We start from the raw sequence: 53,531 nt of genomic DNA, 5'->3' as shown, positions 1-53,531 counted from the left end.
ATAGATTCCCCCGGGCATGCCCGGGGTTCTTTCTGTTACAGCTCCATTCGGAGCTGATCTGAATCCTTCCGACCTTGATGCTCAACGTAGTTCCGTATTGTGTGCTCGTCTAAGCCTACGCTGCTTACAAAGTAACCCGGCGACCAAACAATATTTTCATTCCAATAGACCTTTCCTAGCCATTTGAATGTCTTTCTCATGTTTGACGCTGACTGGGCTTTGAGTTTACCCATCACTTCTGCTATCGAGTATTTCGGTGGAATGACCATCAACATGTGCATATGGTCATTATCAAAGCCCATTCGCTCTATCGTTACGCCGGGCATACTTCGAAGCAGCTTCGGCAACACTTTGCGCAAATACTCCACGACGAAAGGCTTCAGTATCCGACGCCTGTATTTGGTTACCCAGACGACGTGATATTGAAGTCTATATAGACCATGTGATGAGACTCGAACTTCCATCTTCGTAGCATACAGGCCTCGGACTCATTCATCCACGGGTAAACCCGTGGTGTTCTGTCGCTTCGCGACCGGTCACATAAAAAAGGGCCTGTAAGGCCCTTTAATAAAGTAATCGATTTGCTAACGCCTAGCAATATCCAAATGACATCAGACGGTCGTAACGCTCGTCCATTAATTTGTCTACCGGCAGCGATTGTAACTGGCTCAGCTGCTGTTTTAGCGTAGCTTTGAGGTTAGCCGCCATGCTGGCGTGGTCACGGTGTGCACCACCTAATGGCTCATCAACAATCGCGTTGATCAGGCCCAGTTCTTTAATTTGTTGTGCGCTTACACCCATGGCTTCAGCTGCCAGTGGCGCTTTATCGGCACTCTTCCAAAGAATTGACGCACAGCCTTCCGGCGAAATTACCGAGTAAGTGCTGTATTGCAACATGTTAACTCGGTCACCTACACCTATGGCCAGTGCACCACCTGAACCGCCCTCACCAATTACCGTACAGATAATTGGCACTTTCAGTTCGGCCATTTCTTTCAGGTTACGGGCAATGGCCTCGCTCTGACCGCGCTCTTCAGCACCCACGCCAGGATAGGCTCCGGGAGTGTCGATAAGCGTGATGATAGGCATATTAAAGCGTTCGGCCATTTTCATCAGGCGCAGCGCTTTGCGGTAACCTTCGGGTTTAGGCATACCGAAGTTACGTTTAATTTTTTCCGGTACATCCCGGCCTTTCTGATGACCAATAATCATCACTGGCTGGTCATCCAGCTTAGCCAGACCACCAACAATCGCCTTGTCGTCAGCAAATGCGCGATCACCGGCTAACTCATCAAATTCTTCAAACGCCAGGCGGATATAATCCTGCGTGTAAGGACGCATCGGATGACGTGCCAGTTGCGAAATCTGCCATGCCCCAAGATTTGAGAAGATTTTACCGGTTAACTCGGCACTTTTGGTGCGCAGACGGGTGATCTCTTCTTCGATCCCCACATCAAACTCACCGCCCTGATTTACCAACCGCAGCTCTTCTATTTTTGCTTCTAGTTCGGCTATTGGTTGTTCAAAATCCAAAAACTGTATACTCATTACGTGTCCTACTTTTACTCTCCGGTTGCTGACCCGTGATAACTAATGAAAGGTCAACCTAACCGACTGCTCACCCAGGCACTGCTTTAACTCGTGCAATAACTGATCTTCGGGTGTAATAAACCAATGTGCGTCGCATTTTAATGAAACTGCCACATCCGGATGTAAAATATCTAACTGAACCGGGCAACTACCGCCCGCATAATTGCGCAAAATCGACTGCAACGATGATAACTTGTCTGGTTTACACCATTGCGTGTCGACTTGCAACGCCAGAGATCGCGCATTTTTCTCGCGCGCCTGGACTATATCCATAGCATCACGGGCGGTGATTGTATTGCCACCCGAGAAATCATCAAAGCTGACCTGTCCTTTGATGACCAAAATACGATCAGGTTCCAGCACTGACTCAAAAGTTTCGTACATTTCAGGGAAAAACCTGACGTCCATTCTAGCACTTTTATCGTCAAGTGTAACAATTGCCCAACGACGTCCCTTTTTATTGGTCATTACCCGTACACCAAGAACCAGTCCTACTGCCGTCGCCATCTGATCCTTGCCGGTCGGGCGTAAATCAACCAGCCGCCCATCCACATAATGACGAACCTCATCAATATACTGATTAATCGGATGCCCGGTTAAATACAGGCCAAGGGTTTCTTTTTCACCGTCGAGCCACACCTTCTCCGGCCATTGCGGTACTTCGGCAAACGCCTGACGAACCTGCTCTGGCTCGGTGGTTAGCAGCCCAAACATATCCGACTGACCGAACGACTCGGCTTTAGCGTGTTGATCGGCTGCGGCGATAGCTTCCGGCAGAGTCGCCATTAGCGCAGCACGGTGCGGCCCAAGGTTATCCATCGCGCCGGAGAGTACCAGTTTTTCCAGTACCCGTTTGTTTACACGCTTAAGATCAACCTTGGCACAAAAATCAAATAAATCTGAAAACTGCCCTTGAGTTTCCCGCGCTTCAATAATGGCTTCGATTGGGCCTTCACCAACACCTTTAATAGCACCGATACCGTAAACAATGCGGCCTTCGGTATCTACGGTAAACTTGTAGCGGCCTTTATTCAGATCCGGCGGCAGGATTTCCAGCCCCATACGGCCTACTTCATCTACCAGCGTCACAATCTTATCGGTGTTATCCATGTCCGCCGACATTACCGCCGCCATAAATTCGGCAGGATAATGCACTTTCAGCCATAGCGTTTGATACGACACCAGCGCGTAAGCCGCGGAGTGTGATTTGTTAAAACCATAGCCGGCGAATTTTTCCACCAGGTCGAAGATCTTCATCGCCAGGTTCGGGTCGATATTATTGTTCTTCGCGCCGTCTTCAAAGGTTGACCGCTGTTTGGCCATTTCTTCGGGCTTTTTCTTACCCATTGCCCGGCGTAATAAGTCAGCGCCACCCAGCGAGTAGCCCGACATTTCCTGGGCTATCTGCATGACCTGTTCCTGATACAGGATAATTCCGTAGGTGGGTTCCAATATTTCTTTTAAACACTCGTGCTGGTATTCAGCATCCGGGTAGGAGATTTCCTCGCGACCATGCTTACGGTCGATAAAGTTATCTACCATGCCTGATTGCAGCGGCCCCGGACGGAACAGGGCAACCAGTGCGATAATATCTTCAAAGCAGTCCGGTTTCAGACGCTTGATCAGTTCTTTCATCCCGCGGGATTCCAGCTGGAATACCGCCGTTGTTTCTGCTGCCTGTAACGAACGGAAGCTTTTCTTGTCTTCCAGCGGAATGGCGGCAATATCAACCTCTTTGCCCTGCCCTTCCTTAATCATATCCAGCGCCCACTGAATGATGGTGAGCGTTCTTAGTCCCAGGAAGTCAAATTTAACCAGACCGGCGGTTTCCACGTCGTTTTTATCAAACTGGGTAACCGGGTTTTTACCTTCGTCATCGCAATACAGAGGCGCAAAGTCGGTAATTTTAGTGGGCGCGATAACCACGCCCCCGGCGTGCTTACCGGCATTTCGGGTAACCCCTTCCAGAATTCGCGCCATATCAATCAGGTCGCGGACTTCTTCATCCTGATGGTAAAGCTCTGGCAAGCGCGGTTCGGCTTCGAAGGCTTTACTCAGTGTCATGCCCGGATCAGGCGGGATAAGCTTGGATATGCGATCAACAAAACCATAAGGGTGACCGAGAACCCGGCCTACATCGCGCACTACCGCTTTAGCTGCCATGGTACCAAAGGTGATAATCTGGGATACCGCGTCACGGCCATACAGCTCAGCGACGTGGTCGATTACCTCGTCACGGCGGTCCATACAAAAGTCGACGTCAAAGTCGGGCATCGAAACCCGTTCCGGGTTAAGGAAACGTTCGAAAAGCAGGTCAAATTCCAGCGGATCCAGGTCGGTAATTTTAAGCGCATAAGCCACCAGTGAGCCTGCACCGGAACCACGCCCGGGGCCTACCGGAATGTTGTTGTCCTTACTCCACTGAATAAATTCCATTACGATGAGGAAGTAACCGGGGAATCCCATCTGGTTAATAACATCGAGTTCGATTTTTAAACGTTCATCGTATTCCGGGCGTTTTTCCTTTCGGACATTTTCATCCGGAAACAAAAACTCCAGGCGCTCTTCCAGACCTTCTTCCGAGACTTTGACCAGAAAGTCTTCGGTAGTCATGCCACCCGTGGGAAACTGCGGCAGGAAGTACTCACCTAAGCGAACAGTAACGTTACAACGCTTGGCGATTTCTACCGTGTTCTCAATGGCTTCTGGGATATCCTCAAACAATTCCACCATTTCTTCGGCGGTGCGCAGGTACTGCTGGTCGCTATAATGTTTAGGGCGGCGCTTATCATCCAGCGTATAACCATCATGGATACATACACGAATTTCATGGGCATCAAATTTATCCTGGTCGATAAAGCACACTTCGTTAGTGGCTACTACCGGCAGGTCGTGCTGTTCGGCCAGGGCAAAAGCAGCGTGGTTATAATCTTCTTCGCCACGACGACCCGTGCGCACTAATTCCAGATAAAACCGATCGGCAAAATGCGTAGTGTAAAAGGCTAGATTATCTTCCAGCATTTTAGGATTATTCTTCAGCAATAACTGGCCAACATCACCTTTCATACCACCCGACAGGATAATGACGCCTGCGGCATGCTCTACCAGCCATTGTTTATCGATAACGACACGATGATTAACATGACCACGCAAATAGGCTTTGGAAATCAGCAAGGTTATATTTTTATAACCTTCGTTATTCATGGCCAGTAAAGTGAGACGGAATGGCTCATCAACGAAATCTTCGCTCTGAACCCAAAAATCGGCACCAATAATCGGTTTAATGCCGCGGGAGTGCGCGTCTGAATAGTACTTTACCAGACCACACATATTCATCTGGTCGGTAATGGCCACAGCAGGCATGCCAAGTTCTTCTACCTTAGCGAGGATCGGTTTGACCTTGTTAAGGCCATCCATCATGGAAAAGTCGCTGTGTACCCGTAAATGAACAAAGTTCGCTGACATTTTATTATTAACCTTTGGTTGTCACCGACGATTCTGCAGCAGCAAGAAGTGCCTGAACCGGCTTAAAACTTTTTCGATAACAGAATAATACACCGTTGTCGGCCAGGGCTGCAAAGTGCGCTTTAGTTGGATAGCCTTTGTGCGCAGCAAAGCCGTATGCCGGGTACTGTTTATCCAGTTCAATCATATCGTTATCGCGTTCTACCTTGGCCAGAATAGAGGCAGCGGATATCTCCGGATGCAGGCTATCGCCCTTAACCACGGCTTCGGCCTGATATGACCACTCAGGTAAACGATTACCGTCGACCCGGACAAAATCCGGCGTTAATAATAAGCTATCCACTGCCCGGGTCATTGCCAGCATGGTGGCATGCAGAATGTTTAACTTATCAATTTCTTCCGGCGTGGCCCGGCCAATGGCCCAGGCTAAAGCTTTCTGTTTAATTTCGCCCGACAGCGCATTACGCTTTTTTTCGCTTAACTTTTTTGAATCAGTCAGGCCTTCGATAGGATTATTCGGATCGAGGATCACCGCCGCAGTGACCACATCACCCACTAAGGGGCCACGACCCACTTCATCAACACCGGCAATAAACTTACTCATTAATCACTTCCATTACAGCGTCTGCCGCCCGCTCATCGGCATTTTGTTTTAAGCTTTGATGCAGTTCGACAAATCTTGCAGTTAACGCCGTAGTATCGGACTCAAACAGCTTCATTAGTTCAGCACACAGCCGATCCGGGTTCACCTCTTCCTGTAATAACTCCGGGATCAACGCTTCATTGGCCAGAATATTCGGTAACGAGAAATAATCCGGTTTATACATCCGCATCATCATCTTGTGGGTCAGCCAGGATAACAGATAAGCAGACACCATCGGGCGCTTACATAACATGGCCTCGAGAGTTGCAGTGCCCGACGCCAGCAGAATGACATCGCTGGCAATCATGGACTCCCGGGACTGGCCATTAAGCAAAAACACTCTTGAGTCGTCGAGCCACTCAACGCGGTGTTCTTTAAGATAGGCAGTAATCTGGCTCAGTCGGCGTTCATTTGCGGCGGGGATCACTACCTGGCACTGCGGCTTGTGCTGCCAGAGTTGTTCTACCGTGGCCGTGAATACCGGCAGTAGTTTTGCTACTTCCCCGCCCCGGCTGCCAGGCAATACCGCCAGACAGGGCAATTCAGTACTTAGCCCAAGTGTGTTTCTGGCTTGGTTCTGATCCGGCACAATTGGGATAATATCGGCCATGGTGTGGCCTACAAAGCTATAAGGAACCTGATACTTGTCGTAAACATCCTGCTCAAACGGAAATATCCCCAACACTCGGTTAGTGGCTTTGGCAATTTTGAAAATACGCTTTTCACGCCAGGCCCAAACCGTTGGACTGACGTAGTGGACAGTTTTAATACCTTTGGCTTTAAGTGCTGTTTCAACCCGTAGGTTAAAATCCGGCGCATCGACGCCAACATAAACATCTGGCGGATTATCAGTGAAATATTCTATCAGTTGGTTTTTAACTTTAAGAATGGGGCGAATACTGGACAATACTTCTACCAGCCCCATTACCGATAGAATTTCAATATCAAACAGGGTCTTACAGCCTGCAGCCTGCATATGCGTGCCGGCAATGCCTTCGAAAATGGCGTCCGGGTAACGTTTTTTAAGGGATTTAATAACGCCCGCCGCCAGTACATCTCCTGATGCTTCACCGGCGACGATAGCGATGCGCAATGGGGAATTGCGCATAATTTAGCGAACGATACCGCGTTCAGAGCCTGCCAGGAAGGTAATCAACATACCTATTTCAGGATGCTCGTCTGCCATGACGGTAAGCTTTTTAATCGCTTCTTCTACCGTGTTGTTATCGCGGTAGATCACTTTGTAAGCTCGCCTTATGGCCATAATGGTTTCTTTGCCATAGCCTCTGCGTCGTAGCCCTTCAGAATTAATCCCCTGAGGAATATGCTTGGTACCACTGATCATCACATAAGGCGGAATATCGCGTAACACGATAGCACCACCACCGGTAAAGGAATGCGGGCCAATCTTGCAAAACTGATGAACCGCTGTAGCGCCACCTAAAATAGCGTAATCACCAATTTCGACATGGCCAGCTACAGCAACATTGTTTGCCAGAATAATATCATTGCCAATTTTGCAATCATGGGCAATGTGAGCATTAACCATAATCAGGTTTCCAGAACCGATACGAGTAACGCCTTCGTCCTGTATGGTTCCGCGATGCACGGTCGCGCCCTCACGGAACACATTATTATCACCGATGATAAGCTCCGTGCGCTCGCCGGCGTATTTCTTGTCCTGACAATCTTCACCAATTGATGTGAACTGGTAAAAGTGATTGCCTCGACCGATGCGGGTTGGGCCTTTAATGACAACATGTGACTCAATGCGGCAATCGTCACCGATCACCACTTCGTCACCAATCACTGAAAACGGGCCAACTGTGACATTGTTACCAAGTTTAGCTTTGGGGGATATCACAGCAGTTTCATGAATCACGTTAATCTTTCTCTCTCATTGCACACATAAATTCTGCGCTGCAGGCTTCTTCGCCGTCGACGCTTGCTACGCCTTTAAATTTCCAGATCCCGCGGCGTTCTTTAACAATACAGACATCAAAGTCGAGTCTGTCGCCTGGGGTTACCGGGCGCTTAAAACGCGCATTGTCGATACCGGCATATAAGTATAGCTTATCGTTTTTGCCAATGGTCTTAAATCCTAAAATACCCGCGGCCTGTGCCATGGCTTCTAAAATCAGTACACCAGGAAAAATCGGATAATCAGGAAAATGTCCGGTAAAGCACGGTTCGTTAAGCGTTATATTCTTATACGCTTTAATGCTTACACCCAGTTCGAAATCTGTCACTCTGTCTATTAACAGGAACGGATACCGATGAGGCAGCAAATCCATAATTTCGCGGATTTCTATAGTGTTAAGTGGGTTGGCCAAAAAATATCTCCTTCGACACGATACAAGCAGACAACTCCCTTAATGGTGATTTTGCCGCTATAACTTCATATGGGCCGCAACCTTACGCGTTAATCACTAAAAAACAAATCAGACCAACACACTGCGCTGGTCTGATTGATTACGATTAGATACTAGTTGTTGCTGTAAGTACCTGCTGACTTTGGGGTCAGAATTATCACCTGCTCCCGGTCGGCATAAGTAAACCGTTAATTAATTTAATTTGCTTAACTGGTCGACTACTTTTTGTGACAGGTCGTCTTTCGTATCAGCATAAACTACCGCTGGCGCGTCTAACACCAGGTCATATTTATTCGCTGCCGCTACGGTATCGATAGCTTGCTTGATCAGACCCAGAATTTTGTTGCGCTCTTCGTTGGTACGACGCTGAATGTTTTGTTGCAGCGGCTGCACTTTCTGAGAAAGCTGTTCACGAACCGCAAGAATTTTATCTTCCAGTTCTTTCTTTTCAGCAGCGCTCATGGTTGCTGCGTCACGCTGTAATTTCTCAGCATACAGCTGACCGTCACGCTGTAACAGATTTACTTCGTCGACCTGGTCTTTGAATTCCATTGAGATGGCATTCTGGATTTCAGCAGCCTGAGGCAACGCCTGAAAAATTTGCTGTACGTTTACCACGCCGATTTTTTGCTCTGCCATTGCTGCAGAACTAAACATCGCACTACCTAACATTGCCGATGCAATTGCGTATTTTGCCAACTGTTTCAAAAGGTGCTCCTTTTATTTGCCGGTCTTTGCCAGCTAATTTTAAAATGTTTGACCAATATTAAATGTAAAGAATTTCGCATCATCGCCCTCACGCTCTTTCAATGCGCGCGAGAAGCTAAAGACCATTGGGCCCATAGGTGATACCCATTGTACAGAAATACCGGCAGAACTGCGAAATAAAGTCCAGTCAGAATAATCCAGCAGTTCATCACCACCACTTCTGTCTAATTGCAGGTATTCATCATAATCAAATTCAGTATCCCACACGTTACCCACGTCAACAAATAAACTGGTTCTTACCGAGTTTGACGAGTCTTCTTCTATAAATGGGGTCGGCGTGATTAATTCCAAGCTTCCCAAAGCCATGGCATTACCACCCAGGCTGCGACGCGACAATTGATAAGAGTCGCCTGACGGGTCACCAGGAATTACAGTGCCATCCGGCAAGGTCACTGAATTACCACCACTCTGGCGGATAATCCCTCTGGGACCCACGGTGTTGTTTTCGAAACCACGCAGGGTATCTGCACCACCGGCGGTAAAGTTTTCGGTAAATGGCAGGATTTGGTCATTGCCATTAACATCACCATAGCCGTTACCGTAACCCAGTCTGACCTTGGTTAGCACTGACCAGCGTGTATCTCTGGTTAATGGGAAGTAGAAACGACCGTCATAAATTGTTTTAAAGTAATTTACATCAGAATTTGGCGTAGTAATAGTAAACGACGCCCGCTGCGAAGACCCCGCCGTTGGGAATAAACCACGGTTAAGGGTGCTGCGACTCCAGGATACCGAGCTCTGTAAGCTGGTGTATGAAATCGGCGCATCCGGGTTTTGTTCATCGGTAAACTGACGGTAGAACAGGTTAGTTTGCTCGTAGTAACCACGGTTAGATAACTCTACATCTGAGTAGGTTAAACCAAAGTTAATCCGGTTAAACTCATCGATCGGATAACCAATGTTCGCCCCGACAGACCAGCGCTTGGAGTTATACTGAATAACGTTAAAGCTCGAACCATCAAACTCACTGAAAGACACCGTCCCACCCAGTGAAATACCATCGATGGTAAAGAACGGATCGGTATAAGAAAGCTGTGCTGAGCGCTGATAGGATACGGTACTGACATTAATACCAATGCGCTTACCGGTGCCCAGGAAGTTATCCTGCTGAATACCGGCTTGCAGACCCAGTTTGGTTTGGTCGCCATAACTGATCCCTGCATTGAACGAGCCCGAGGGTTGTTCTTTTACCTTAAACTGCACGTCTACCTGATCGTCTTTCCCCGGAATACGGACCGTCTCAAACTCGACATCTTCCATATAGGTTAAGCGCGACATGCTGTTTTTGGAGGTTTCCAGCAGGTCATTTGATAGCCAGGTACCTTCCATCTGTACTACGTTCTGACGCAGTACTTCGTCGGCAGTGATGGTGTTACCGTTAAAGTTGATACGACGCACATAAATACGCTTACCCGGATCAACCCGCAGCGTCAGCTTAACGGTTTTATCTTCGTCGTTAATTTCCGGTACGGTGGTCACCGTTGGATAGGCATAACCAAAACGGCCCAGATACTTACTGATAAATTCTTCGGTGTACGTCACCGTGGCCTGGTTGTATAACTCACCAGGCGTCAGAGGCAAAACCCGCTCAATGTATTTTTCGTGACCCAGCATTTCACCCACTAATTCCACATCAGAAATCGTGTATTGCTCGCCCTCGCTCACGTTTAGTGAAATGTAGATACCGTCTTTTTCCGGCGTCATGGCAACCTGAGTTGAATCTACATTAAAGCGCAGATAACCGCGATCCATATAAAAGTTAGTCAGGGTTTCCATGTCCCCTTGCAGGGTTTGCTGCTGATAGCGGGTTTCTGATAAAAAATCGTACCAGGCAGTATTAAACTGTAATTCAAAGTCTTCAAGCAGTTCCTGATCGCTGAACAGTTCGTTACCCACGATGTTAATTTGCTTGATACTGGCGGCGTCGCCTTCTTCGAACAGTAATTTCAGGTCAACCCGATTACGCGGCAGAGGCGTAATAATAGCGGTTACATCAGCGTTATATTTACCAATGCTGTAAAAGAAATCCTTCAAGCCGTTTTCAATAGATGTCAGTACGGTTTTATCCAGTGGCTCGCCAACCCGAATGTTACTGCCGTCAAGGCTTTCCTGCAGCTGCTCATCTTTGATGTCGTCGTTACCTTCAAAGATAATGTTACTGATGGTTGGGCGCTCAGCCACTTTGATCACCAGCACATTGCCATCACGCATTACCTGAATATTTTCAAAGTGCGTGGAAGAGTATAAGGAGCGAATTAACTGAGTAATACGAAACGCATTAACTTCGTCCCCTTTTTGCACCGGAATATAGGTTAGTGCGGCCCCCAGGGCCACCCGCTGCAAACCTTCTACCCGAATATCTTCAACAACAAACTCACTATTGCTTGAAGCAGCGTTGGCTAAGCTAGCACTGGAGCATAACATTCCGGCTACTACTAACTGTTTTAACTTCATCTATTCTTTTTCTTCCTGCTGCGTTCGCTTATTCTTGCTTGCGCCTGTCTACTTAGGACAAACGCGTAATATCATTAAATATGGCGATGCTCATTATGGTAAATAACAGCATGGCGCCTATTCTGAACCCCCACTCCTGAACTTCTTCAGGCACCGGGCGGCCGGTAATCCATTCGATGGTAAAGTACATCAGGTGTCCGCCATCCAACATTGGCAGGGGCAATAAATTTACTATGCCCAGATTCACACTGATTAGCGCCAGAAAACTTAAAAAGTAAACCAGCCCGTAGCCTGCACTGTTACCTGCGCCTTGCGCAATGGCGATAGGCCCGCTTAAGTTCTTAACGGAAACGTCGCCGCCAATCAGCTTACCTATCATTTCAACGCTTATCGTCATCAAGCGCCAGGTTTTATCCACCGCTTTGCCCATCGCATCAAACAAACCATACTGATGGGTGAAGACATAACCTTGTGGCCAGGCTTCGGCAAATGGACTAACGCCGAGGTAACCATCCTGGCCTTCCGGGGTATCGCGGCGGCCAATTGTGGCAGAAAGGTCATAGGTTTGACCAGCCCTGTTTACCTTAATCACCACCTCGTCGCCCGGACGATTTTTAATTTCAGCTACCAAATCTTCCCACGCACTGACCGTTTGACCGTCCAGTGCCAGGATTTTATCGTCTTGCTGCAGTCCAGCCTGACTGGCCGCAGAGTTTTCAGCCACATAAGCCACCGTTAACGTTGCCTTGGGTCTGAACGGGGTAATCCCCAAACTCTGTAAAGGAGACTCTGAATCAGGATCAAAGTTCCATTGCGAAATATCTAAAATCCGTTGTTGAGGGCTATCCTCGGCAGAAGCCACCGTGACAGGCATCGCTTCCTGCCCGATATAAGACATTAATTCCAGGTTAACCGCTTCCCAGTCTTCGGTCTGGCGTGAACCTACCGCAACGATTTCCATATTGGCACTCAGACCCGACTGCGCGGCAATACTATCAGCACTCACCTCGCCTATCACGGGCTTTATGGTAGTAATCCCAATCAGGAACATGGCATAGAGCGCAATGGCGGCAAACACAAAATTAACCCCAGGACCCGCTGCAATAATTGCCATACGCTTGCCAACTGACTGGGTGTTAAACGCCTGCGAGGCCATCTCCGGCGGGACTTCATCGATACGCTCATCGAGCATACGGACATAACCACCGAGCGGTATTGCCGCCAGGGCAAATTCGGTACCGTGCTTGTCGACCTTACTCCAGATTGGTTTACCAAAACCAATGGAGAAACGTCTGACATGGACGCCACAAAGTCTGGCCACGTAATAGTGTCCCCACTCATGTACGGCGACTAAAATACCCAGGGCAATAATAAATGCACCGGCATTCCGCAAAAACTCAAACACGCGCTACCCTTCCTCAACCAAAGCCAGTGCGACCATTCTGGCTTGCTTATCTAATTCAAGAACTTGTTGGATAGATGAAACCGCCGTTGGTTCAAAACGATTTAACACTTCTTCATTTATTTGTGCGATACGGGTAAAACCAATGCGGTTGTTTAAAAACGCATCCACGGCAATTTCGTTGGCGGCATTTAACCGCGTGGTGGCAGACTGCCCCGAACGGCACGCGTCGATAGCAAGATATAAATTAGGAAAGCGGTTTTGATCCGGTGTGGAAAAACTTAAATCCTTCAGCGTGGCAAAATCCAGCGGAGCCACACCAGCATTGATGCGCCGTGGATAACCCAGACCATAGGCAATAGGTGTACGCATATCCGGATTACCCAGCTGGGCAATCACTGAGCCATCGATATACTGAACCATTGAGTGAATGGTACTTTGTGGATGCAGCACAACCTGAATATCATCAGGTGCCAGACCAAACAGCCAGCACGCTTCAATAAACTCCAGGCCCTTATTCATCATGGTGGCAGAATCCACCGATATTTTGCGCCCCATATCCCAGTTTGGATGAGCGCAGGCTTGTTCTGGCGTTATTTCGGCAAAGGTGGCCAGTTCGCGTTCACGAAACGGACCGCCAGACCCGGTAAGCAGTATCTTGCTAATGCCACTGGCAGCCAGATTGCCGTACTCAAAATCTGCCGGCAAGCACTGGAAAATGGCATTGTGTTCGCTATCGATAGGCAGAATTTCTGCGCCGGACTGTTTAGCTGCATCAATAAACAAAGCACCAGACATCACCAGCGATTCTTTATTGGCCAGCAATACCCGCTTACCGGCTTTTACCGCTGCGAGAGTGGGCTCAAGCCCGGCCGCCCCAACAATAGAAGCCATTACAGCATCGACTTCTGGTGCAGAAGCCACTTCTTCCAGTGCCCGTTTACCACTAAGCACTTCAGACGAAAGCTCGTACTGACGGGCTAAAGTAAGCGCCTGTTCATAATCGTCATCGCTGGCTACCACCAGATAACGGGCATGGCAGGCTTTCGCCTGTTTTACCAGTAATTCCACCTGGCGGTGGCCGGTAATGGCAAAAACGCGAAAATCATCCGGGTGGCGGGCAACAACATCAAGCGTACTTTGGCCGATGGAGCCTGTAGCCCCAAGGATCGTAATGGTTTGCATTATGCCATCCAGGTTACATAGCAGTAGGCAAATACCGGAAACGCGGCGGTTAAACTGTCGATGCGATCCATCAGACCACCATGGCCGGGTAAAATACGGCCGCTGTCTTTAATGCCCGCACAACGTTTAAACATACTTTCGTTCAGGTCACCCAGGGCAGATACCGCAACAGTCAGGCCGCCAATGAGGAGATGCAACCAGATACGCGACGGTTCAACCTGATAATGTAAGGCGGCAAAGGCGATGATGGCAAACGACGCCATAACCCCGCCGAACAGGCCTTCAAAGGTTTTACCCGGCGACACATTAGGGCGCAGTTTATGGCGGCCAAATTTGACCCCGACAAAAAATGCACCGATATCTGCTGCCCACACTATACCCAGCACATAAAAAATGAGCGAGGCACCGTAAAAGGTATCAACATCGTAAAGACTCGAACGCAGCGCCACCACAGCGACCCAGGTTGGTATTAAAGTTAACACCCCAAACAAACAGCGAATTAGCCAGCTTTGTCGCCAGAACGCTGAATACTTTGGATACGCCAGGATCATAAAGAATGATGCGAGCCACCAGATGGCAGCTACCGACAAAATCCAGTGATAAAAGCTGTTAAGTGCGCCCTGGAACCAGATTTGTTCAACATCAACAAAGCTAATCAGGCTCAGGCAACAGGCCAGTAACACCAGGCCAAAGGCGACTTTGTAAGGTCGGGCTGATAAGCCGGACATGTTAGCCCACTCATAGCCACCCAATGCAATTACCCCGGCAATCACATACTGAAAAATATCAATAGGTAAAAACAGAATGGCCATAATGGCCAGTGGCGCAAGTATCAGCGCCGTGATGATTCGTTGCTTCAACATGCGAAGGGTCTTTTTTGGGCAATATGGAGGCAGCAAGCTAACATGGTTATTTTCCTGCCTCAGCGTTTTCTACCTGCTCGCCAATCAAACCAAAGCGGCGCTGTCGCTCACTAAAGTCCTTAACCGCGAGGTAAAAAGCGTCTTCGTTAAAATCGGGCCATAAAACGTCAGTAAAATACAGTTCGGCATAAGCGCATTGCCACAACAGGAAGTTGCTGATGCGATGCTCACCGCCAGTGCGGATTAGCAAATCCAGCTCAGGTAACCCCTGCGTAGACATATGGCTGTCAAACATGGCTTCGTCAATTTGCGCCGCCTCAAGCTTGCCCTGACTAACCTGCTCAGCCAGTTGCTTTGCCGCGTTAACGATATCCCAACGACCACCATAGTTAGCCGCGATGTTTAACACCAAATCCTGGTTATTTGCTGTCAGCGCCTCGGCTTTGTGAATTTTTTCCACCAACTTCCGATCGAACCTTGACGTATCACCTAATACTTTCAGGCGTACGCCATTTTTGTTCATCCGTTTGGCTTCGCTGTTTAATACCAGATTAAACAGGTCCATCAAAACACTGACTTCTTCTTCAGGTCGCTTCCAGTTTTCGCTGCTAAACGCAAACAACGTTAACGATTGAATGGCATTTTTACGAGCAAATCGCACTGCAGCCCGCACTGACTCGACGCCAGCACGGTGCCCGAAAGTACGAATTTTCCCTTTCTTTTTTGCCCAGCGACCGTTGCCGTCCATAATGATGGCAACGTGCTTAGGCATATTCAGCAACGCCAGTTTTTCATCCAGCGTTGCATCACTGTCAGTCTGCGATGGCGACATGAGTTATTTATACTTCCATTAACTCGGTTTCTTTATCAGACAGCATCTTATCAACTTTCTTGATAAATTCATTGGTCAGTGTCTGAATATTTTCTTCACCTGCGCGACTTTCGTCTTCGCTGATTTCCTTTTCTTTTAGCAGTTCTTTGATATCGCTGTTGGCGTCGCGACGAATGTTACGAATAGCAACACGGCCCTGCTCGGCTTCGTTACGTACAACACGAATGAGGTCTTTACGACGCTCTTCTGTCAGCGGTGGTAATGGAATACGAATAGTAGTGCCCGCGCTCATTGGGTTTAATCCCAGGTCGGCTTGCATAATGGCTTTTTCAACGGCCTGAATAGAGCTTTTATCAAACACGGTCAGCGCTAATGTACGGCTGTCTTCGGTGATAATGTTAGCTAACTGACGCAGCGGTGTATCAGCTCCGTAATAAGAGACCTGGATGCCGTCGAGTAAGCTTGGGTGCGCACGGCCGGTGCGAATTTTGCTCAACTGACCTTTTAGCGCAGTAATACTTTTTTCCATGCGCTCTTGCGCATCTAATTCGATTTCATCAATCACGGTATTATTCCTGTATTATTATTCGGTCACACTTTCGACATGGTCGATTAAAGTGCCTTCAGGTTCGCCCATTACTACGCGTTTCAGACAACCTGGTTTATTCATGTTGTAAACACGGATGGGTAAGCTATGGTCGCGCGCCAGCGTAAACGCTGACAGGTCCATAACTTTTAATTCTTTTTCTAACACGTCCTGATAAGACAGTTGTGAGTACAGTTTCGCGTCGGGGTTCTTAACCGGATCGTCGCTGTAAACACCATCTACCTTGGTGCCTTTTAATACCGCATCGGCTTCGATTTCGATACCACGTAAGCAGGCAGCTGAGTCAGTGGTAAAGAATGGATTGCCGGTACCGGCTGAGAAAATAACCACACGACCTGACTTTAACAGGCTGATGGCTTCTGCCCAGTTGTAGGCATCACAAACGCCATTAAGAGGGATGGCAGACATCAGACGGGCATTAACAAAAGCGCGGTGCAGGGCGTCACGCATGGCAAGACCGTTCATTACCGTAGCCAGCATACCCATGTGGTCACCAACAACGCGGTTCATCCCCGCTTTTGCCAGGCCTTCACCACGGAACAAGTTACCACCACCGATAACCAGACCCACCTGCACCCCTAATTCTACCAGTTCTTTGATTTCCTGGGCCATGCGGTCCAGTACTTTAGGATCGATTCCAAAGCCTTCATTCCCCATGAGCGCTTCACCACTCAGTTTAAGCAGGATGCGTCGGTAGGCGGATTTTGGTGCGATGCTCATTGTTATTGTTTCCTCTTGATTCGGCTTGGGTCATATTTTGTACACAAATTATGAGCCAAACCGACTTAATCGGTCGTCATCTTAGGAACAGCTGAGGTTATGCTTTCAGCTATAAAAAAGCACCTCCGAAGAGGTGCTCGTAGTGTATCCGACATTCGCCGAATGCAAAAGTCAAACCGCTAATTATTTCTTAGCAGCAGCCATTTGCGCAGCTACTTCAGCAGCGAAGTCTTCAGATTTCTTCTCGATACCTTCACCTACTTCAAAACGCACGAAGTTAACAACGTCAGCGTCTTTAGATTTCAGTAAGTCTGCAACCAGAATAGAAGGATCTTTAACGAAAGGCTGACCAGTCAGACTGATTTCGCCGGTGAATTTCTTCATACGGCCGACAACCATTTTCTCAGCGATTTCAGCTGGTTTGCCAGACTGCATGGCGATTTCGATTTGGATCGCTTTTTCTTTCTCAACTACTTCAGCTGGTACTTGCTCAGGCTTAACGAACTGCGGGCTTGAAGCCGCAACGTGCATAGCAACGTCTTTCGCCAGCTCTTCTTCGCCACCAGTTAAGATAGCAACTACGCCGATACGGCCACCGTGCACGTATGCACCTAAGTTGTCACCTTCAACAGTCAGAACACGACGTGGAGAGATATTTTCACCGATTTTAGCAACCAGTGCATCACGTACTTCGCTAACTACGCCGCCTTCAACTTCAGAAGCATTCAGTTCTTCGATGTCGCTCAGACCTTTTTCGAAAGCAGCGTCCAGCAGTTTGTTACCAAACGCCAGGAAGCCTTCGTCACGCGCTACGAAGTCAGTTTCGCAGTTCAGTTCAAGCATGGTCGCTTTGCCACCTTCAACTTTAGTCAGGATTACACCTTCAGCGGCGATACGACCAGCTTTCTTAGCCGCTTTCGCCTGACCTGACTTACGCATGTTTTCGATGGCCAGTTCGATGTCACCATCAGTTTCAACTAACGCTTTTTTGCAATCCAGCATGCCGGCGCCAGTACGCTCACGCAATTCTTTTACGAGTGCTGCAGTCACTGCCATTTTCAATTCCTCAGCAATATTTAAATTCAGAGTAAAAGGGGCAAAAGCCCCTTCTAATTAATTCTTAATCATCGGTCCGAATGGACCGGTACAACTAATATGAGGCTCCAAAGAGCCTCATATTAAGCAAGCGGATTACTCAGCTGCTTCTACAAACTCGTCTTCAGCTTGTACTTCCAGGTTGCTAGAGCGACCTGCGATAACTGCATCAGCAGCTGCGTTTAAGTACAGTTGAACGGCACGAATTGCATCGTCGTTACCTGGAATGATGTAATCAACACCATCAGGGTTTGAGTTAGTATCAACAACAGAAACAACCGGAATACCCAGGTTACGGGCTTCAGTTACTGCGATGTGCTCGTGATCGGCATCGATTACGAACAGAACGTCAGGCAGACCGCCCATGTCTTTGATACCACCCAGGCTGCTTTCCAGCTTGTCCATTTCACGCTGAAGCATCAGCGCTTCTTTTTTGGTCAGCTTTTCGAAAGTACCGTCTTGGCTTTGTTGCTCAAGGTCTTTAAGACGCTTGATTGACTGACGAACAGTTTTCCAGTTAGTCAGCATACCGCCCAACCAACGCTTGTTCACGTAGAATTGGTCACATTTTTGTGCCGCTTCTTTAACTGCATCGCCTGCTGCACGCTTAGTACCAACGAACAGAACCTTACCTTTCTTAGCAGAAACGCCAGACAGGAAGCTCAGTGCTTCGTTGAATAAAGGAACAGTTTTTTCCAGGTTGATGATATGAACTTTGTTACGAGCACCAAAGATGTAAGGTTTCATCTTAGGGTTCCAGTAACGGGTTTGGTGACCGAAATGCACGCCGGCTTTCAGCATGTCACGCATAGAAACGTTTGCCATGTTTAATTCCTCAATTGGGGTTAGGCCTCCATACACCCTTTGTATCGATCCACTGTTGTTAAGTTAACAACGCAGACACCCCGATACGCAGTCACAGTGTATGTGTGTTTTAATTTAAGTAATGTACTTATATGAAGTAACTAAAGCAGTTCTGAGAAGTAAAACTCCCAGAAATTTTACGGTTATTTCAAAAAGCGCGCGCTTTATACCATGTAGCGCACGCTTTCTCAAGTTAAAGTTGGGTTTCAACACTAAGCGAATCATCTGTTGATATCCCCGTTTCCGCGACTACTGCTATACAGATGCCCCTGTATTCGCTACCATACAGCCTCAAAATAATGGCTTGCTTTGCATACAAAGCACCGGGCATTGATTTAACAACCCAATAGAAGAGGATTCTGGTGGCTGCAATAATAAAAACCGCTGAAGAAATCGAAAAAATGCGCGTGGCTGGCAAACTCGCCGCCGACGTATTAATGATGTTAGGTGAACACGTTAAAAAAGGCGTGACGACCGATGAACTGAACACAATTTGTCATGACTACATTGTCAACGTACAAAACGCGATTCCAGCGCCGCTTAATTATGGCCACCCTCCGTTTCCAAAATCGATCTGCACGTCGGTTAACCATGTTATCTGCCACGGCATTCCAGCCGATAAAAAGCTGAAAGACGGTGACATTGTTAATATCGACATTACCGTGATTAAAGATGGCTATCACGGCGATACATCTAAAATGTTCATGGTTGGTAAGCCCAGCATTCTGGCGGAACGGCTGGTTCGTGTGACCCAGGAATGTTTGTATAAAGCTATTAAAGAAGTTAAGCCGGGTATGCGACTTGGTGATATTGGCCATATTTGCCAAACTCATGCTGAAGCGCATAATTACTCAATTGTACGCGAATACTGCGGTCATGGAATTGGCGCAGGTTTTCATGAAGAGCCACAGATTGTCCATTACGGACGCCCCGGCACCGGTGATGAGCTGCTTCCTGGGATGTGCTTTACCATTGAACCTATGGTAAATGCCGGCAAACGTTATTCTAAAATTTTACCTGACCAATGGACGGTGGTAACCAAAGATCGCAGCCTTAGCGCTCAATGGGAGCATACGCTGCTGGTTACCGATGACGGTGTTGAAGTGCTGACACTGCGTGACGATGAAGACCTCGAAAGGGTTTATCATCACAGCTAAACATTAACTTGTGTTGTCACCATTGGGTGAACCATCACAACTAAAAATGCCGCTTAGTTAGCGGCATTCACATGTTTAACGCAGGGTAAGTTCAAGCAGGCCGCAAAGTAAGGCCTTTGTTAACCAGATTATTCATTGGGTGAAATGTGAAGTTAAAATCGTTATGTGAAGAAGTCGCCAATATAACGGCTGTAGATGACATCAAGTCGATTAAAGCACTGGTGGCCCGCAGTTATGAATGGTTAGAAACGAGTTTTACGCTGCAACCCATCGACGAACTGGTCACCGGCCGCGCGGTTTTTATTGATACTCTGTTACAACGGTTGTGGTCGTTATACGACCTGGCCAACATTAAAGGACTCGCACTTTGTGCAGTAGGTGGCTATGGCCGTGGGCACCTGCAACCCTACTCTGATATTGACCTGCTGATTGTTAGCAAAAAAGCCCTGAAACGTGATGTTCAGGAAAAGGTCGGCCAGTTTATTACCCTGCTGTGGGATATCAAGCTGGACGTTGGTCAGTCGGTACGTACTATTAAAGAAACCGTAAAACTGGCCAAAGACGATATTTCCATCGCCACCAATCTTGTTGAAAGCCGCATGCTGAGTGGCTGCGACCAAACGTTTGTGGAAATGTGGCACGCCGTAAATGGTAAAGACACCTGCTGGACAAGCAAAGCGTTCTTTACCGCCAAGTACGAAGAACAAAAAGCCCGGCACGCCAAATTTAATGGCACGTCTTACAATCTCGAACCCAATATCAAGGAAAACCCCGGCTGTCTGCGGGATATTCAATCTATTGGCTGGGTGGCTAAGAAGCATTTTAAAGAGTACGACGGCAAGGGCCTGGTGGGTCATGGTTACTTCACCAAAGACGAACTCGATGAACTGGTAGAATGTCGTATGGCCTTGTGGCGCATCCGCTTTGCCTTGCATCTGGTTGCCGGCCGCAGTGAAAACCGCTTACTCTTTGACTACCAGCCTGAAGTGGCTGCCATGCTGGGTTACGGTGAAGACAGTAAAACCGCGGTTGAAAAAATGATGCGGGCGTTTTTCCGCACCGTACGCCGCATAAGCGAACTGAACCAAATGCTGCTTCAGCGCTTTCGTTACGACATGCTTAACCAAACCATACAAAGCCGCAGAGCAATCAACGATAGCTTTTGTTTACTGGATGGCAATATCTCGCCCACTCACAATAATGTGTTTGAATCGCCGGAAGATATTTTATCGTTCTTAAAGCTCATAGCTGACACCCGGGATGTACAGGGACTGGATACAAACTGTATTCGCCAGTTACGCAATGCTCGCCGCCGTTTTCAGGCCGCTTATTATGTCGAGCGGGCGGAATGTCGCCGCTTGATCATGGAGCTGTTTAAGCATCCCCACTTCTTTGATTTTGCATGGAATATCATGCATCAGTACGGCATTTTGCAATCCTATTTGCCAGAGTGGGATCATATTGTGGGTATGATGCAGTTTGATTTGTTCCATGCCTACACGGTTGATGAGCATACCCATCGACTGGTTAAACACGTAAATCACTATTTTCAGCCAGACAACACCGATTTTCCTCGTTGTGGTCGTATTGTCAGAAATTTTGACAAACCCGAGCTTATCTATATTGCGGCGATTTTCCACGATATTGCTAAAGGGCGTAACGGCGATCACTCAACCCTGGGTGCCAAGGATGTTGCGATATTTTGTGAAGCTCACGATATTCACAAGTCTGACGCGGAACTCATCGCCTGGCTGGTTGAAAATCATCTGCTGATGTCAGTCGTTGCCCAGCGCCGGGATATTTACGATCCTGATGTGGTGAACGATTTTGCCACTGCGGTACGCAGTCACACCCACCTGAATTTGCTGTACATTCTTACGCTGGCAGATATTCGTGCCACTAATGATAACTTATGGAATGACTGGAAAGCCTCGTTACTTAAAGAGCTTTACAGCATGACCCAAAAGGCCCTGGATAATGGCCTGCAGTGTGGCGTAACCATGCGTGACAGGGTGGATTCGCACAAGTCTAAGGCCTTGGAATTACTGGCTACCACCGCGCTGGATGCAGAGCGTATCGAAACGCTGTGGTCGCGTTTTGAAGACGATTATTTTGCCCGTTTTAAACCCGAGCAAATTAGCTGGCACACCCAGGAAATCCTGGCGTTTGAAAATCAGCACGAACCGGGTGAAATGCTGATTAAAACCAATAACGATCTGGCTAAAGGTGGTACAGAATTATTGTTATACGGCGATGACCGCCCCGCCCTGTTTGCCCAGATCGCATCGGTACTCGATAGTCGCAATTGTTCTATTCATGATGCGCATATCGCCGTAACCCGTGACGACCACGTATTTGACAGCATTTTGATTCTGGAAAACGATGGCTCTCGAATAGAAGGCGAATCACGATTACGCTCTATCGAAAAAGCCATTGCCGAACAACTGCTTAAACCCGGTCGTCAGCATAATAATACCCGTAAGCTTTCTCGCCAGCACAAGCATCTGGATGTGCCGGTTAAAGTGCGCTTTTATTCATCGCAGGATGATGCCACATTAATTGAACTGGAAGCATTGGACGCGCCGGGAATTCTTGCTAAAGTCGGTCACGCTTTCGTTGACTGCAATCTCACATTAAAATTAGCCAAAATAGCCACCATCGGTGAACGCGCGGAAGACGTGTTTATCGTGTCGAATGAGCATGGCAAAGCCTTAACGCAGGAAGAACAGACGACGCTGAAAAAGCGGATATTGTTTAAACTCGATCAACTTGAAGATATCAACATACCATGACTGAATTAAAAGCCATTATTGAAGCGGCCTTTGAAGACCGCGCAGACATCACACCTTCTGCAGCTCCGGCAGAAGTAAAGCAAGCCGTTAGCGATGCCATTGCATTACTTAACAGCGGTAAAGCCCGTGTAGCAGAAAAAATCGCCGGTGAGTGGGTTGTTCATCAGTGGCTGAAAAAAGCAGTTCTGCTGTATTTCCGTCTGCATAACAACGACGTAATGGAAGGGGCTGAAAGCCGCTTCTACGACAAGGTTCCATTAAAGTATGCCGATTACACCGCCGAGCAGTTTGCTGCTGATGGTGTCCGTATTGTGCCGCCTGCCGCGGTTCGTACCGGTTCTTTCGTGGGTAAGAACGTAGTTGTAATGCCTTCATACGTTAACATTGGTGCATTTGTTGACGAAGGTGCCATGGTTGATACCTGGGCTACCGTTGGCTCATGCGCACAAATTGGTAAAAATGTTCACCTGTCTGGTGGCGTCGGCATCGGTGGGGTTCTGGAACCACTGCAAGCTAACCCAACCATTATCGAAGATAACTGCTTTATCGGCGCTCGCTCAGAAATCGTTGAGGGGGTTATCGTAGAAGAAGGCGCTGTTATCTCTATGGGTGTTTACATTGGTCAGTCTACCCGTATTTACGACCGTGAAACCGGCGAAGTACATTATGGCCGCGTACCAGCAGGTGCGGTAGTTGTACCAGGCAACCTGCCGAGCAAAGATGGCAAATACAGCCTGTACGCTGCCATTATCGTTAAAAAGGTAGATGCAAAAACCCGCGCTAAAGTAGGTATTAATGCCCTGCTGCGTGGTGCTGAATAAGCACAGTTAATCTCGCATACGACAAAGGCGCCAAATGGCGCCTTTGTTATTTCTGAATTATCTGTTCATGAAGCCCCAATTCTAATGCATTTACGGATTTCGCTCCACATCGATTTGATCAACAGCATTTTCCCCCGGTTGGGTCGCTAGATTTTTATCGGTTGATTTACCAATGCTCTGCCAGTGTTGTTTGGGGTTAATAATGACAGGTCTGGTTAGTACCAGATTGTTGGGATAGGCAATTTCTTCGCCGTCTTTGGTCATTAACCGCGTGGTAAACAGGTTAATTTCTGCTATATAACCTTCCATGTAATTATCGCCATCGATAATGCGGATAAAGTTACCCTTGCTGTAGGAATTCTGAAACAGCAAAACAAAGTACGACGTTATATTACTCAGCAATGACCAGCTCGCAAATAAGGCCACACCGGTCAGAGCAATAATAGATGTTGAGAGTACTATAAGTCCGCTGAAATCCACGCCCCACACCAACAGCAGCAGAGCAATGGTGATCACCCCGGTAATCAGTCTGGCAGTATGGTAAGTTTTCTTGCGGGCTTCCTCGGTTAATTTGCTGTTGGAAACCAGCTTTGCAATTTTCGGCAATAATAACCGATTAATTACCATAAAAATGATAAGCACCAATGCTGTCACAATCAGGTTAGACATGTAGTAAGTTGCCCAACCGGTAAAACGGGTTAACACATCATTCATAGCCAAACTTATCCTATGGCACGTGGTCATTTCTAGCGAATATCATACATAAACAAAAGGCGCCGGGTGGCGCCTTTTGTAAAAAACAGTTGTTCAGGCTATCAGCTTGTCCTGAATAGTTTTAACCCATTCCAGCACATCTTTTTCTGGTTCAAGGGTTTCCATCGCATCCACTTCCAGCATATCTGCCACTGGGAAGCCTTGTAGTTCGGTTAATAATTCCTGACAAATCTTACCGCCCCCACAGTAAGAATCACCATAACTGCTGTCGCCTAAAGCGGCTACCGCAAAAGGTTTTTGCTCTAGTAGCGGAAACTGCGTTCGCAATTCATCAATAGGAAATTCCAGATTGGGCGGTAAATCGCCGGCTCCGGTGGTAGAGGTTATGATCAGCAGCGCCTTAGGCTCGGTAAAATCACTCACGTCCGGATCTTTAAAGACTTCTGCATCGATGCCCTGGTCCTCAAAATACGCTTGAACTTCCTCTGCGACATTTTCTGCATTTCCGTAAACCGAACCAACAATAATATTCAGCGTTGCCATTAATCTACCTTTATCTACTCCAGGTTAAAAACGGTTGCCAGCTTACCAATAACTGCTCAATTTCGCTATCCACCTGGGTGCTAATTGTCAGCCATTTACCGCTAATAGGGTGATAAAACCCCATCGACACACACACTAACATTAACCGGTGGGTATTAAACTGATCCCGCACAAAAGCGTTATGCTTGCCATCGCCGTGGGTCGTATCGCCCACCATGGGATGCCGTAAATGCAGCATATGCCGGCGCAGTTGATGTTTACGCCCGGTATGGGGCGTAAGTCCAAGCCAGGAATAGCGAGCAGAGGCGTAGCGCCCAACCGCAAAGGGTAACTCGTAGTGCGCCAGTGGCCAGTAATCAGAATGAGCTGTTTGTGGCGCTACTTCCTGGGTGCGTTTTGCATCAGCGTATTTATCCCAGCGATATTTTAATTCGTAATCCACCATCCCCGGGTGTTTAACATAACCGCGAACCAGTGCCCGATAAGACTTTTGCATGCGGTTTGCCATCATCTGCGCATTCATGGCAGAGGCCGTTTCGCTGTTAAGCGCAAATAACAACAAGCCTGCCGTTGGTCTGTCCAGGCGATGCAACGGATACACATGCTGGCCCAGCTGGTCGCGTAATATCTGCACCGCAAAGCGGGTTTCATGCTTATCAATGGGGCTGCGATGCACTAATAATCCGGCCGGTTTATAAATGGCGACAATATCTTCATCCTGATATACCACCGGCAATAGCTCGTTAGTCATGTAGTTGCTTACTCCAGCGATCAAATCGAGCCAACACCTGCTGAACCGGCTGATGGGAGCTCTGCCAGGTTACTTCAGCCATGGGCAAAATATGCATGGGTGGTACTAGTGCTCCGGCGTCAGATAATGCCCTGATCCGGGGAATAAAAATAAATTGCAGCCATTGCTCAAAAGCCAGCGTATCGCAGGCAAAAGGCTGTTCGCTGGCCAGCGCTGCCGGTGAAAGATGTATGTCTGACCACAAGTTTGCCGCTTTGAGGACGGCTTCAAGTTCCTCCAGCAACCTTGGGCCATGGCTTACCAATTTGGCGTCACGAATCATTACGCGCTTACTCCAATGCCTGTTACACTATGCGCAAATTTTTGTCTTACTTTAAAAATCAGCATGAATTCAAAAAGTATTCACTCGCTGAGCGAGTTTCTGTTACACGCGGGTACCGATTATCGCATCTTTGACCTTGGACGTGGAGTGTATCCTGTTTCATCGCAAACCTTTTTAGATATCGAAAACGGTCAGCTATGCCCGCCCCGCCCCCGCCAACAGCATGCATGGTATGCAGTTGTGTTCTGGCAGAGCAATCCACAGGCGCAACGATATATCTGGTTTGTGAAGTTTCCGCTGGACGAACAGGGCTTATTAATTCAGGCCTCGCGCAATCATTTTTTGCAGATCATTGTGGATGCGCTGGGTAACCAGATTGCCGGCGAACAAGGCAGCGATGAGCTACCGGATAATCCCTACACGTTTGTACCAAGCCAACAGTTAATGGCGCAGTTTTCGGCGATTGCCCGTCACACTCTGAACGATCCTAAAAGTGAGGGTTTAGAGCAGGCCGGACAATATCTGCAAACGCCGGCCATTATCGACTGGCAACAATTGCCGGTACAAGCCATCGCGGATCTGGCCGTGGGAATTAACGAGCAGCAGGCAAAACACATCATTAACCACTTCGACCAGTTTAGCGCCCCTTTTCTGGAAACCTTATTCAGCAGCCTTGAGAGTGTGTCACTGCCAGATAGCTTAAACTCATTTTTTATCAAAAAGTTGCAAGCATTAGCGGCTGACGATGCACAAAAAAATACCATGCTGGGAATACTTCGAGCACTCAGTACGCCCGAGTTTAATGCTGAGCTTAGCCAGGCCATCAACCACCTGTTGAATAACGTTACTCAGCCTGACATGCATTTACTAAGCGTTATTGCCGGTCGTCATGATGCACAGCTTGATACCCTGACTGCACAACGCTTTTTGGAAGCGGCCGCCAAAGCAGATGCCGACGGCGCTTACAAACACGAACTGTTTATTGGTTTGTTTACCGATCTGGTACAAATTCCAGCCTTGCGCCGGACCATGCTGACCCTGGCCCGTGCTCACCAACACAACCCGGTGATGCAGGCTCCACTGGCCGCCTTATTTAAGCAAGCAGGATAACTGCCCGTGAATTTATTTGATGTGCTGTTACTGGTGATTCTGTGTGCCGGCGCCGCTTTTTTCTGGCGGATCCGGATTATCTCGGAATGCGCCAATCAATATCTGCAACGCTATTGTGAGCAACAACGACTGCAACTGGTGAGCGTTGCGCGTAAAAGTACCCGGCCAATGCTGTATCGCGGTAAGCTGGACTGGCGCAGTGAATTCTTATTCGAATTCTCTTCTACCGGTGATGATTGCTATCAGGGCACATTGGAGCTTAATGGCCTTACGATAGTAAAAACTTATACACCACCGCACCGAATAGTTACACATTAATTTACCGACATAAAAAAACGGTGGCAAAAGCCACCGTTTTTCTGGAATTTTGAGACTCCCTCTCAGCGTAAGTGCAATACCAGGTAAACCTGATATTCCGCACGCAATTCCCTCTTTCTCTGCTTCACAGCAGGCCACCTGTCCTTAGGCGTTTCCCTTTCCTTTGTTCCCTGTAACCTTTACGTCCTGTAAGGTAGTCTCCATTCCCGGAGTTGTCCTTCGCCATCCTGGCGATTTCCTTTTCCCTGTTATGGCTTCTTGCCAGCTGTGCTTCATGCACAGTCCTGATTCCACTTGGCTCAATCCGTAAAGCCGCTCCTTCGTTGTCTCCCTGACAATGCGCATTTCCTTGCGACAGGTTTAGAATACGCGATTGAAAAAAGCCCGCCACTACCGAATTACACCCAATGTCGCATATTTCGTCATTCTTCTTGATGACAGAAATAATACACCAGTCTTTTCATTAACTTAGACAAAAGTGTAAGGCTAGAGATAAGAAAACAAACTGTGTTTTCGTACATGCGTGTAAGAAATATCTTACAAACGTTGTCGACAAGGCGCCATTCTCTCACTTATTGGAGGTTTTAACTCGATGCCGTATTTTCAAAAGAAGGTGTGTTAGACAGACACAAAACAAACGTGGTATTAGTCGAATTATCCGGGGCGAAAAAAAACGGTGGCACAAGCCACCGTTTTCTCTGGAATTTTGAGACTCCCTCTCAGCGCAGGTGCAATACCAAGCCGCAACTTGTTATTCCGCACGCGATTCCATTTTACTCTGCTTCACAGCAGACCACCTGTCCTTAGGCGTTTCCCTTTCCTTTGTTCCCTGTAACCTTTACATCCTGTAAGGTAATCTCCATTCCCGGAGTTGTCCTTCGCCATCCTGGCGATTTCCTTTTCCCTGTTCTGGCTTCTTGCCAGTTGTGCTTCATGCACAGTCCTAATTCCACTTGGCTCAATCCGTAGAGCCGCTCCCTCGTTGTCTTCCTGACAATGCGCATTTCCTTGCGACAGGTTTAGAATACGCGATTGAAAAAAGCCCGCCACTACCGAATTACGCCCAATGTCGTATATTTCGTCATTCTTTTTGATGACAGAAATAATACACTAGCCTTTTCATTGACTTAGACAAAAGTGTAAGGCTAGGGATAAGAAAACAAACCGTATTTTCGTACATCCTTGTAAGAAATATCTTACATCGCCATGAGTCAATGTGAAGCTGACTTCTGATTCTTATGGGAATTTTGCTTCGAGATGAGATTCTCAGTAAATAATGCCTATTTAAGCATGCTGTACACTGACTGCAATAATGAAGAATCCTTAACACACAACTTTAAACAGTATGTTTTTCCATTCAGCAGCGTTTAATCTGTGGTTGTATACGACGAGTTAAACTCATTTGTGGGTTCCAGTTTAGTTTGAAATAATTCCAGGGCAATTAAATTCTTAGTGCCACCATAGTCACCTGAATGTAAACCACTTGCATTTCAAAGGTATGGTAATAGGCCAGTTTATCCTTGCACTAGATAGTACCGAAGAATAGTGAATTTACCGATTTACAATGTATGGAGAATGCTGAAAAAGGGACTTTACGTGGCGATTAGTTAGAGACTATCCGTCCTGACTTCTCAAATTGGTCAAAAGCGGTCTTTACCATAAAAACCACCAAACTCACTCTGGGAGTAATAATTTTGCTAAAGCGGACATCAACGCTTTGCCAAGCGGCAATAAAATAGCTGGCTAAAATTAGCGAGGAACGAGCAAAAGCCAGCTGTTTATTGTCCGTTTTAGCAACTTGTTAAATTTCAAACACACTACACTAAAAGTATTTAACTTTTTCATCATCTAAGTGAGTATTTAGCTCAACACTTTTTGCTTTAGGATGAGTTTGAAGATTTCTTCTCAAACTTCCTATTGATATATAACACGCTTCCATTATTTTCTTTTGCTTATCAATAAACTTAGGATCATAATCATTTTCAATTACTTTATGAGCTGGTTTTTGCCGTTCTCTTCTTACATCCTTTAAAGGTTTCAACATTTTTTTTGGGAAAGAGTCATCAGGAAACCTAAAAGACTGGCTCACCCATTCCTCTAGAAGCCTGAGAGTTCCTTTTTGGACTCGTTCCACCATGTTATCTCTAATAGGTATCAACTCTTCTAGCTCTAGTGAACCTTCAAAAAATGACTTGTTAATATTCTCTGATAGATATTTATCAAGAAGGTTAATAAAATCGTAGTAATTTTTGGATGTAGGCGAAAAGAAAAAAGTGAAGTTCTTAGGTCGATGTTCACCATCTAGTTCTTTATGAAAGAGCGGTACACCGAAAATTGATTCAGTAAGTTTGTAGATAGCATTTATTTCATCAATCAATGCAGTGAACACAGATTTTGATGTTATCCACTGCCCTAAAATTAAGTTATTATAATAATCATCAAGTACCTTACATTCGGTACTGGGTATTTCTTTAGCTCCCCATGCAACTTGATGTTCAGAAGACAGTTTGCCCAAATCACAAAGCAAAGCAGCGACAACCCTAGCGCCTGATGAGTCAAAACCCAGACCAAATGATTTTAAAAATATTTGATCTTCCTCTCTAAGTATTGGATTACCTTCTTCATCATATTTACATGATATTTGACCACTAAAATCTTGAAACTCGAAATCAAATCGAGGTTCATTCGAGTAACGCTCTAGAATATCTGTTTCGAAAAACCTAAAACTCAATTGAGGTTCAGACTGAGCTAATTCAACGCTATATTTCGCATAACCATATTTATCAACATCTCGATTTTCTTTTGTATATTCCGGAGTTGGATATAAGCAAATAGGGTATTCGGTTTGCTCCATTTCTATTTCTAACTTACCAAATGATTGTTTTACCACTTTGATTGATTTTGCGTCTTCTAGTATCTCTAATTGAGATTGAACTGGGTGGTGCTTAAAACCAATAATATGTGGATTTGTGCTGGATTGAATAGAAACAATCCCCGATTTAACAAGCTCTTTTATGAGATCTATTGACTCTTCATAATCTAAATTTAAGTCTTGTGAGACCTGACGCAAAGGAATTCCATTAAAATCTGAAGAGTCACAGAAAAAATAAAAGACCAGTTTTTCAATGTTTTTTAAGTCACTCACACTTGAATCCATCCCGATAACCTTGAGAAATTTAACGCCTCAAACACCGGCATGGTGAAATTGGCGACTTTTTTTGGAACAAAAAAGGTGACAGCATTACCATGTCCGAGTGATTTGATTTGTTAAAAATTTTTCTTTTTTATATTGAACAACATTCCTACAGGTGATTTCTTGATTTTTTGATTTTCGTTAGATAAATCACGAATGGACTGCGGTATGTCTTTAAGTTTAGGTACATCTAGAACTTGGTCTGCCGCAATAGTCGCCATCCCCCAAACAGGCAAACCAGTGATTGCCGCTGTAACTTCAAGTGAGCCAACAACCAACCAAGAACCAATATCTTTACCTGCAAACTTCCACTTTTTGGCTGTTAATTCATCAATATTTTTCTGATGTTGGTTAAAAGCATTATTTATATTGTCAAATATTTGATCACGACTACGATGAAAGTTAGATGGATTTGCTTCAATAAGCTCATTAACTCCTTGTCCAAGGATATTACGAATCTCATCCATAGCGCCTTCTTTTCGAATTTCAATTAGAGATTCTGGAGGGATGTTTCCTAACCACCGCATTTCACCATTAGCGAGATCGCTTAACCCTTTGACAACATGAAGATTCTCAGACTGCAACTCATTTTCAGCTTGTTCGGCGTCATATTCCATTTTCCAAACTAGGTACTGCCAAGAGGTTGGAGCATCAATGATAGGGGAGCCATTTAATCGTCGGGATTTAATAAGTAACTCATTACTGACACTCATACGACCGAGAGACTGAGAGGCTAAAAGCATACCTGGTGAATCCACAAATAGCTTGTAGTGTTCGCTTTCCAGAGCTTGAGCTAATTGGGAAGCTATATCACCAGTCCACTCAGTATCAAATAAAACCCTGCCTTTATCGCCAATTTCAGCGACAGCTCGTTCTATAGTATCAAGATCTTGTGCAAACCCTATAAGCTCTTCAAAGGAGTCGAATTTTCGATTAAACAACTTTCCAGCATGAATTATCGAGTCTTGCTTACCTAAGGAGTGGAAAAAGTCTCTCTCATCTTCTTGAAGTGCTGCTTGATCTGGAAGAATTGCAATGATCGGAACTTCTACATCAGCACAAGCCAAATCCTTATATTGAAGAATATTCATTGCATGCTTGATGAAATAATATGCCTTATCCTTTTTAGGGTAATTTGCGAATATGTGTTTGGAACGCAAAAATGGATCAGGTAACACAATTGTGTCTGCATATATTCCGCATTTAGATGCAATGTTTTCATCATGTGACGGAAAAAGGTCGCCGCCAAATATGCCCTTGATATTTCCATGCATATCTTCAACATGTATATGAGCAATTTCACCAACACCCTCCCAAAATTGATCTATCACATTCAGGAATTCGTCTAGGTTTTCCGTAAATGCTTCGACAGATTTTTCATTTTGAGTTAACGCTCGACCAGCATCATGCGGCGTGAGATTTTGCTTTAGCATCATGTCATAGAATTGACCAAAATTGTCCTCAATAAACTTGAAGTACATATTTTGTATTTCACTTAGTGAAGCTTCTTTCTTTAACTCTTCTCTATCATGCATTGCGGTAACAGCTAATGCCATAGACCGAACCAAGCCATCAACGGTGCTTAAATCAACCTCCCCATCGGGGCCTACGCGAACAGCAAGAAGACTCTTTTCAACTTCGAGACCCTCGGCAATTTTTACTTTCCCTGCTTTGAATTGCTCTTGCAGAATCTTCAATCGACGACGAAGCCTTGCCTCATATTCAACGTCTTCAATTATTTGCTCTTCGCTCATTTACAACTCCAATTTTAATGGGATGCTTAACAACTTATTATAGAGAATTCATAGTAACACTCAGTCTTATCCACTCCTGAACTCCCTAGATAATTTATTGATAACAATACCTTACACTTGATTATAAGCCGGTTTCCAATGATTTATTTGAGTATTTCTATGAATTCTCAGCAATAACGGTACTCTTTTTAAATAAAACATCATATAAACAATGGAATAGCTAATATTTACCCATGATTACATGTAGTTACTGAGAATTCTCAGTAATTCCATGAGAATCGAATTACGAGTTTCAACTAATGTGATGGGATTTGAGTGCGAATTAGGAAGGTCGGCTATGAGTAATTAGAACACAGCAGGTTCGTCATCGCTTATGTCTGCTATTCGCTCATTTCAGCATTATTGCTGCCATACTTAAATTTCCTCAAACGCGGGAGATTTAACTATGTCAGTTCAAAACTTTAGTCCTTGGAACAAAGGTCACATTATTGGTCAAAAAAAGCCACTTCAGATACCTCATATATGGGGCATTAGGATCAGGCTTGAGTTGGAGTGTAAAACGAGGGACTTGTCGTTGTTCAACCTTGGTTTAGACAGCAAGCTAAGAGGTTGTGATCTTGTTAAGCTAAAAGTATCCGATGTTACTTGCGGACGAAATATACTCGGACGGGTACACATAGTACAGCAGAAAACAGGTAGCCCAGTTCAATTTGAAACAACACCAAATACTCGTAACTCGCTTATGTCGTGGATAGAGAAAGCTAAACTTAGAGAGTCAGATTATCTTTTTTGGTCACAAAAAGACCATTCCAAGCATCTCTCTACAAGGCAATACAACCGCATTTTTCATGGTTGGATTGAGAAGTTAAACATAGACCTCTCTATATGGCACTCACTCAATGAGACGAACAAAGCCATATTTAATTTATAAAAAAACCAAAAACCTAAGGGTTGTTCAACTTTTACTCAGACACAAAAAGCTTGAGAGCACAGTCCGTTACTTGGGCATTGAAGTGATGATGCTTTGGAAATATCTGAATCTATCGAAGTCTAGACAATTGAGGGCTGTGAAATCGGCCCTTTCCTCAAATGGTCAAAAGCCTTCGTTCTGCTGATTGTTTCTGGACGACTTGTTTGTCCGTGAAGCTAAAATTCATCGGAGCGCAATGCGAAGCATACTTTTATTGAATTTAGGCTGTTTTATATACAGCTTTTTTGGTGTATGTTTTTTTAATTAGTTAAGTTGTGCAGAATACGGATTAGATTAAATCTATGTAGAACTAAGGGTATCACATCATGCGAATTACACTTTCTCTATTTATCTTCACCTGTCTACTACTAACGTCTTTCGCTTATGGTTGTGAACACTTGCCTTACGGGAAGCCTAAAGACAGCGATTTTGTAAAATGTCGCGACGGGTATGCCATTGGATACAGTTACGACCTAAAAGCTGCTGAGTGGGTTGCGTACACACTGAACAAACAAACGTGGGTTCCTGTTGAAAGACAAGATGACTTTCGAGAGGACACCGATATTCCGGTGCAGTTCAGAACGTATGAGTCTGATTATCAGGAACCTGTATTTCACATGGGGCACCTAGCCAATAGTGAGAGCTTGGATAAATCAATCAAGCAGAATTCTGAAACCTTTCTAATGTCCAACATGACTCCGCAGTTACCAGGGCATAATACAGCGGTTTGGAAAGGTTTAGAGAATAGAGAGCGGAAGTGGGCTGAAAGTCGTGGGTCTGTATATATCATTACAGGCGGCGTATACCGCGCGCCTGTTACGTATATTGGTAATCGAGTGCCGGTACCGGCAATGTACTATAAGATTATTTACGATAAAGCGAATAACGAATCCCTTGCGTATTTGTTCCCGCACGACAATATAAAAACAGCGAATTTGGACGATTATCTTACGAGTATCGATGTCATTGAAACCGTATCTGGCCTTAACTTTCTGAGCGGGATTGAAGATGAGGATGAGGCGTTAATTGAAAAAGTAACTGCGCCATCTCAGTGGCCTTAGGTTTACATTAGGTAGCTTATCATTATGCTGGATATGGGAGAGGCCTTTAAGGCGACAGAGGAATGTGTCATTGCCTTGGAGGCAATGAAAGATATCAAGGCCGAATACATGAATACGGTCTACACAACCCTTGGCTCGATAGTAATTGCTATTGGATGGATACTGACATCACTAGAATCGAGAAACTTTATAGCCAAACACGAGCGTATTCGTAGTATTATGCTCGCAGCTATTTTATTTTTCTGTATTTTTCATTTTAAGAATCTATTACAAATTGCAGAAAGGGCTCGCAATCTCAATCTGGCGTTAGATAAACTATGCCACAATATACCTTTCGTATTATCCGATATATACGTAATCAAGGACTGGTGGCCTTGGGCCAGCATTACTTTTAATGGGGTGATGTTTTTGGGGTTATTAAGTATGATTCTTACAATAAAAAAAGAGAAAGAGTAATCAATTTACCTGTCTTATGACCTCCATGCGTTGTCCTAATGAGCGAATTGTGGACATAAGCTGGATAAGTTTTAACTTAATCTGACAGAGTACAAATAAAGAACTCTATAAATTCTGACATTTCAGCTATTGGTCAAAAGCGGTCGTTTCGCAAAATCCACCAAACTCACTATAGAGCTAGTAATTTTTCTAAAGCGGACATCAACACCCCGCTTAGGGGCAATAACACGTGGGCTCAGTCGCTTCGCTCCAAATTTTAGCCCACGTGTTATTGTCCCAGGGAGCCTGCGACCACCTACAGCGGTTTGTTATATTTTTTATACTTGTTCCACAATTCCTTACGGATGCCTGTTTTCATTGTTACTTTAATTTTCTTACCTACAGAGGTACAGAGGTAGATATTCGAAGAAAATATCTGAATGAAAGCCTCAACTGAGTTTTGAGAAAAGATAAATAACTCTGGTTGCTCCAACACCTCGATAAAGTCATTCGCGAAAACTATTTGGCCAGACTCTCCGTCTTTGAGCCTTACTGGAAATTTTGAGCTAAACCTAGCTACTCTTTCATCTTGATATGGATGAATGACACTGCGTATTTTTTTAAAAACAGGAAGTTTTCTGCTATGCCACTCAAAGTTAACAATTTGGACTTCTCTTGCACCTATATTCACAAAATCCAAAATATAAACATAGGTATCTAGTTTTTGAGGATCATAACTAGGGATTAATCCACCACTGAAATTACTTCGGACTCGAATAAATTTATCCCTTAGTGACAGCCACAGTGCAATACCCGAAATAGTTATCGTGCCCACAGCAGAAAGCCAGGGCGCGAAGCTATTAATACACTGCCATGTGTTACAGGTTTCCACCGATGTCTCCTAAAAAATATAACGCCAAGCTCAGCCGCGCGTTTTTTGCGACGGTTGAAGCGTATTGTTAGATGTATCTATGACTCCCTTGATACTTAAAGGAGAAGTTGGTAAATCAAATTCCCTGAGCCTAAGCAACAATTCTTTAGGTTTCGTAAGAATCTTTGGATGTTCTTTGAGGTAGCTTTGTTGTTCATTCGTTAACGACATAGCGACAACTTTCTCACCATTATTATCTTTATGCTTAATCAATACTAAGCTGCCAACTTGCACAACAGCATTTTCTGTATCTTTAATTACATTCAGAAGGGATTCTGTAGCGATCCTAAGATCTTCTTCAGACCGATTAAATTCGAGAAACTTTTGAGTTGATGTGACAGTTTTTAACTCTGCTTCCACTTTCTTTTTGGAACGATAAGCTGAAATAAGGCCAATAATAGTCGAAGCTCCTGCCGTAATTGCTCCCAGCAAAGGTATTATATCTTCCATGACGGAGTCTCCGATTGAATAAAGCAAACGACAGTGGTAAATACCGAGATTATGAAGACCCAAATTGAACCAGAAGTAATATTGCTTATATCAGGGTTCTGACTACTCACTACTGAGGAAAATGAATAGGAGCATACACCGATTAAAATAAGTGACGAAGCCCCAGTGAACATAACGCCAATTGATTTTTTAGGCGACTCTGAGATTAATTCACCTAATCCAGCAGCAGCGATTCCACTGGTAACTAATAACAATTCACCATTTCCAATTAGATTGGCTAGGTTGAAGCTCTTTCCATTTGTAAAAAAATCTATCGCCACAAAACCAATAGGCAACAAGCTACACAGCACTCCAAACAATAACCATTTTAATATTCTTGCCATCTCTGAAGTTCCTTCAACTTCGATTAACACTGAAATTACATCTAACACCCCAAGAAGGGGCAATTACTTGTGGGCTAAAATACGGAGCGAAGCGACGGGAGCCCACATGTAACTGTCCCTCTTGCTTGGCTTGTTATGTTTCTAATACTCCTCACCCTCATCCCCTACAAGTCTGGCCCCAAGTAATTTAGCTAACTTTTTGGCTTTCCCTATTTGGGCCTTGTCGCTACCTAAAGTAATGCGGCCATTTGAGAATGTGAAATAATATTTTTTGCGTAAAATTGGACTAGTCCAAACGCAACCATTTGGAGTTTGGATTTCAATGGTTTCACCAGTTTCCGGATTCATTGCTTTAGCAACGTGCTGCACAGTTAATGACGAATCGCTTTCGCAAATCGCCAACCATTCACTTACAGAAATCTGGTTATCACGCTCAATATGTAAACTATAAGAAGCCATAATATTCCAGCTTATTAATAATAAAATCCCAACTAAAATTTTACGCATACTTTTCGAGAAACATAACGACCAGCATAAGGGGCGACGCGGTAGCGGTGTCCCAGCGAACGAAAATGAGCGATCTTGATGCGATTGTTAGCTGATTTATCGCTTACCACTGATTTGGCCTCGCATTTCTTCGAGCATGTGCTCTACAAATGCGTTTATTCTTTCTCTATTATGTCTGTTCTGTTCAATTATTTCCTGAACATCGAACTGGGATATATTTTCAACATTTCTTCGCATGTTTATAAGATGCTCTTTTCCGATCTGGTAGTTTTCAAGGTTGTAAATAACTTCCATGATTTCCTTGTAGTGGTTTTGATCGATAAGAAGAGCGCTACCTCTTATTTGTTTCTTAGCTGTGCTTAGTGCTAATACAAATGTTCTTAAATTTTTTATGCTGGCCTCAGACCAAAGCTTTTCAACTTCATCTTGAAGGTGAGAAAGAGATACCCATAAATCGTTGTACAGTTTGAATTGACCTTCAAAGTACAGCGAAAATATGTATTGTTGCTTTTCTGCATTTGTATTTAACTGTGACTTGAGACGTTCTAATTCAGTCGAATATGCTAGCTTGTCTTTTTCAAGGATTCTGTTCGCCCATACCTTTCCAAGCCATGAGCTCAGAGCAATAATTATTGTGGCCGCTCCGCCAACAGAACCCAGTATGGCGCCTGACACCTTGAATATTTCATCCATGCTCATTTCTTTTCTCAGCTAACATCTTATTATAGAGAATTCACAGTAACACGCAGTCTTACCCATCCCAGAACTCCCAACATAATTTATTGATAACAATACCTTACACCTGATTATTAGCCAGTTTCCAATGATTTGTTTGAGTGTTACTAAGAATTCTCAGTAAGTCCGGAAAAAATACATCAATTTAGTTTCAGTCAACTTGATGGGGTTCAAGTATGAGTTTAGAAGGTCCGCTATTGGCAATTAACCTTTATTTAAACCGCTAGCTGTTTTCTTCCGCAATTCGCTCTTTTCGGACATTAGCTTGTTGCGGACTGTCTGATTTGGTTGAACTCAAAATCCTAAACTGTCAGATGGTGTATGAGTCAGTACAGTTGAAAAAGTCACTGATTTTGAATCATCAACGGGGTTCTTAGTAATAGATACTTGCCACTTTCCTTTGGATTTCATATTTAAAGGTTGCTGCTGATTACCTTTTAAATTATCTTTATCCGCGAGATTATCGTAGCACTCTAAACGGCTTAAATCGCCAGTTTTTTTTGCGCATATGGCAAACTCTTTATTATCAACAGCATTAACGCTCCCAGTAAATAGAAACGCTAATGCCATTAGGACAGCAAATTTAAGCATTTATTCTGTTTTATTTTCTAAAGCTTCGCTTTGAATGTGTTCTTTAATTTTGCTACAGCAACATCTACAGTTTTTTTGTCAATTAGCGTTACGCTAAAGAATCTACTCTCACTGTTGTTTATAAACTTTACATTATCATGACCGTAAGTTTCTTCTAAAAGAGACTGTAGAGCAATTAAGCCAAGTTCACTACCCGACGAGTATTGTATTTCCATTTTATAAAGCAATCCATCTTCGGTAAAATCTAGAGATAAAGATGAAAAAGGATTGCCTTTATCTTCTTGTTTAAAGAAATGAAGTAAATCTTCTTCCAAAAATGCTTCACCTGAAATTTCTTGTTTTATCTGTTCATCGTTATAAATGTCAACGAGGTATTGATTTTCTACTTTCCAGTTAGCCACCGCTTTTTCCGAGACATCCCTCTTTAGTATATTCATCACCTGAGATTTCTCCATCCCTAACTTTACTCCGTGAAATTCAGTGGAACTTACACCATTGGCATTTACAAAAAACGTAAATAAGCTGAAAGTGATGAATGCAATTAATTTTATTTTTAACATAATTTATTCCTTTGCTATTATTGTCTGTTTATCGCTCTTTTCGGACATTAACTTGTTGCGGACTGTCTAGTTTGGTTGAACTAAAAATCTTAAACTGTCAGATTGTGTATGAGTCAGTACACTTTAGTTTGTTAATACTTTAGTTGCCCCAGACATAAATTGTGACTGCAAGATTTAGTCTGAGCAGGGACAATTTAAGGCTTATTCATTTGAACTTTTCTATGAAATTCACGCAGGAACGACCAAGCTCTGGGAATAATCTTTTCTTCATGAAAAAAGTCACCAAGGCATGGTAGCTCGTCATCCAATTTAAAAGTTCTGTGAATTTGGGCAATATTGTCATCAACAGTTAGAGCATGTTTTGCTGAGTTAGCAACCTGTCGAAGCTTATCTATATATCTAAAATCTTCAAAGTGTCGAATATCAAACCCTTGCTCAAACTTCGTTAATTTTTTCGCACAATCTTTAAGTGAACTTGGTAGATTGCTTCCACTATTATCGAGCCTAACAATCTCATTCTTTATAGTTTTTTCGATAATATGAAACAGTGACACAGCAAAAAAATGACTAGTCATTTTCTGCTTCAACTTCAGCTTGTATAGTTCTCTATATTCATCATATCCGCTTCCTTGCACATTGCTCTCATATGCATCGAGTTCATCTTCAGCACTAATGAACAGCTCAAAAGCGACATCAACTTTAAGCAAATCATCTTCTGCATTTACTTCGCTTTGAAATCCGTCCATCGTAAATTCAATAGTTCTTGGGATAAAACGCTCTTCATAATAATTCCATGTATACCGACGGCCAATTTTCAACTCTACTTCCTTAATATCTTTGATTTAGAATATTTACTAAATATAACCATTCATTCTTAACGAAATTACAAGAAACCTTTTCAACTTTGATGAAGTTCTACAGGTTCTTTATTTGTTATAGTTTGGCTGCTCAATTTCAAGGACTGATAATACTCATCAGCACTAGGAACTTTGTTCAATAGAGCGTTTATTTCGAGCTGTTCCAACTCCCTTTCTATATCTTCCATAGAGACTCGAAAATATTCCTTACGTCGATTTACCATATTCACTCGCTTGCTATCAAAGGCGCGATGCAACGTAGCCTCTAAATCTGGCGCATCATCAGATTCAATTAGGGCATGAACATCAAATGTGAATGGGACTGACGCATCACCAAGCTCACGTACTCTATCCATTGGCTCTAAGCGCCTGGTCATTCCTATTTTCAGCACATCCTTACCAAAGCTACCGATATTGGAAATGACATATACATGTCCTTGTTTTGTCTCTTGAGCGCGACTTTTAGCTCGCTCCATCTTCTCGTGCGCAAGAGCCAACTCGGCTTGAAGGGCATCTAATTGCAACTGATATATTTCTCGCTCAGCTTCCGTCTTATTTAACATCTGCTGCTCTAGCTCTGCGATTGCTTCAGCTTTTATCTTTTCTTCTTTTTCAGCTTCTTTTTGCGCCTTTAGTGCTTCATCTCGTGCTTTCTTTTCTTCTCGTTGTTGCTCTCTTAGCTCTCTTTGTTCTTCTTTTGCAATTTGCTTAGCTTTTTTATAGTTCGCCTCGATTTCTAATCTTTTCATAAGCAGTGCTTTAAGATCACTGTTTATTTCAGCTCTACTATCAATACTCTTTACAAGCGCTTCGGTGGCAATAATAGTCTCAGCTAATTTTTCGGCCGCAAGATGGCCATTATTTGCGTTCATTTTAGAGCAGAGCATTTCAACAACGCTAAGTAAAAGTGCCCCTGCCATATCGGCTTTGGCAGAAATAGCTACGAACTTTCCAATATTAACATCGGAGTTGTACCCCCTAACATTCGTAATAGCATCTGTAGCCAACGACTTCAGTTTAGCTTTAACATCTTTGCGGTCATTTTGATACGAAGTGCTGGATAGTAGGTCATCTTCTGTCAGCAGCTCTATGTCTGCCGCATACTGACAACTCTTGTCAGTAATATCTTCAATTAGTTCTCGCGCTTGTTTTAAACGAGCTTGAATCTCTTTATCGGCGCTATTTAAGCGTTCGATTCTCGCCTCCGCGGCGTGCTGTTTATATTCAGCATCTGCAATAATGCGTTCAGCATTAGAACGCGCCTCCTCTACCAATGATTCAGACTCAGACGTTGCCTCTTTTTTCAATTTGTTGGCAAACCGCGTCGCATCATCAATTATCTTTGCTCGTTTCTTTAAAATGATGACAGTCAGAATGACAGGAACTAGCACTGCAATCGTTATAATTAATAAGGTATTAAGATCCATCGAACTCATTTATTACTCCTTTTCAATTTATCACATACCAGTTTGTGAGCTTTCAACAGTTAGCATTGTCTAGCCTATTCAAGTGCACTTAATATTGAGTTTGCTAAAGAAACGGCCGAGTCTCCCGCCATATATTGCTCCCAAAGATTACTGCCGCCACCATTCAAAAGCCGCCCATCTCCAGACAACCAGCAACTTTTTCCATCCTTAAAAAACTGGAAGGCACCTGGATGCTCTTTCATCGCATATTTTGGGTCAACTTCTGGTAAGTGGCGTCTGATATGCTCCATTCCATTGATTATCATTAAATCATCAAAGTTATATTGAAGAGCTAATATCGTTGCTATCTCAAAACACAAAATGTACGAGTCTTGCCATCTCTTGTGCCGACAGTTTAAATGCGTCTGCTGAGGATAAGAGGATAAGCCTAAGCACCTAATTGCAACTTTGATCAACTCATCGGTCGAAGCTCCGTCAGCACAAAGATCGTCAAGCTTATAATTCGTGCTTCCAAGCTCACTTTGCAACCAATTTTCAACTCTACCAGTCATAGAGAAGCGACCAATGGGTTTCCCCGACAATCCTTTATTTGAAGAGCATGGGAGGTAATTTAAGGAAATCCCATAGTAGCCCAAGCCCTCATGCAAAATAACCCAAGGAACAAGCCCATGTGAACCATAATATCGTTTACAAATTTGCAGTGAGAGATACCAAGTAAGACCCCAAGAGTCCTTGTGCCCTCTCACACTTCGCCATTGCTCAAACAACGAGTCCGTATTCAAATTGCTAACTCCACACTGAAAATGCTGTTTGTATTCTCAGCATTTGTGAAATGATTCGACAACCTAACAAGGTAGGAATTAACTATCAAGCAGTTACGCTATTCATGTAAAGATAGGTTGATACCGTTTTTGCTTTTAATCTCCATCTTTGTTTATCCAGAAAAGTGCGACTGACTCGTTACCGGTTTACTTTTTCACTCTTTAGTTATAAATGTAAACTCTTTACTTCAGCCTATATCATTGTCATATCTCTTATATTTACTTATGAAAGCAAAATCCCAACACGCATTGGTCTGAAATAATGAAAAGAAACTAATCGGGAAGAGGTTTTAGATATGGATGAGTTATTAGAGAATTCGAGAAGACTTTTATCGGAATTAAATCCAATTATTACGCATGGCCCTAGTCTGAATAATAAACGATACGCTGGAAGCTGGGTTATGTGTGATGTCGCTATCGAACATGCGCATTCCCTACAAAATCTGATAAAAACTGGCAACTATACATCTGCGGTATCTATGCTGAGACTACAGTTTGATGCTTTAACTAGGTCGGTTTGGCTACTCTGGGGAGCGACTGAAAGTAAAGTCGACAGAATCATGCAGGATTTGTCTGTTGAGACAGCGAATGCAGATAATGGCTTGCCTTCACATGCTGAAATGATAAAGCAAATTGATGGTAAAGCACCTGCGGAAGCAACTCGAATGCTGAAGGAGTTCAGGGATGTGACCTGGAAAGCATCAAGCTCATATGTGCATGGCGGTATCCACGCTATGAAACGTCACAGCGAAGGCTACCCTATCACATTATTAAACCAGATTATCGTAAACTCAAATGGATTACTTATGTTATCTGCAGTCCATATGGCTACAATGACTGGCAATGCACATGTAGTCACGGATATTGTACGACTTAGAGACTCATACAGAGATATCTTACCCAAACTGAATTTATAAAATTGGAAGGGCTGAGCTACTTTTTTGACAATTTAAGAGACATAAGAGCAACAAGGAAATATTAACGGACAACGAAGTCACTCCCAAAGAGGCTCGATTCAAAAGTTTGAAAATGATTTGATCACAAGTGTGGGTTCCGGTTTAGTTTCAAGTAATTCCAGAGCAATTAAATTCTTAGTGGGATCATAGTTACTTTAATGTTAACCACTTACATTCCAAATGCACGTAACAGACTTACAATAAGCTGAAAATGTAGAAAAAGGGACTCTCCGTGGCGATTAGCTAGAAACAATCCATCCTGACTTCTCAAATTGATCAATGACAGAATTCCAGTGTCATAAGCCCAAACGTCCGCTCATTGTCTTCCGAGGACATTTTTCAAGTAGTTTTGCAGTGGAAACGGGTGTTACTACGACACTCAGTTAGAAGCTGTAGGTTTACAGGTTCAGAATTAAACTTTGATAAACGAAACTATTATTGGATTGCATCGATGCGCAGAGAATGGCTCCTCTGTTGTGGCTTTTCCCTTGAAAAGTCTAGGATTGACGAGAATCACTTGGTGGAGGCGAGTGCATGAAGCAGTTTGCAGTGTATGGATAAATCGTTAGAAAACTGTTCTTCACCTTGCCGTGTTAATAATTAAACACACCACGTTCTTAACAAATATTGTTTGTCATATAAGTCCATTAGTTATATCTTGCACATCTTTTAATAACCAAATAAAACAGGGACATATGGTGAGAACAATATTGTTGTTGGTGATGACCATGTCGTTTAGCGCAAACGCGGTAAATAGACTGGATTATAAGGGGACGTGGTACGCCAGTGAGGAAGCCAAAAAATCAAATAAACCGGTAACTATTAATATTGGTTTCATGGATGCTACTGTAAATGGTATGGCCTGTGAAACAAAAATGGGAACGGAGCGTTTGACCATAGAGTGCGGTAATTATGCACCGGTGAAGGCAACAGTTACTGCGAGCAGTAATATCATGTATGTGGATTTTGGCGAAACAACAACGGTAGGATGCAGTGTAAGTACGATTGCTGCGAGAATGAGTATCCTGAAACAAAAACGTGAAGATATTAAATGCACTGGCCCTTTACGCTATCAGTATTGGCCCGATCCGGATGGTGAACAAAGAACCAAACAGGAGCTCGACGAGCTACTTAATCCAAACAAAGGCAAAAAGGCGTGGTAACAGAATACTTATAAGCAAAAAAAGCCCTCGAAAAGCACAGGCTGCTTCATAAACAACGTGGAGCGTTGCTACAAGTTATTCTCTCAATTGTACTGACTCGTACACGCTTAGAAAGAAAGTCAGATGCATTTAGTCGAACTGTCTTTATCTATTGCATTGAGGCTTCGCCTCCCTTCCGTAGTCTGGCGTGATATTGCATTGAATGTCAGCGCCTTATTTTTTTTCGGACAAAGATCGTATATCCTCTAATGTCCGCAATTCGCTCGTTTCGGTCAATAATCTGTGAAGTACATTGAAATAGTGTACTTTGAGTACACTATTCTGATAAAACTTTTTGATGTACTTAAAGTACACCTTTTGTGTGTATTTTTAGCAGTTACTTAACCAAGGTTTAGAAAACGTCCGAAATTCGCTCATTCTAGCCATAATTCAGTTGCTAACCGTAGGTCGGTTTATCTAAAAACCCGAAACTTACAGATCACATATTGGTCTTTACATTTGAGATGGTACATATTATTTGAGGAATACTAGCTCTTTATCTAAATCACTCATTCCGCCGCGCTCAATAATTTCTAACACACAGCGTGAGAGTATTTGTGAAGTCTCATTTAGAATTATTTTTGCATCAACTTTACCAACATACTTAACTTGGTACTTCTCTTTAATTTTGGCATTATGAACCGCTTCAGAACGGATGCAATAAAATGCTTTGAGGTAATTATAGTGCGATACTCTTTCCTCATAATTATCTGAAGATAATCTTGCGCCCAATAGCCGCACCTGGAGAGAAAGCTGTTCTGAACGTTCACTTTTAGTCAAGATTGACTCTGCGCACATTCCTAAATCTATCGCCGCATCTACCTTATCATGGGCATTCATCGCCGACGTTTTTCGTTTAAGGGCAAGCACGATTGAGTCCTGATACGCTACATTCAATAGCCTGAATTTCTTAACCAAAGTCTGCATACAGTGCTTATCAGAAAATTGGAGAGTCTCTGAGTAAAATGGTCTCACAACCTGCAAAAATGATGTTTCATTACTATCAATGAAACCAGAGCAAGGGGTCGACTCTTCAAAAAAGCACCACTCCTTTATTATACAAGCCGCAAATTTTTCTGTATAAAGCGACAAAAAATAAGACAGTAAAAAATGATTTTGCCTTATGCAAAAAAGCTGGTTCTCTTCACCACGACTAATCCCTTTATCATCATCACAGTTAAAAACATTACACTCAATTTTAGTCACTATGAACGCTGGTTTCTCTCCATTAAAATCCCTATATTCACGTTGCCAGCAAATATTTATCCTTTCTTTAACGCCTTCTGGTAGCCCATCAAAACTACACAAATACGTCTTTTCATCAAAATAATAAGTTTGAGCAGGTATCACCCCCTCTAACAGCGATATAACATACAAAGGGACTGTAGTTTTTTTTATAAAATTCAAGAATAACTGAAGCGCTTTCTCTGCTCCAACTTCTCTTGCTTTGCCACAAAGCCACCGTGCAAGATCAAAAGGCGTGACTAATGAAAAGCTATTAGGAGTCCCCCAATGTCTTTCTAACACTTCAGGATAGTCATCTAGAAGAGTATCCATCAGTTTAATAGTTTGTTCTGGCACGCCTTGTTCTACAACCCAGTCCCGCCAAGAAAACATTGGCCTTGCCAAAGAATTAAACCGCTCGTCAAAACGGCACAAATCGATGAGTTTTAATAAATCCTTCTGAGAAGTTTCCATTCTGAATCCATAAAAATTAAGTTTTCTATACTAACCAATATCTCGGCGGCGCAAGCAAAGTCGAGTACAAAACCTTCACGCCCCCCTTATCGCTCATTACAGTATTATTGCTGCCACAATTAAATTTCCTCAAACGCGGGAGATTTAATTATGTCAGTTCAAAAATTTAGTCCTTGAAACAAAGGTCGCATTATTGGTCTAAAAATGCCACTTCAGGCATTAGGATCAGGCTTGAGTTGGAGAGTAAATCGAGGGTCTTGGCGTTGTTCAACTTTGTTTTAGACAGCAAGCTTCGGGGCTGTGATCTTGCTATAAGCGAAGTCATTTAAGGAGTTGCTCTACAATACAAATAAGTAGGTAAAGTTACCTGAAGAGCTCTAGTCTTAAGAGTCAACGGTAACTATATGGAAAAGCGATCGAATTTCTTACCGGATATTCAGGACTAAGACTAATTTCGTAATGGCTAAATGCCCTAAATTTGTTGAATTCGTGGGGCGATAAAACTTTTTTTATATCAAAGTAATGTGTCGCGTCCTCACAAAATAAAAATGTATTATCTATAGCTAACACCGGTATCTCTTCTGTGTTAGGTAATACAATCGAATGTAGATAAAGTAGTGATTGATTAAACCCGTCAACATATCGATTTTGAAACTTAAAGTTTCCTAAAAGGTATTTGGGCCAGGGAAATGTTTTTCCATTTACTATTATGTAAGATTTTACACCCTTCAGCTTTTTCCCATAGATTATGGTATTTCGACTTATACGCTCTAAGATTGAGAGAGCCTGTGTGAGTTTCCTTATCTTATATGATGCCTTCTTCTCACGCTGTTTTTGACTATTTTCTTGCGCATTTCTCACCGCACTTTCGGCTTTTACAATTGAACGCTTTACCTGAAGTTTTATTTCATCAACAGTGAATGACTGTGAACCAAAGTAAGGCTTAAGCCTGGTTTGAAGCTCAGATTGACCTTGAGGAGCAGCCTCTGGTGAATAGTCGATGAGTTCGTTATTACAGATAACTTTGAACTGCACTTGTTCAGAATGTGGCAACTGATTAAAAAATGCAGGAATTATCGGTGCCTTTTCCTTTATATATTGAAGTATGACTTTGGGAGAACGGGGATAGACATGTGCATAGATACTCTTCACTTCTCCTAACTTCTTGTCTTCCTCATCAAGAAGTCGTTGCAGATTTCGATAATCAGGAGACATGATTGCTTTGCCTCTAAGACTGGGCAAATACGTCCTCACTATCGCTCTCATTTTATCTTTGATCTTTTGTCGCTCTACTTTAGGGAAAACCATATTTTCGAGAATATCCAGGTTTTCAAACTCGGCCCATGTGCGAACTGCACTTGCTATAACAAACGTCTCATCTAGGAACGGCATGTCCCGCTTCAAGTCACTCACGCTTATTTTTGTGGATTTTTTGTAGGAAGACATCGCTGCTTGAACTGTTTTATATGGAATGGAAGGAAATTCATCTTTTTTAGATTCCCCATTTTTAGAATTGAACAATATAAATAGAAATTCAACGAAGTTACAGAGGGCAAGGCAATGAAAATTCAAATCGTACTAACAGATGGTGCAATTAGAAATAGTTACATAAACCTACGAGGGCATCTTGATAAGTTTGCAGATCGCTTTATTGGAGCAGCTGATATGACACGGAAAGGTCAATATCTGAAACTTGATGTTGGTTCTGGCGTATCGTTCGAAACGGATGTTTGCGGCAAACATCAGCGATTTCGCAATCGTTCTGTACTTAAAGTGCTCAATGACAGATTTAACTTTGTAGCTGGTGATGTACTAGTGATCGAGCAGCTTACAGAAGGCAACTGGAAAGTTTCCATCGCATAATTTCAAAACCCCAGCGGGCGGTGGGGCATATAACACCCGCAACCAGGCTTTGACCATCTCCTACTGCCACAGAGCAGTGAAAAAGTGTTAAGGGTGAACACCGATGCGTTGTATGTGAATTGGGGCTGCAACGCTACGGTTTTGCCCGAAAGTGACTGGCTGACAGCAGGAAAGACTGCCCGTATGAATGCAACTTCAGGAGGCCAGCTCTCCTTAAGCAACTTAATAAGTTGAGTCTGTTATTAGAGAGAGGGCCTAAATATGAATGCAAACGCTGAGAGAGCCAATTTAATCAACAAAGTACACATGGCAGTAACACCATATCATGGTGCAAATAGTGACCACGATACTGAGCAAAAATTCTGGATGCTATTTGGCCTGCAACACAGCGTGGAAGATGATGTGATTTTCAAGCGAGCGTTTACATTTTCATTATTTGATGTCGAAAAGGTTGATTTCAGAGGGAGTGAGTTTCTAGTAAAGGGAGGCTCAGGCACTATTTTTGATGAACTCGATCTTCCCAAAAGTTCTATCTACATTTCATCACTAGCCCTGACAAATATCGTTACAGGAGATGAAGGAGCCAAGATTTGGCAAGAAGCTATTCCAACGCCGACAGAAGCAGTAGAGATTTATTTTCATGATAAGATGTTCGTATTTTGCTCATTAGAGCTTTGCTCAGGTGCATCTTACTTTCAGGAGGTTGTAGACTGGACATTACAGCTAAAGGCCCCCTTCAAAGTATGCCTTGTAGACAAGTATCAGCGTTACTTTTAAATTGGCCAGATAAGGAAGCACTAAATTAATCATTTAACCTCGTTTAAAGTAGCTAAAGAAACTACCATCAAGGAAATATGAATGGACAACGATGTCACCCCCAAAGAGGCTGCGATTCAAAAATTTGAAAGTGATTTAATTACAAGTGCAGATGAAAACAACAAGATCCGATTACTTGCTCTAAACTCCACGTCTTTTTTTCTACCTCACATATCTAATTTCTATGAAGCGGTTGGCTTACCTTCGAGTCCCAAGGCTTGGATAGACTATGCAGAAAAGCTTTACGACATTAAAAACCCTGTTTCAAAACAAAGCCTCTATGCGTTGTATCGAGGGGGAGTTGGAAAATTTGTAGTCAATAAGCTGGCGAGTTGGATGCGATTACTTCCAATACCTTTTGAGTTGTTTTCAAATAAAAAACTATTTGTAAAAACGCTCCGCAGCGCACAAGCAAAATCAAACGCGGCAGATTGGTTATACGCAGTGCATGGCTATAAGCTTTCGTTATCACATCATGGTTGCTTGGAAAGCAACGAATGCCTCTCAGTTTTTGAACTCCTGGAAAGCCGATGTAAAGCTGAAGTCGAATTTAATCAGCTAGTCCTTAAAAAGCTGGGCGATGGTAACCTTCAGCGAGAAAACAAAAAGGAAATGTGGAAGTTAGTGAAGGAGTTTTGGGATAAAAATTCAGAAATCCCTACTGATGTCGTCCAATACTTAGAAGACTTCGACGGTCGGCAAGAAGAAAATGTGACATTACTTTCTGAGCCGGAACGACAATCTTTCCTTACCGTTTACGCCAGATTAATTTTGGACTTCTATTTAGAGCTAATCACTCGCTATGAGATCGGTTGCAGATTTTATTTTGGGATTCCAATTAGCAGTCGTGAAGACATTGAAAAGAATAACCGGTTAGGAATTGTCACTAGAGCAGTACAAGCATTTGTAAATGATGAAGATGCGAAAACGTGCTTTGGTGGCATGCTGAACGAACTCAGATTGGTAATTTCTGAGCCAGATACCCCCTTAAGTAAAAGAGAACTAGCAGCTTATATCGATATCGAAGATAAATCTGAGGGCTTTTCAGGAGAAGCACTTAACGATAAGCAATACCATGAATTCAGGGCTTGGCGAAACGGAAAGTATTTTCCAAGTATGAAGAAATTGGAAAGTTTCTTGTTGAACATAGATGAAGGTACTGGAGAAAACCGTATCCCGATTACATTACCTCTTTGCTGCCTTACTATGGGTTTGGATAGGTTGGCTACAGGGATAAAAGAACATGCGGCAAAGGAAGGCTTCAGTGAGCATGAAATTGTCACTGCCATTAAAGAGGTATTATCAACAATGCCGGACTACTACAGACGAAATACAGCTAGTTATATTGCGACTTATTGATTCCATGTTCAGTAGTTCCACATAAACATCCAACCGAGCCTAGTCAAATGCTATACTGCACAATACTGTAATTACTTACCACTTATTACCATGAAGCTTCAAGTAGCTATCAGCAGACTCAATAGCTTTGATGAAGCAGGTCGATATGTATTTCTGCATAGAGATTTGGCAAAAATCTTTCACGAAGACTCAGAAAGAACATTGAATGACAGTCTTGCCCGTTTTGTACGGGCAGGGCTACTTGAACGCGTGGCAAGAGGGGTTTATTTATACGGATTCTCAAGATACAAAAAATCCTCAAGTACAATCGAGCATATCGCGATTGCGCTTCGTCGAGGTCACTACAATTACATCAGCAATGAGTCAGCTTTATCCGCATATGGAATCATCTCCCAGATTCCAAATCGACTTACCATCATGACTACAGGTTCAAAAGGCACATACAAAACCAACTATGGAATAATCGAGTTTACGCACACCAAGCGAAGTGTCATTGATATCCTGGCGCACACCATTCAGCCAGAACGCCCACTTAGATTAGCGACTAAAACAGCGGCGGTTCGAGACTTGAAACGAATTGGTCGAAACACTCACATGATAGAAATGACGACATTTTCAGAAGAAGAGTGACAGGTAATAATAAGCTGTACTTCTTTGCAAATCGGTTGATTGCGCGTTTGCGTCAATAATATTTGCAGAGATAGTCCTATCTCTGCAATGTCTGGAATCTAAAGAAGTCCAAATTTAAGTTAAGCTAACGCTCATTAGGCTAACGGCTGTTAGCTTAACTTGTGTTGGCTTATTAGTTGCTAGTACATCTAATGATTCACGAATAGTCGTTAATCATCTTCATATAGCCTCTCTTCCCAATCATCAGGTCTTTCATCCTCTCCTCGACTTTGCCAGTAGGCATCATGTTCAGGGTTGAGTTGATTTGCATGATTGTCATTGTCTGGATTAGCCATTATTTCTTTCCTCCTGATTGGGCATTCTTAGCTGCAATACTCATTGCTTTTGCAGCAAAGCTGTTCTTCGGTACTTTGCCATCATTCGCTAAAGCTGTACTTTTCTGAATACGACGGGCCGCATCTACGGTCATAGTTGCTTTTCTATTGCTCATACATTTCTCCATCATTAATGAACATTAAATGTTGATAAAGAAGCTTCCTTACCAACGAGGCTTAGTTTGACCTAAATGTTTCAGTAATTGGTGGGGGGGCAGGCGTCTAAAAAACATGTAAATCGCCACAAGTGAATGAGAAAAAACATTAGGTAATACCTTGAATGTTTTCGACTTTTGATGACATTTTCTCTGAAGATTTTGAGGTGGAGTTTCATATTGCGTTACGACTTTTCGGCAACGCTGCAAATAATCCATTAATGAAGATCTAACTCAGTTTATTGATGATTTATCAATCCTGTGTTTCACTCCAGCAGAACAATGAAGTATTCTCATCTATAGTTTTCGTACAAACGATTGTTAGCAAAGCTGAGCCATACTTAGCTGCTACATTAATGTTTTTTTACAAATGGATGTTTCATGAAATTCGGAAAAATTTTTATTAGTTTACTGTTTGTATTTTTAATATCTGCTTGTGTGAGCACACGGGAAGAGTTCGTCAAAAGCAATAATGACGAAAATGTCACTAAAGCGACTGAATATGTTGATGTCCGAGATGAGCCACTTTTGGTATATACATCTCATTCAAGAGACAGCGAGCTAGTATCTTCCTTGTATAAAGGAGAAAAATTCAAACTTACAGGGAGCAAAGCAGGAAAATACTATGAGGTACTTTTTTATGATGATGGCATCCAGAAGTCTGGATGGGTAGCTGACTTCGCTGTTGTTAGAGAGTTGATAAACAGCCAAAGACTAGAACTTCTCCCTGAATCTACTAAATAAAAGCAACATTACTACTTTAAATAGAGTTCGGGTTTAGTTTATTACTATTGAATATCCAATTAGTATTTTTGCTAAACCCATATTTTACTGCTCGACATCACCTTCAATTCTCAACGAGAAGGCATTGTAAAGGTGAATCTGGCTTCGCCCTTTGTATTCTTTAACGACACCAGAGCCGCAGATATTCTCCTCTACCAGCTCATTCAGGTTACCAAATTTTTTATTGAACTCGGCCAAATCTCCTTCCCACACAACAAACGTCATTGATTGGTTCGGATAAGCAGCGTCCATATTTAGGTAAACACCTTTATTGAAGCGCGAGGCTTCCTTAAGAACTCCACATGCAACGATATTTTCGCCATGATGAAAAGGAACCTCTTTCGAAGAGATTGTGTTTGCCGCCTGAGATACGCTCGCTATGAAAATGATAAAGAGAATATTTAAGTGCTTTTTCAAAATGATTCCTTTTTAGGCAAAAATTTCATTCTTAATCAACAGCACATCATGGATAATAACTAATTGATCATACTCAGGATGTAAGATAGAGTTTTGTTGCCTGCGGACACTACTACTTAGCTTGGCTAGCTTATTGGCGTGATGTTTCGTCCGCTTTCGATGGCTACCACAGTTTGACCAGCGTGCTCTGCAGAGCAGATAAACGCACGCTCTGGAAAAACACAAGAGCAACACAAAGAGCGTGAGAGAGTTCCGCAGGCATTCTAAGGATTGAGATGCAGACTGAATTTACCATTAAGAAGATTCCAAAAGGTAAGTCTTTTAGGACACTCTATATTCCTAGTTCAGCATATAAAAAGCACCTAAAAAGTAAACTCCCACTATTGTTGGAAAGGTACATTTTGTTTGAAGGTGATAATGGATTTTGCCATTCCTTTTTACCTGGTCGGAATTGTGTTACAAACGCCATTCCTCACATCGGGTTTGCATATAATATTTCACTCGATATCCAGGATTTTTTCGATGCAATTACCCCAGATCATGTGACGAGTAAAATAAGCCGAGAGTTGATTCAAGACTGCTTTATTGACGGGGCACCACGCCAGGGGCTTCCCACAAGCCCTCTCATTGCGAATATTGCGATGATAGATATTGATAATGAAATCGTCGCATCAATATCCAAGCTTACAAGTGAATTTGTCTATACAAGATATGCTGATGATATCTGCGTTAGCTTTAACCAAAAGCAATATTTATATCAAGCCAAATACCTCATCACAAACCTATTAAACAGGCATGGTTTCAGGGTTAATAATAAAAAAACTACGTTTCAGAGCCTTAAGAACGGAAGGTTAATCATTACCGGTATTGCTGTAGATAAGGCAGGCGTACACCCTACCCGTAAAACTCGCAGAAAAATGCGGGCTGCTGAGCATCAAGGCAGTGAATCTAGTTATCGAGGACTTCACGAGTGGGCACTATGTAAACTTCCAGGCCAGGGCATTTCACACTCACAAGAACTACATCAAATATCCCCGAAATCGATTAGTTGCCAATTTTGTGGAGAGCAAGACCTGGTGTGGCTACGGATTGGAAAAAGTAAGCTTAGACTTTACTCCAAAACAACAAAAATGATTCACGACTGTGGTCAACACAAGAGACTGGATGTCTTTGAACACCTCACAGCACTTGGATTTACAAAGTTTGAGACGTCCC

At 43.6% G+C, this 53,531-nt stretch carries 53 protein-coding genes and 1 pseudogene (1 of these 54 only partly in view); 16 read left to right on the top strand and 38 right to left on the bottom strand.

Annotated features, from left to right (window positions below; translation table 11 throughout):
• Window positions 1-35: 35 nt before the first annotated feature.
• The 17 genes from tnpA to rpsB form a co-directional block, all read right to left on the bottom strand.
• On the bottom strand, window positions 36-464 hold the full coding sequence (gene tnpA / locus BFC17_RS14495; RefSeq protein WP_070174559.1) for an IS200/IS605 family transposase: 429 nt from the start codon (window positions 462-464) through the stop codon (window positions 36-38).
• 127 nt (window positions 465-591) lie between these two features.
• Window positions 592-1,548 (bottom strand): acetyl-CoA carboxylase carboxyl transferase subunit alpha, encoded by a 957-nt coding sequence (gene accA, locus BFC17_RS14490; RefSeq protein ID WP_070177172.1) that lies wholly within the window; start codon window positions 1,546-1,548, stop codon window positions 592-594.
• A 42-nt stretch (window positions 1,549-1,590) separates the two neighbouring features.
• On the bottom strand, window positions 1,591-5,055 hold the full coding sequence (gene dnaE / locus BFC17_RS14485; protein WP_083271749.1) for a DNA polymerase III subunit alpha: 3,465 nt from the start codon (window positions 5,053-5,055) through the stop codon (window positions 1,591-1,593).
• Window positions 5,056-5,062: 7 nt separating this feature from the next.
• Window positions 5,063-5,659 (bottom strand): ribonuclease HII, encoded by a 597-nt coding sequence (gene rnhB, locus BFC17_RS14480; RefSeq protein WP_070177170.1) that lies wholly within the window; start codon window positions 5,657-5,659, stop codon window positions 5,063-5,065.
• The gene (lpxB, locus tag BFC17_RS14475) at window positions 5,652-6,806 is read right to left on the bottom strand and encodes a lipid-A-disaccharide synthase (RefSeq protein WP_070177169.1); all 1,155 of its coding nucleotides are present in this window, start codon (window positions 6,804-6,806) and stop codon (window positions 5,652-5,654) included. Before lpxB ends, rnhB begins: the two co-directional genes overlap by 8 nt.
• A gap of 3 nt (window positions 6,807-6,809) precedes the next feature.
• Window positions 6,810-7,580 (bottom strand): acyl-ACP--UDP-N-acetylglucosamine O-acyltransferase, encoded by a 771-nt coding sequence (lpxA, locus tag BFC17_RS14470; RefSeq protein WP_070177168.1) that lies wholly within the window; start codon window positions 7,578-7,580, stop codon window positions 6,810-6,812.
• 1 nt (window position 7,581) lies between these two features.
• The gene (gene fabZ / locus BFC17_RS14465; protein ID WP_070177167.1) at window positions 7,582-8,031 is read right to left on the bottom strand and encodes a 3-hydroxyacyl-ACP dehydratase FabZ; all 450 of its coding nucleotides are present in this window, start codon (window positions 8,029-8,031) and stop codon (window positions 7,582-7,584) included.
• A gap of 231 nt (window positions 8,032-8,262) precedes the next feature.
• Window positions 8,263-8,778 (bottom strand): OmpH family outer membrane protein, encoded by a 516-nt coding sequence (locus BFC17_RS14460; RefSeq protein ID WP_083271748.1) that lies wholly within the window; start codon window positions 8,776-8,778, stop codon window positions 8,263-8,265.
• 39 nt (window positions 8,779-8,817) lie between these two features.
• On the bottom strand, window positions 8,818-11,292 hold the full coding sequence (gene bamA, locus BFC17_RS14455) for an outer membrane protein assembly factor BamA (protein WP_070177166.1): 2,475 nt from the start codon (window positions 11,290-11,292) through the stop codon (window positions 8,818-8,820).
• A 52-nt stretch (window positions 11,293-11,344) separates the two neighbouring features.
• The gene (gene rseP, locus BFC17_RS14450) at window positions 11,345-12,697 is read right to left on the bottom strand and encodes a sigma E protease regulator RseP (RefSeq protein ID WP_070177165.1); all 1,353 of its coding nucleotides are present in this window, start codon (window positions 12,695-12,697) and stop codon (window positions 11,345-11,347) included.
• A gap of 3 nt (window positions 12,698-12,700) precedes the next feature.
• The gene (gene ispC / locus BFC17_RS14445; protein ID WP_070177164.1) at window positions 12,701-13,879 is read right to left on the bottom strand and encodes a 1-deoxy-D-xylulose-5-phosphate reductoisomerase; all 1,179 of its coding nucleotides are present in this window, start codon (window positions 13,877-13,879) and stop codon (window positions 12,701-12,703) included.
• A complete protein-coding gene (locus BFC17_RS14440) occupies window positions 13,879-14,742 on the bottom strand; it encodes a phosphatidate cytidylyltransferase (RefSeq protein ID WP_070177163.1) in 864 nt (287 codons plus the stop codon). The genes ispC and BFC17_RS14440 overlap by 1 nt, the downstream gene beginning before the upstream one ends.
• 46 nt (window positions 14,743-14,788) lie before the next feature.
• A complete protein-coding gene (gene uppS / locus BFC17_RS14435; RefSeq protein WP_070177162.1) occupies window positions 14,789-15,574 on the bottom strand; it encodes a polyprenyl diphosphate synthase in 786 nt (261 codons plus the stop codon).
• A 7-nt stretch (window positions 15,575-15,581) separates the two neighbouring features.
• Window positions 15,582-16,139, bottom strand: coding sequence for a ribosome recycling factor (gene frr / locus BFC17_RS14430; protein WP_070177161.1), 558 nt, complete (start codon window positions 16,137-16,139; stop codon window positions 15,582-15,584).
• A gap of 18 nt (window positions 16,140-16,157) precedes the next feature.
• On the bottom strand, window positions 16,158-16,901 hold the full coding sequence (gene pyrH, locus BFC17_RS14425) for a UMP kinase (RefSeq protein ID WP_070177160.1): 744 nt from the start codon (window positions 16,899-16,901) through the stop codon (window positions 16,158-16,160).
• A 183-nt stretch (window positions 16,902-17,084) separates the two neighbouring features.
• Window positions 17,085-17,957 carry a translation elongation factor Ts gene (tsf, locus tag BFC17_RS14420; RefSeq protein WP_070177159.1) on the bottom strand — a complete coding sequence of 291 codons (873 nt, stop codon included), beginning with the start codon at window positions 17,955-17,957 and terminating at the stop codon, window positions 17,085-17,087.
• Window positions 17,958-18,092: 135 nt separating this feature from the next.
• Window positions 18,093-18,821, bottom strand: coding sequence for a 30S ribosomal protein S2 (rpsB, locus tag BFC17_RS14415; protein WP_070177158.1), 729 nt, complete (start codon window positions 18,819-18,821; stop codon window positions 18,093-18,095).
• Window positions 18,822-19,222: 401 nt separating this feature from the next.
• Here rpsB and map point away from each other — a divergent pair, with 401 nt between their 5' ends.
• From map to dapD, 3 genes are all read left to right on the top strand, one after another.
• Window positions 19,223-20,017: a type I methionyl aminopeptidase gene (map, locus tag BFC17_RS14410; protein WP_070177157.1), complete on the top strand. Its 795-nt coding sequence runs from the start codon at window positions 19,223-19,225 to the stop codon at window positions 20,015-20,017.
• A 146-nt stretch (window positions 20,018-20,163) separates the two neighbouring features.
• Window positions 20,164-22,809, top strand: coding sequence for a [protein-PII] uridylyltransferase (glnD, locus tag BFC17_RS14405; RefSeq protein WP_070177156.1), 2,646 nt, complete (start codon window positions 20,164-20,166; stop codon window positions 22,807-22,809).
• Complete coding sequence (gene dapD / locus BFC17_RS14400) at window positions 22,806-23,630, top strand: 2,3,4,5-tetrahydropyridine-2,6-dicarboxylate N-succinyltransferase (RefSeq protein ID WP_070177155.1); 825 nt, start codon at window positions 22,806-22,808, stop codon at window positions 23,628-23,630. Before glnD ends, dapD begins: the two co-directional genes overlap by 4 nt.
• A 90-nt stretch (window positions 23,631-23,720) precedes the next feature.
• Here dapD and BFC17_RS14395 read toward each other — a convergent pair whose 3' ends face one another.
• The 4 genes from BFC17_RS14395 to BFC17_RS14380 form a co-directional block, all read right to left on the bottom strand.
• On the bottom strand, window positions 23,721-24,344 hold the full coding sequence (locus BFC17_RS14395; RefSeq protein ID WP_070177154.1) for a mechanosensitive ion channel family protein: 624 nt from the start codon (window positions 24,342-24,344) through the stop codon (window positions 23,721-23,723).
• Between the two features lie 93 nt (window positions 24,345-24,437).
• Window positions 24,438-24,887, bottom strand: coding sequence for a flavodoxin domain-containing protein (locus BFC17_RS14390; protein WP_070177153.1), 450 nt, complete (start codon window positions 24,885-24,887; stop codon window positions 24,438-24,440).
• A 10-nt stretch (window positions 24,888-24,897) separates the two neighbouring features.
• Window positions 24,898-25,638: a pseudouridine synthase gene (locus tag BFC17_RS14385; protein WP_070177152.1), complete on the bottom strand. Its 741-nt coding sequence runs from the start codon at window positions 25,636-25,638 to the stop codon at window positions 24,898-24,900.
• Window positions 25,631-25,960, bottom strand: coding sequence for a YqcC family protein (locus BFC17_RS14380; RefSeq protein ID WP_070177151.1), 330 nt, complete (start codon window positions 25,958-25,960; stop codon window positions 25,631-25,633). Before BFC17_RS14380 ends, BFC17_RS14385 begins: the two co-directional genes overlap by 8 nt.
• 63 nt (window positions 25,961-26,023) lie before the next feature.
• Between BFC17_RS14380 and BFC17_RS14375 the strand changes: the two genes are divergently transcribed.
• Window positions 26,024-27,070: a DUF3549 family protein gene (locus BFC17_RS14375; RefSeq protein WP_070177150.1), complete on the top strand. Its 1,047-nt coding sequence runs from the start codon at window positions 26,024-26,026 to the stop codon at window positions 27,068-27,070.
• 6 nt (window positions 27,071-27,076) lie between these two features.
• Window positions 27,077-27,388 (top strand): DUF3301 domain-containing protein, encoded by a 312-nt coding sequence (locus BFC17_RS14370; RefSeq protein ID WP_070177149.1) that lies wholly within the window; start codon window positions 27,077-27,079, stop codon window positions 27,386-27,388.
• A 1,822-nt stretch (window positions 27,389-29,210) separates the two neighbouring features.
• Here the strand turns inward: BFC17_RS14370 and BFC17_RS14355 are convergent.
• Both BFC17_RS14355 and BFC17_RS14350 read right to left on the bottom strand, forming a co-directional pair.
• Window positions 29,211-30,545 carry a hypothetical protein gene (locus tag BFC17_RS14355; RefSeq protein WP_070177146.1) on the bottom strand — a complete coding sequence of 445 codons (1,335 nt, stop codon included), beginning with the start codon at window positions 30,543-30,545 and terminating at the stop codon, window positions 29,211-29,213.
• 110 nt (window positions 30,546-30,655) lie between these two features.
• Window positions 30,656-32,335: a hypothetical protein gene (locus tag BFC17_RS14350; RefSeq protein WP_070177145.1), complete on the bottom strand. Its 1,680-nt coding sequence runs from the start codon at window positions 32,333-32,335 to the stop codon at window positions 30,656-30,658.
• Between the two features lie 445 nt (window positions 32,336-32,780).
• On the opposite strand from BFC17_RS14350, the pseudogene BFC17_RS14345 reads away from it, so the two are divergent.
• From BFC17_RS14345 to BFC17_RS14335, 3 genes and pseudogenes are all read left to right on the top strand, one after another.
• A pseudogene (locus tag BFC17_RS14345) lies at window positions 32,781-33,389 on the top strand (tyrosine-type recombinase/integrase).
• Between the two features lie 242 nt (window positions 33,390-33,631).
• Window positions 33,632-34,366, top strand: coding sequence for a DNA/RNA non-specific endonuclease (locus tag BFC17_RS14340; RefSeq protein ID WP_070177144.1), 735 nt, complete (start codon window positions 33,632-33,634; stop codon window positions 34,364-34,366).
• Window positions 34,367-34,390: 24 nt separating this feature from the next.
• A complete protein-coding gene (locus BFC17_RS14335) occupies window positions 34,391-34,822 on the top strand; it encodes a hypothetical protein (protein ID WP_070177143.1) in 432 nt (143 codons plus the stop codon).
• Between the two features lie 295 nt (window positions 34,823-35,117).
• Here BFC17_RS14335 and BFC17_RS14330 read toward each other — a convergent pair whose 3' ends face one another.
• The 10 genes from BFC17_RS14330 to BFC17_RS14285 all read right to left on the bottom strand — a co-directional run bounded on the left by BFC17_RS14330 (window position 35,118) and on the right by BFC17_RS14285 (window position 42,024).
• A complete protein-coding gene (locus BFC17_RS14330; protein WP_070177142.1) occupies window positions 35,118-35,693 on the bottom strand; it encodes a hypothetical protein in 576 nt (191 codons plus the stop codon).
• Window positions 35,694-35,723: 30 nt separating this feature from the next.
• Window positions 35,724-36,182, bottom strand: a complete 459-nt coding sequence (locus tag BFC17_RS14325; protein WP_070177141.1) for a hypothetical protein — start codon at window positions 36,180-36,182, stop codon at window positions 35,724-35,726.
• A complete protein-coding gene (locus tag BFC17_RS14320; protein WP_070177140.1) occupies window positions 36,170-36,565 on the bottom strand; it encodes a hypothetical protein in 396 nt (131 codons plus the stop codon). Before BFC17_RS14320 ends, BFC17_RS14325 begins: the two co-directional genes overlap by 13 nt.
• A gap of 141 nt (window positions 36,566-36,706) precedes the next feature.
• Window positions 36,707-37,072, bottom strand: coding sequence for a hypothetical protein (locus BFC17_RS14315; protein WP_070177139.1), 366 nt, complete (start codon window positions 37,070-37,072; stop codon window positions 36,707-36,709).
• A 96-nt stretch (window positions 37,073-37,168) separates the two neighbouring features.
• Window positions 37,169-37,765, bottom strand: a complete 597-nt coding sequence (locus tag BFC17_RS14310) for a hypothetical protein (protein WP_070177138.1) — start codon at window positions 37,763-37,765, stop codon at window positions 37,169-37,171.
• Between the two features lie 336 nt (window positions 37,766-38,101).
• A complete protein-coding gene (locus BFC17_RS14305) occupies window positions 38,102-38,398 on the bottom strand; it encodes a type VI secretion system-associated protein TagO (RefSeq protein WP_070177137.1) in 297 nt (98 codons plus the stop codon).
• A gap of 17 nt (window positions 38,399-38,415) precedes the next feature.
• The gene (locus BFC17_RS14300; protein WP_070177136.1) at window positions 38,416-38,958 is read right to left on the bottom strand and encodes a hypothetical protein; all 543 of its coding nucleotides are present in this window, start codon (window positions 38,956-38,958) and stop codon (window positions 38,416-38,418) included.
• 194 nt (window positions 38,959-39,152) lie between these two features.
• Window positions 39,153-39,776 (bottom strand): hypothetical protein, encoded by a 624-nt coding sequence (locus BFC17_RS14295; protein WP_070177135.1) that lies wholly within the window; start codon window positions 39,774-39,776, stop codon window positions 39,153-39,155.
• Between the two features lie 80 nt (window positions 39,777-39,856).
• The gene (locus BFC17_RS14290) at window positions 39,857-41,251 is read right to left on the bottom strand and encodes a GIY-YIG nuclease family protein (protein WP_229681106.1); all 1,395 of its coding nucleotides are present in this window, start codon (window positions 41,249-41,251) and stop codon (window positions 39,857-39,859) included.
• Between the two features lie 65 nt (window positions 41,252-41,316).
• Window positions 41,317-42,024 carry a hypothetical protein gene (locus BFC17_RS14285; protein ID WP_139142088.1) on the bottom strand — a complete coding sequence of 236 codons (708 nt, stop codon included), beginning with the start codon at window positions 42,022-42,024 and terminating at the stop codon, window positions 41,317-41,319.
• Between the two features lie 335 nt (window positions 42,025-42,359).
• On the opposite strand from BFC17_RS14285, the gene BFC17_RS14280 reads away from it, so the two are divergent.
• Window positions 42,360-42,980 (top strand): DUF6988 family protein, encoded by a 621-nt coding sequence (locus BFC17_RS14280; RefSeq protein WP_083271746.1) that lies wholly within the window; start codon window positions 42,360-42,362, stop codon window positions 42,978-42,980.
• A 767-nt stretch (window positions 42,981-43,747) separates the two neighbouring features.
• On the top strand, window positions 43,748-44,182 hold the full coding sequence (locus BFC17_RS14275; protein ID WP_139142087.1) for a hypothetical protein: 435 nt from the start codon (window positions 43,748-43,750) through the stop codon (window positions 44,180-44,182).
• Window positions 44,183-44,695: 513 nt separating this feature from the next.
• On the opposite strand, the gene BFC17_RS14270 is transcribed toward BFC17_RS14275, so the two are convergent.
• Both BFC17_RS14270 and BFC17_RS14265 read right to left on the bottom strand, forming a co-directional pair.
• Entirely contained in the window at window positions 44,696-45,919 is a 1,224-nt protein-coding gene (locus tag BFC17_RS14270) for a HEPN domain-containing protein (protein ID WP_070177131.1), read from the bottom strand.
• A gap of 390 nt (window positions 45,920-46,309) precedes the next feature.
• Window positions 46,310-47,440: a hypothetical protein gene (locus BFC17_RS14265; protein ID WP_139142086.1), complete on the bottom strand. Its 1,131-nt coding sequence runs from the start codon at window positions 47,438-47,440 to the stop codon at window positions 46,310-46,312.
• 39 nt (window positions 47,441-47,479) lie between these two features.
• Between BFC17_RS14265 and BFC17_RS14260 the strand changes: the two genes are divergently transcribed.
• The 4 genes from BFC17_RS14260 to abiEi all read left to right on the top strand — a co-directional run bounded on the left by BFC17_RS14260 (window position 47,480) and on the right by abiEi (window position 50,587).
• On the top strand, window positions 47,480-47,782 hold the full coding sequence (locus BFC17_RS14260; RefSeq protein WP_070177129.1) for a hypothetical protein: 303 nt from the start codon (window positions 47,480-47,482) through the stop codon (window positions 47,780-47,782).
• A 261-nt stretch (window positions 47,783-48,043) separates the two neighbouring features.
• Window positions 48,044-48,559 (top strand): hypothetical protein, encoded by a 516-nt coding sequence (locus BFC17_RS14255; RefSeq protein ID WP_070177128.1) that lies wholly within the window; start codon window positions 48,044-48,046, stop codon window positions 48,557-48,559.
• An 81-nt stretch (window positions 48,560-48,640) separates the two neighbouring features.
• Window positions 48,641-49,957: a hypothetical protein gene (locus BFC17_RS14250; protein WP_070177127.1), complete on the top strand. Its 1,317-nt coding sequence runs from the start codon at window positions 48,641-48,643 to the stop codon at window positions 49,955-49,957.
• Between the two features lie 90 nt (window positions 49,958-50,047).
• Window positions 50,048-50,587: a type IV toxin-antitoxin system AbiEi family antitoxin gene (gene abiEi / locus BFC17_RS14245; protein WP_070177126.1), complete on the top strand. Its 540-nt coding sequence runs from the start codon at window positions 50,048-50,050 to the stop codon at window positions 50,585-50,587.
• Window positions 50,588-50,796: 209 nt separating this feature from the next.
• On the opposite strand, the gene BFC17_RS22935 is transcribed toward abiEi, so the two are convergent.
• Both BFC17_RS22935 and BFC17_RS22590 read right to left on the bottom strand, forming a co-directional pair.
• A complete protein-coding gene (locus BFC17_RS22935) occupies window positions 50,797-50,922 on the bottom strand; it encodes a hypothetical protein (protein WP_268236029.1) in 126 nt (41 codons plus the stop codon).
• Entirely contained in the window at window positions 50,922-51,077 is a 156-nt protein-coding gene (locus BFC17_RS22590; RefSeq protein ID WP_175439576.1) for a hypothetical protein, read from the bottom strand. Before BFC17_RS22590 ends, BFC17_RS22935 begins: the two co-directional genes overlap by 1 nt.
• A 420-nt stretch (window positions 51,078-51,497) precedes the next feature.
• Between BFC17_RS22590 and BFC17_RS14240 the strand changes: the two genes are divergently transcribed.
• The gene (locus BFC17_RS14240; protein ID WP_070177125.1) at window positions 51,498-51,860 is read left to right on the top strand and encodes an SH3 domain-containing protein; all 363 of its coding nucleotides are present in this window, start codon (window positions 51,498-51,500) and stop codon (window positions 51,858-51,860) included.
• Window positions 51,861-51,944: 84 nt separating this feature from the next.
• Here the strand turns inward: BFC17_RS14240 and BFC17_RS14235 are convergent, their stop codons facing one another.
• The gene (locus BFC17_RS14235; protein ID WP_217494025.1) at window positions 51,945-52,316 is read right to left on the bottom strand and encodes a hypothetical protein; all 372 of its coding nucleotides are present in this window, start codon (window positions 52,314-52,316) and stop codon (window positions 51,945-51,947) included.
• A gap of 275 nt (window positions 52,317-52,591) precedes the next feature.
• On the opposite strand from BFC17_RS14235, the gene BFC17_RS14230 reads away from it, so the two are divergent.
• Window positions 52,592-53,531, top strand: the 5' portion of a protein-coding gene (locus BFC17_RS14230; protein ID WP_070177123.1) for a reverse transcriptase family protein. Its footprint extends 524 nt past the window's final position; 940 of the gene's 1,464 nt are visible here — the first part of the coding sequence; it begins with the start codon at window positions 52,592-52,594; its stop codon lies beyond the right edge, outside the window.

Source organism: Marisediminitalea lipolytica, assembly GCF_001758465.1.
Lineage (GTDB): Bacteria > Pseudomonadota > Gammaproteobacteria > Enterobacterales > Alteromonadaceae > Alteromonas > Alteromonas lipolytica.
The sequence above is the reverse complement of the archived record's forward strand: the minus strand, read 5'-3'. Positions and strand labels throughout refer to the sequence as shown.

What these genes read in the sequence shown, in the direction of transcription:
- tnpA (WP_070174559.1), bottom strand. Translation starts at nt 464, where the DNA reads ATGGAAGTTCGAGTCTCATCACATGGTCTATATAGACTTCAATATCAC.
- accA (WP_070177172.1), bottom strand. Translation starts at nt 1,548, where the DNA reads ATGAGTATACAGTTTTTGGATTTTGAACAACCAATAGCCGAACTAGAA.
- dnaE (WP_083271749.1), bottom strand. Translation starts at nt 5,055, where the DNA reads ATGTCAGCGAACTTTGTTCATTTACGGGTACACAGCGACTTTTCCATG.
- rnhB (WP_070177170.1), bottom strand. Translation starts at nt 5,659, where the DNA reads ATGAGTAAGTTTATTGCCGGTGTTGATGAAGTGGGTCGTGGCCCCTTA.
- lpxB (WP_070177169.1), bottom strand. Translation starts at nt 6,806, where the DNA reads ATGCGCAATTCCCCATTGCGCATCGCTATCGTCGCCGGTGAAGCATCA.
- bamA (WP_070177166.1), bottom strand. Translation starts at nt 11,292, where the DNA reads ATGAAGTTAAAACAGTTAGTAGTAGCCGGAATGTTATGCTCCAGTGCT.
- ispC (WP_070177164.1), bottom strand. Translation starts at nt 13,879, where the DNA reads ATGCAAACCATTACGATCCTTGGGGCTACAGGCTCCATCGGCCAAAGT.
- BFC17_RS14440 (WP_070177163.1), bottom strand. Translation starts at nt 14,742, where the DNA reads ATGTTGAAGCAACGAATCATCACGGCGCTGATACTTGCGCCACTGGCC.
- uppS (WP_070177162.1), bottom strand. Translation starts at nt 15,574, where the DNA reads ATGTCGCCATCGCAGACTGACAGTGATGCAACGCTGGATGAAAAACTG.
- pyrH (WP_070177160.1), bottom strand. Translation starts at nt 16,901, where the DNA reads ATGAGCATCGCACCAAAATCCGCCTACCGACGCATCCTGCTTAAACTG.
- tsf (WP_070177159.1), bottom strand. Translation starts at nt 17,957, where the DNA reads ATGGCAGTGACTGCAGCACTCGTAAAAGAATTGCGTGAGCGTACTGGC.
- rpsB (WP_070177158.1), bottom strand. Translation starts at nt 18,821, where the DNA reads ATGGCAAACGTTTCTATGCGTGACATGCTGAAAGCCGGCGTGCATTTC.
- dapD (WP_070177155.1), top strand. Translation starts at nt 22,806, where the DNA reads ATGACTGAATTAAAAGCCATTATTGAAGCGGCCTTTGAAGACCGCGCA.
- BFC17_RS14395 (WP_070177154.1), bottom strand. Translation starts at nt 24,344, where the DNA reads ATGAATGATGTGTTAACCCGTTTTACCGGTTGGGCAACTTACTACATG.
- BFC17_RS14390 (WP_070177153.1), bottom strand. Translation starts at nt 24,887, where the DNA reads ATGGCAACGCTGAATATTATTGTTGGTTCGGTTTACGGAAATGCAGAA.
- BFC17_RS14385 (WP_070177152.1), bottom strand. Translation starts at nt 25,638, where the DNA reads ATGACTAACGAGCTATTGCCGGTGGTATATCAGGATGAAGATATTGTC.
- BFC17_RS14380 (WP_070177151.1), bottom strand. Translation starts at nt 25,960, where the DNA reads ATGATTCGTGACGCCAAATTGGTAAGCCATGGCCCAAGGTTGCTGGAG.
- BFC17_RS14375 (WP_070177150.1), top strand. Translation starts at nt 26,024, where the DNA reads ATGAATTCAAAAAGTATTCACTCGCTGAGCGAGTTTCTGTTACACGCG.
- BFC17_RS14355 (WP_070177146.1), bottom strand. Translation starts at nt 30,545, where the DNA reads ATGGATTCAAGTGTGAGTGACTTAAAAAACATTGAAAAACTGGTCTTT.
- BFC17_RS14350 (WP_070177145.1), bottom strand. Translation starts at nt 32,335, where the DNA reads ATGAGCGAAGAGCAAATAATTGAAGACGTTGAATATGAGGCAAGGCTT.
- BFC17_RS14340 (WP_070177144.1), top strand. Translation starts at nt 33,632, where the DNA reads ATGCGAATTACACTTTCTCTATTTATCTTCACCTGTCTACTACTAACG.
- BFC17_RS14335 (WP_070177143.1), top strand. Translation starts at nt 34,391, where the DNA reads ATGCTGGATATGGGAGAGGCCTTTAAGGCGACAGAGGAATGTGTCATT.
- BFC17_RS14325 (WP_070177141.1), bottom strand. Translation starts at nt 36,182, where the DNA reads ATGGAAGATATAATACCTTTGCTGGGAGCAATTACGGCAGGAGCTTCG.
- BFC17_RS14320 (WP_070177140.1), bottom strand. Translation starts at nt 36,565, where the DNA reads ATGGCAAGAATATTAAAATGGTTATTGTTTGGAGTGCTGTGTAGCTTG.
- BFC17_RS14315 (WP_070177139.1), bottom strand. Translation starts at nt 37,072, where the DNA reads ATGCGTAAAATTTTAGTTGGGATTTTATTATTAATAAGCTGGAATATT.
- BFC17_RS14310 (WP_070177138.1), bottom strand. Translation starts at nt 37,765, where the DNA reads ATGGATGAAATATTCAAGGTGTCAGGCGCCATACTGGGTTCTGTTGGC.
- BFC17_RS14305 (WP_070177137.1), bottom strand. Translation starts at nt 38,398, where the DNA reads ATGCTTAAATTTGCTGTCCTAATGGCATTAGCGTTTCTATTTACTGGG.
- BFC17_RS14300 (WP_070177136.1), bottom strand. Translation starts at nt 38,958, where the DNA reads ATGTTAAAAATAAAATTAATTGCATTCATCACTTTCAGCTTATTTACG.
- BFC17_RS14290 (WP_229681106.1), bottom strand. Translation starts at nt 41,251, where the DNA reads ATGAGTTCGATGGATCTTAATACCTTATTAATTATAACGATTGCAGTG.
- BFC17_RS14280 (WP_083271746.1), top strand. Translation starts at nt 42,360, where the DNA reads ATGGATGAGTTATTAGAGAATTCGAGAAGACTTTTATCGGAATTAAAT.
- BFC17_RS14275 (WP_139142087.1), top strand. Translation starts at nt 43,748, where the DNA reads ATGTCGTTTAGCGCAAACGCGGTAAATAGACTGGATTATAAGGGGACG.
- BFC17_RS14270 (WP_070177131.1), bottom strand. Translation starts at nt 45,919, where the DNA reads ATGGAAACTTCTCAGAAGGATTTATTAAAACTCATCGATTTGTGCCGT.
- BFC17_RS14260 (WP_070177129.1), top strand. Translation starts at nt 47,480, where the DNA reads ATGAAAATTCAAATCGTACTAACAGATGGTGCAATTAGAAATAGTTAC.
- BFC17_RS14255 (WP_070177128.1), top strand. Translation starts at nt 48,044, where the DNA reads ATGAATGCAAACGCTGAGAGAGCCAATTTAATCAACAAAGTACACATG.
- BFC17_RS14250 (WP_070177127.1), top strand. Translation starts at nt 48,641, where the DNA reads ATGGACAACGATGTCACCCCCAAAGAGGCTGCGATTCAAAAATTTGAA.
- abiEi (WP_070177126.1), top strand. Translation starts at nt 50,048, where the DNA reads ATGAAGCTTCAAGTAGCTATCAGCAGACTCAATAGCTTTGATGAAGCA.
- BFC17_RS22935 (WP_268236029.1), bottom strand. Translation starts at nt 50,922, where the DNA reads ATGGCTAATCCAGACAATGACAATCATGCAAATCAACTCAACCCTGAA.
- BFC17_RS22590 (WP_175439576.1), bottom strand. Translation starts at nt 51,077, where the DNA reads ATGAGCAATAGAAAAGCAACTATGACCGTAGATGCGGCCCGTCGTATT.
- BFC17_RS14240 (WP_070177125.1), top strand. Translation starts at nt 51,498, where the DNA reads ATGAAATTCGGAAAAATTTTTATTAGTTTACTGTTTGTATTTTTAATA.